Origin of the sequence: Rothia sp. HMSC071B01 (assembly GCF_001808945.1) — a bacterium.
In the GTDB taxonomy this organism is placed as follows: Bacteria; Actinomycetota; Actinomycetes; order Actinomycetales; family Micrococcaceae; genus Rothia.
This window is the reverse complement of the sequence record NZ_KV795081.1, coordinates 57,672-102,483: the sequence shown is the minus strand read 5'-3', so window position 1 is coordinate 102,483 and position 44,812 is coordinate 57,672. Positions and strand designations below refer to the sequence as shown.

The 44,812-nt window shown below is 61.2% G+C and carries 35 protein-coding genes and 2 tRNA genes (1 of these 37 running past the window's edge); 35 read left to right on the top strand and 2 right to left on the bottom strand.

The annotated features are described in order from the left end of the window. Nucleotides 1–320: 320 nt before the first annotated feature. Nucleotides 321–536 carry an RNA-binding S4 domain-containing protein gene (locus HMPREF2527_RS08600; RefSeq protein ID WP_060823767.1) on the bottom strand — a complete coding sequence of 72 codons (216 nt, stop codon included), beginning with the start codon at nt 534–536 and terminating at the stop codon, nt 321–323. A gap of 231 nt (nt 537–767) precedes the next feature. Between HMPREF2527_RS08600 and HMPREF2527_RS08595 the strand changes: the two genes are divergently transcribed. The 10 genes from HMPREF2527_RS08595 to HMPREF2527_RS08550 all read left to right on the top strand — a co-directional run bounded on the left by HMPREF2527_RS08595 (nt 768) and on the right by HMPREF2527_RS08550 (nt 14,025). Further along, on the top strand, nt 768–2,147 hold the full coding sequence (locus HMPREF2527_RS08595; RefSeq protein WP_070507764.1) for a glycine--tRNA ligase: 1,380 nt from the start codon (nt 768–770) through the stop codon (nt 2,145–2,147). A 128-nt stretch (nt 2,148–2,275) separates the two neighbouring features. Beyond that, on the top strand, nt 2,276–3,253 hold the full coding sequence (locus HMPREF2527_RS08590) for a GNAT family N-acetyltransferase (RefSeq protein ID WP_070507761.1): 978 nt from the start codon (nt 2,276–2,278) through the stop codon (nt 3,251–3,253). 256 nt (nt 3,254–3,509) lie between these two features. Next, the gene (gene dusB, locus HMPREF2527_RS08585; RefSeq protein WP_049341672.1) at nt 3,510–4,676 is read left to right on the top strand and encodes a tRNA dihydrouridine synthase DusB; all 1,167 of its coding nucleotides are present in this window, start codon (nt 3,510–3,512) and stop codon (nt 4,674–4,676) included. A gap of 137 nt (nt 4,677–4,813) precedes the next feature. Beyond that, on the top strand, nt 4,814–6,937 hold the full coding sequence (gene dnaG, locus HMPREF2527_RS08580; RefSeq protein ID WP_070507760.1) for a DNA primase: 2,124 nt from the start codon (nt 4,814–4,816) through the stop codon (nt 6,935–6,937). 216 nt (nt 6,938–7,153) lie between these two features. Beyond that, nucleotides 7,154–7,226 (top strand) — tRNA-Asn (locus HMPREF2527_RS08575). A gap of 680 nt (nt 7,227–7,906) precedes the next feature. After that, nucleotides 7,907–8,779 (top strand): phage holin family protein, encoded by an 873-nt coding sequence (locus HMPREF2527_RS08570; RefSeq protein ID WP_070507758.1) that lies wholly within the window; start codon nt 7,907–7,909, stop codon nt 8,777–8,779. Between the two features lie 324 nt (nt 8,780–9,103). Then, complete coding sequence (locus HMPREF2527_RS08565; RefSeq protein WP_070507755.1) at nt 9,104–10,309, top strand: glycosyltransferase; 1,206 nt, start codon at nt 9,104–9,106, stop codon at nt 10,307–10,309. Between the two features lie 115 nt (nt 10,310–10,424). After that, a tRNA-Ile gene (locus HMPREF2527_RS08560) sits at nt 10,425–10,498 on the top strand. A gap of 271 nt (nt 10,499–10,769) precedes the next feature. Then, nucleotides 10,770–11,855, top strand: a complete 1,086-nt coding sequence (locus HMPREF2527_RS08555; protein ID WP_070507753.1) for a hypothetical protein — start codon at nt 10,770–10,772, stop codon at nt 11,853–11,855. A gap of 1 nt (nt 11,856) precedes the next feature. After that, on the top strand, nt 11,857–14,025 hold the full coding sequence (locus HMPREF2527_RS08550; RefSeq protein WP_070507750.1) for a flagellar motor protein: 2,169 nt from the start codon (nt 11,857–11,859) through the stop codon (nt 14,023–14,025). Between the two features lie 124 nt (nt 14,026–14,149). Here HMPREF2527_RS08550 and HMPREF2527_RS09920 read toward each other — a convergent pair whose 3' ends face one another. Next, nucleotides 14,150–14,899 (bottom strand): M23 family metallopeptidase, encoded by a 750-nt coding sequence (locus tag HMPREF2527_RS09920; RefSeq protein ID WP_246824797.1) that lies wholly within the window; start codon nt 14,897–14,899, stop codon nt 14,150–14,152. 434 nt (nt 14,900–15,333) lie between these two features. Here HMPREF2527_RS09920 and rpsB point away from each other — a divergent pair, with 434 nt between their 5' ends. From rpsB to HMPREF2527_RS08420, 25 genes are all read left to right on the top strand, one after another. After that, nucleotides 15,334–16,131, top strand: a complete 798-nt coding sequence (rpsB, locus tag HMPREF2527_RS08540) for a 30S ribosomal protein S2 (RefSeq protein WP_005508818.1) — start codon at nt 15,334–15,336, stop codon at nt 16,129–16,131. 154 nt (nt 16,132–16,285) lie between these two features. Next, the gene (tsf, locus tag HMPREF2527_RS08535; RefSeq protein ID WP_005507065.1) at nt 16,286–17,116 is read left to right on the top strand and encodes a translation elongation factor Ts; all 831 of its coding nucleotides are present in this window, start codon (nt 16,286–16,288) and stop codon (nt 17,114–17,116) included. A 195-nt stretch (nt 17,117–17,311) separates the two neighbouring features. Next, nucleotides 17,312–18,055, top strand: coding sequence for a UMP kinase (gene pyrH / locus HMPREF2527_RS08530; RefSeq protein ID WP_012903948.1), 744 nt, complete (start codon nt 17,312–17,314; stop codon nt 18,053–18,055). A gap of 295 nt (nt 18,056–18,350) precedes the next feature. After that, complete coding sequence (gene frr, locus HMPREF2527_RS08525; RefSeq protein ID WP_044150664.1) at nt 18,351–18,908, top strand: ribosome recycling factor; 558 nt, start codon at nt 18,351–18,353, stop codon at nt 18,906–18,908. A 6-nt stretch (nt 18,909–18,914) separates the two neighbouring features. Next, on the top strand, nt 18,915–19,823 hold the full coding sequence (locus tag HMPREF2527_RS08520; protein ID WP_070507748.1) for a phosphatidate cytidylyltransferase: 909 nt from the start codon (nt 18,915–18,917) through the stop codon (nt 19,821–19,823). 203 nt (nt 19,824–20,026) lie between these two features. After that, nucleotides 20,027–20,614, top strand: a complete 588-nt coding sequence (locus HMPREF2527_RS08515) for a cell division protein DivIVA (RefSeq protein ID WP_012903944.1) — start codon at nt 20,027–20,029, stop codon at nt 20,612–20,614. A 185-nt stretch (nt 20,615–20,799) separates the two neighbouring features. Then, nucleotides 20,800–22,125: a 1-deoxy-D-xylulose-5-phosphate reductoisomerase gene (gene dxr, locus HMPREF2527_RS08510; RefSeq protein WP_070507746.1), complete on the top strand. Its 1,326-nt coding sequence runs from the start codon at nt 20,800–20,802 to the stop codon at nt 22,123–22,125. A 521-nt stretch (nt 22,126–22,646) separates the two neighbouring features. Further along, nucleotides 22,647–23,501, top strand: coding sequence for a hypothetical protein (locus HMPREF2527_RS08505; RefSeq protein WP_070507744.1), 855 nt, complete (start codon nt 22,647–22,649; stop codon nt 23,499–23,501). Between the two features lie 197 nt (nt 23,502–23,698). Then, a complete protein-coding gene (locus tag HMPREF2527_RS08500) occupies nt 23,699–24,889 on the top strand; it encodes an efflux RND transporter periplasmic adaptor subunit (protein WP_070507742.1) in 1,191 nt (396 codons plus the stop codon). A gap of 9 nt (nt 24,890–24,898) precedes the next feature. After that, nucleotides 24,899–26,947, top strand: a complete 2,049-nt coding sequence (locus HMPREF2527_RS08495; RefSeq protein WP_070507740.1) for an ABC transporter ATP-binding protein/permease — start codon at nt 24,899–24,901, stop codon at nt 26,945–26,947. A 371-nt stretch (nt 26,948–27,318) separates the two neighbouring features. Beyond that, nucleotides 27,319–28,674, top strand: a complete 1,356-nt coding sequence (locus HMPREF2527_RS08490) for a M50 family metallopeptidase (protein ID WP_070507738.1) — start codon at nt 27,319–27,321, stop codon at nt 28,672–28,674. 139 nt (nt 28,675–28,813) lie between these two features. Further along, nucleotides 28,814–29,956: a flavodoxin-dependent (E)-4-hydroxy-3-methylbut-2-enyl-diphosphate synthase gene (ispG, locus tag HMPREF2527_RS08485; protein ID WP_044142245.1), complete on the top strand. Its 1,143-nt coding sequence runs from the start codon at nt 28,814–28,816 to the stop codon at nt 29,954–29,956. Nucleotides 29,957–30,223: 267 nt separating this feature from the next. After that, entirely contained in the window at nt 30,224–31,399 is a 1,176-nt protein-coding gene (locus tag HMPREF2527_RS08480) for a GNAT family N-acetyltransferase (RefSeq protein WP_246824796.1), read from the top strand. A 111-nt stretch (nt 31,400–31,510) separates the two neighbouring features. Next, nucleotides 31,511–33,355 (top strand): proline--tRNA ligase, encoded by a 1,845-nt coding sequence (locus tag HMPREF2527_RS08475; RefSeq protein ID WP_070507736.1) that lies wholly within the window; start codon nt 31,511–31,513, stop codon nt 33,353–33,355. 86 nt (nt 33,356–33,441) lie between these two features. Next, a complete protein-coding gene (gene rimP, locus HMPREF2527_RS08470; protein ID WP_070507734.1) occupies nt 33,442–34,113 on the top strand; it encodes a ribosome maturation factor RimP in 672 nt (223 codons plus the stop codon). 109 nt (nt 34,114–34,222) lie between these two features. Next, entirely contained in the window at nt 34,223–35,320 is a 1,098-nt protein-coding gene (gene nusA, locus HMPREF2527_RS08465; RefSeq protein WP_049362942.1) for a transcription termination factor NusA, read from the top strand. 251 nt (nt 35,321–35,571) lie between these two features. After that, complete coding sequence (locus HMPREF2527_RS08460; RefSeq protein ID WP_049341695.1) at nt 35,572–35,913, top strand: YlxR family protein; 342 nt, start codon at nt 35,572–35,574, stop codon at nt 35,911–35,913. A 219-nt stretch (nt 35,914–36,132) separates the two neighbouring features. Continuing rightward, nucleotides 36,133–39,015 (top strand): translation initiation factor IF-2, encoded by a 2,883-nt coding sequence (gene infB / locus HMPREF2527_RS08455; RefSeq protein ID WP_070507731.1) that lies wholly within the window; start codon nt 36,133–36,135, stop codon nt 39,013–39,015. Between the two features lie 172 nt (nt 39,016–39,187). Beyond that, nucleotides 39,188–39,628, top strand: coding sequence for a 30S ribosome-binding factor RbfA (gene rbfA / locus HMPREF2527_RS08450; protein ID WP_005507090.1), 441 nt, complete (start codon nt 39,188–39,190; stop codon nt 39,626–39,628). Continuing rightward, a complete protein-coding gene (gene truB / locus HMPREF2527_RS08445) occupies nt 39,629–40,726 on the top strand; it encodes a tRNA pseudouridine(55) synthase TruB (protein ID WP_049351821.1) in 1,098 nt (365 codons plus the stop codon). Between the two features lie 192 nt (nt 40,727–40,918). Continuing rightward, nucleotides 40,919–41,656 carry a DUF4345 domain-containing protein gene (locus HMPREF2527_RS08440; RefSeq protein ID WP_070507728.1) on the top strand — a complete coding sequence of 246 codons (738 nt, stop codon included), beginning with the start codon at nt 40,919–40,921 and terminating at the stop codon, nt 41,654–41,656. Nucleotides 41,657–41,918: 262 nt separating this feature from the next. Next, entirely contained in the window at nt 41,919–42,935 is a 1,017-nt protein-coding gene (locus HMPREF2527_RS08435) for a bifunctional riboflavin kinase/FAD synthetase (protein WP_070507726.1), read from the top strand. A 179-nt stretch (nt 42,936–43,114) separates the two neighbouring features. Continuing rightward, the gene (locus HMPREF2527_RS08430; RefSeq protein WP_005507094.1) at nt 43,115–43,573 is read left to right on the top strand and encodes an S-ribosylhomocysteine lyase; all 459 of its coding nucleotides are present in this window, start codon (nt 43,115–43,117) and stop codon (nt 43,571–43,573) included. Then, nucleotides 43,573–44,466, top strand: coding sequence for a 5'-methylthioadenosine/S-adenosylhomocysteine nucleosidase (gene mtnN, locus HMPREF2527_RS08425; RefSeq protein ID WP_070507724.1), 894 nt, complete (start codon nt 43,573–43,575; stop codon nt 44,464–44,466). Before HMPREF2527_RS08430 ends, mtnN begins: the two co-directional genes overlap by 1 nt. A 210-nt stretch (nt 44,467–44,676) precedes the next feature. Beyond that, on the top strand, nt 44,677–44,812 hold the 5' end (the start) of the coding sequence (locus HMPREF2527_RS08420) for a hypothetical protein (protein ID WP_070507722.1). 203 nt of this gene lie beyond the right edge of the window; 136 of the gene's 339 nt are visible here — the first part of the coding sequence; it begins with the start codon at nt 44,677–44,679; its stop codon lies beyond the right edge, outside the window.

Genomic DNA, 44,812 nt, shown 5'->3' with positions numbered 1-44,812 from the left:
CGCCCTCGCTTCGCTTCGGGCACCCTGATGTCACGTTCGGACGATACCGCCTTTCTGCGCTGGAGTTAGCAGGCCTGTCCGTAGAGCTGTGCGGGCGCGGCCGCGTTTTCCGGATGCGCCCTCAGGGTGTCAGCCCGGACGCTCTCCGATGCGAAGCAAGGAGAAGAGCGGAGCGTCCGGGTGACGGGTGCCCCTGCGTAGGCGCGGAGGAAATATGCGGCGCGCCCCGCCTCCGGTAGGGGGTAGGGAAAGGAACGAGGACGAGCACTGCCTCCGAGCCTTGCCACAAAGGCGCATCTCAAACGGAATAAGAGGCTGGATTAGTCCTCGTGCGCAACCTTCACGGTCACGCCGTTAAAGCTGACGGTGTCGCCGGGGTGCAGCTGCTTGCCGCGTGCTTCTTCAATGTCGCCGTTGACCTTGACCAGGCCGTGCTGAATGACCTCGCGTGCCTGCGCGCCGTCCTCTACGAGGTTGGCGAGCTTGAGGAACTGGCCGAGGCGGATCATGTCGTCGCGAATAAAAATTTCTTCCATGCTTCCTAGTTTATCCCGCCGGGTACGTCCTGGCTTCCCGAAAAATGGGGCGGTGGTGGGCCTGGTGGGCATACCCAGGGGCGGGTTGGTGATGGTACCCTGGTGTCTTGCATCAAAAAGTGTGCATATTGCGCCGATGAGCGCGAACACCGGGCGCCCTGCTCTGGGTAGCGCCCCCATCAACCCGAACTCACGCACGCCACAGCCGGTGGCGGGGCAGAAGGAGTAACTATGGCTGAAAAGTCCACCCTCGATAACGTTATTGCGCTCGCAAAGCGCCGCGGCTTTGTTTTCCAGGCCGGTGAAATCTACGGCGGTTCCCGCTCCGCATGGGACTACGGTCCCCTCGGCGTGGAGCTGAAGGAAAACATCCGCCAGCAGTGGTGGCAGCGTTTCGTCCGCTCCCGCGCGGACATGGTCGGCCTGGACTCCTCCGTTATTCTGCCTCGTGCAGTGTGGGAGGCATCCGGTCACGTGGCGACCTTCACCGACCCGCTGGTTGAGTGCCTGTCCTGCCACAAGCGTCTGCGTCAGGATCACCTGCTGGAGAACTTTGAGGCGAAGAAGGGCCGCGCGGCTGAGGGCATGGAAGAGATTGCTTGCCCGAACTGTGGTACTCGCGGTGAGTGGACTGAGCCGCAGAACTTCTCCGGTCTGATGAAGACTTACCTGGGCCCGGTTGATAATGAGGAGGGCCTGCACTTCCTGCGCCCGGAGACCGCTCAGGGTATTTTCGTGAACTTCAACAATGTGGTCACTGCTTCTCGTAAGCGCCCGCCGTTCGGTATTGGCCAGATTGGTAAGTCGTTCCGTAACGAGATCACTCCCGGTAACTTTATTTTCCGTACTCGTGAGTTCGAGCAGATGGAAATTGAGTACTTTGTGCACCCGGATGACGCTGATAAGTACTTCAACGAGTGGGTTGAGGACTGCTGGAACTGGTTTGTTGACCTGGGTATTAACCCGGATAACATGCGCCGCTTCGACGTTCCTAAGGAGGAGCGTGCACACTACTCGGCTGGCACTATTGACGTTGAGTACCGCTTCGGCTTCCAGGGTTCCGAGTGGGGCGAGCTGATGGGCGTTGCGAACCGTACCGATTACGACCTGGGCGTGCACAATGAGCACTCTAACGCGAAGCTTGAGTACTTCGACCAGGCTACCGGTGAGCGTTACGTGCCGTACGTGATTGAGCCGTCCTTCGGTCTGACCCGCTCCATGATGGCGTTCCTTGTTGACGCATACGTCGAGGATGAGGCGCCGAACACTAAGGGTGGCGTGGACAAGCGCGTCGTGCTGAAGCTTGATCCGCGTCTGGCACCGGTGAAGGCTGCTGTTCTGCCGTTGTCGAAGAAGGCTGAACTGTCTGAGCCTGCAACCAAGCTGGCGAATGAGCTGCGTGGCCAGTGGAACGTGGACTACGACGAGGCGGGCGCTATTGGCCGCCGTTACCGCCGCCAGGATGAGATTGGTACCCCGTTCTGCATCACCGTGGACTTTGACACTCTTGAGGACCAGGCTGTGACCATCCGCGAGCGTGACACCATGAACCAGGAGCGTGTGGCTCTGGATCAGGTGAAGTCCTACCTGGCTGCACGCCTGGCAGGCTAAAAATAATTCATAACACGGTCGGCGGGTAGCCTCTTAGAGCGAAAGAGGCTACCCGCCGTCGTGTATTTGGGCTACCCTGGTTAGACTGATTGGCACGTTTGACGCGAGCGAAGGAAAGGTGCACGGAGATGGCTGAACGCCTCAGCGAAAAATTTGAGGTTCGCCCTTGGCAGGAGGGTGATGACCTTGCCCTGCTTGAGATTTGGAGCTCTGCCCGCAATGAGGTTGAGGAGCGCCAGCGTGGCCTTTTCGGCCCGGATACGGATGCGCCGTTTAGCCGCACCCTGGTGGTGACTGTTTCTGGTGTGCCGGTGGCTGCGGGTACTGTGGTGGCTTCGCTGCTGCATCCGACGCGTCTGTGGTCCTACATCGAGGTGGCGGCTGATCACCGCCGTCAGGGTATTGGTACTGCCCTGCTGAATGCGTTGCGTGAGATTGCGGCGGCGCACGGCCAGACCACTGCTCTGCGCGTGAAGCTCGCCCCGTTTAGCGATGGTGAGGAGTTCGCACAGGCTGCCGGCATGAAGCTGGTTCAGCGTTCCCGCATGGTGCGTGTGGAGCCGGGCGCAATTCCCCCGGTGTCTCTGCGTGAGGATGCCGACGGTAACGAGACTCAGGCGATTGAGGATTTGGCGACCGGTTCGGTGGAGCTGACAGCCGCGCTGTGGGATTTCTACCGCCGCGCCCACGAGTGGGATGTTCCCGCCGAGGTTGGTTTGGGCACGGTGAACCGCTACTTCCTTTCGGATGAGGTGCGTGCCTTTGGTGCCGTGGTGCTTCGCGACCATATTCGTGAGGCTGCTGCCGAGGGTAAGAAGGGCCCGATTGTTGCGTTTGCGGTGAGCTACCACCCCTTTGAGACTGACCCGGAGGCGGCGCTGGTGGATGAGAAGACCGCCACGGAGTTGCTGCTGGGTTACGACTTCGATAATGAGGGCGCCGTGGAGGCGATTATGCAGGTGCTGTCCCTGCTGAGCGCTAAGTACCCGGTGCTGGTTGAGGTTGACGACGCCATGGAGGCGCTGGTTCAGGTGACCGACGTGCTGCTGCGTGCAGGTACTGCCTCGGTGGAGGGGGATCCGACCTATATTTACGTGACCGAGTAGGTTCTCGGGTAGGTTCCGGGTAGATTCCCGAGTGTATTCTCGGCACCGGGCCTGCTGGCTGATTCTTGCTGAAAGGGGCGGGGGAGCGGAGTGCTTCCCCGCCCTTTGGCGTGCCTGCGCCTCCTTGCGGTTGCTGAGCCTGTGCTGTGTTGTGCTGCTGCGCCTCCGAGCGGCTGCCGTGCCGCTGTACTGTGCCCGCTGTATCCCCTCAGCTGAGTCCGGTTCCCGATTTGCCCCCGTATGCCACAATATAGGGGTGAATTCTGAAGCACCCCGTCTGACTCTTCCGCCCCTGAAGCTGGGCAAACTGACCGTTGACACCCCCGTGGTCCTCGCCCCGATGGCTGGCGTGACCAATAAGGCTTTCCGCCGCCTCTGCAGTGAATATGGCGGCGGCCTGTACGTTACCGAAATGGTGACTGCGCGCGCCCTGGTGGAGCGTAAGCCCGAGTCCATGCGCATTATTGAGCATGACCCGGACGAGAAGATCCGATCCATCCAGATTTACGGTGTGGACGCGGTCAACGTCGGTAAGGCTGTGCGCATGGTCGTTGAAGAGGACCGTGCCGACCACATTGACTTGAACTTTGGCTGCCCGGCTCCTAAGGTGACTCGCCGCGGTGGCGGTGCCGCCCTGCCCTGGAAGACTGACCTGTTCACTGCGATTGTGCAGACCGCGGTGAAGGAGGCATCCCGCAACGATATTCCGCTGACCATTAAGATGCGTAAGGGCATCGACGATGACCACATTACGTTCTTGGAGTCCGCCAAGATCGCGCGTGATGCCGGTGTTGCGGCGATTGCCCTGCACGGTCGTACTGCGGCTCAGCATTATTCGGGTAAGGCTGACTGGGATTCTATTGCGCAGCTGCGTGAGCTGATTCCGGATGTGCCGATCCTGGGTAATGGCGATATTTTCTCCGCCGAGGATGCGGTGCGCATGGTTGAGCAGACCGGCGTGGACGGCGTCGTGATCGGTCGCGGTTGCCAGGGTCGCCCGTGGCTGTTTGGCGACCTACAGAATGCGTTTGAGGGTTCGTCGGAGCGTATCCGCCCGACCCTGACCGAGGTGTCGGACATGATTTACCGCCACGCAGAACTGCTGGTGGAGACTTTCGGCGATGAAACCCGCGGCCTGCGCGAGATTCGCAAGCACGTGGCGTGGTACTTCAAGGGCTACCCGGTTGGCGGTGAGCTGCGTGCGAAGATGGCTCAGGTGCCCGACCTGGCGACGTTCCGTGAGCTGATTGCTCAGCTGGACCACTCGATTGGTTACCCTGGTGCCGCTGTGGAGGGTTCGCGCGGTCGTGCCGGCAGCCCCAAGCAGCCGCACCTGCCCGACGGCTGGCTGGATTCGCGCATCCTCGGCGATGCTGAGCGTTTGGGTCTGGTGGAGGCTGAGCTGGATATTTCCGGCGGCTAAGCACCTGTACTTGTGTGCCGCGGCGTGCTGTTTGCGCGTCGCGGCGCATCCTTTTTGTGAGCCTGTTCGTGCGTTATTTCCCGCGCCCATAACGCCTGCAGACGCTACCTGTTGACCCTCACCGTAGAATTGAGTTTATGGCTGGATTAATCCGCAAAGAAGACATTGACGAAGTCCGCGCCCGTACCGATATCCGCGAAATCATTGAAGGCTATGTGAGCCTCAAAAGCGCCGGTATAGGCACCTTCAAGGGGCTGTGCCCGTTCCACGACGAGCGCACGCCCTCCTTCAACGTGCGCCCGCAGGTCGGCTCGTACCACTGCTTCGGCTGCGGTGAATCCGGTGACGTGTACTCCTTCGTCATGGCGATGGAACACACCAGTTTCGTTGAGACGGTGGAGCGTCTAGCCGCCCGTATCGGCTACACCCTGCACTATGAGGGCGGTAAGCCCGGCGACCGCTATGAGGCGGGTATGCGCCGCCGCCTGCTCGACGCGCACAAGATTGCCGCCGAGTTCTTCGAACGCAACCTCTACAGCGCTGATGCTCAGAAGGCGCAGCGCTTCCTCGGCGCCCGCGGTTTTGACCCCGCCGCAACCCGCAAGTTCGGTGTCGGCTACGCCCCGCGTGGCTGGGATCACTTGCTCAAGCACCTTCGCTCCCAGGGCTTCACGGATGAGGAGCTGAAGGCGACCGGCATGTTCTCGGAGGGCAACCGAGGCCTGTACGACCGCTTCCGCGGCCGCATCATCTGGCCGATTCGCACCATCGCCGGTGAAACCATCGGCTTCGGTGCTCGCCGCCTCTTCGACGACGACCAGGGCCCCAAATACCTGAACACCCCCGAGACGCAGCTGTACAAGAAATCCCAGGTGCTCTACGGCATTGACCTGGCAAAACGCGATATGACCAAGACTAAGCAGGTCGTCATCGTGGAAGGCTACACGGACGTCATGGCGGCACACCTCGCCGGCATCACCACCGCCGTTGCCACCTGCGGCACCGCATTCGGTCCCGGCCACATCAAGATGGTGCGCCGCATGATTACCGACGACGGCTCCGGCGGCGAAATCATCTTCACCTTCGACGGCGACGCCGCAGGCCAGAAAGCCGCCATGGCCGCCTTCCAGGAGGACCAGCGCTTCGTCGCGCAGACCTTCGTGGCGGTTGCCGAGAACGGCATGGACCCCTGCGACCTGCGCCTACACAAGGGCGACGCCGCCGTGCGCTCGCTAATCGCTTCGCGCCGCCCGCTGTTCGAGTTTGCGATTGATTCGACCCTCGCCAAGTACGACCTGGCGACCCTGGAGGGCCGCGTGCTGGCGATGCGCGCCATCGCCCCGATTATCGCCGGCATCAAGGACCGCGACCTGCGCCCCGCCTACATGCGTAAGGTGTCCGGTCAGCTCGGCCTGGAGTTGGACGAGATTCAGCGCGCCGTGGCGTACGCGCAGAACCACCCGAAGCTTTCGCGCACCCAGCAGGCGGAGGCCGTCGCCGCGCCGCGTTACGAGCGTCTGAATGAGGGGCCGCAGGGAGTGTCGGGCACGCCGGGCTATGGGGGCGCTCAGGGTTACGTGGGCGCGCCGGGTTACGCGGGTGCTCAGGGCGCAGTTCATGCTGACGCGCCCTACGACCCCGCCTACGACGCACCGCCACCAGAAGACCACGCCGCACCCAGCGCCTACGCAGGGCAGAACGCTGCCGCGCACCCGCCGAGTAGCATTCAGCCCGCCGCACCCCAGCCGGAGGTGACCGCCCCCGCCGTCGAGGAATTCCTCACCCCCGACCCGCGCGACCCGGTTGCCCGCCTCGAAAAGGCGGCACTTGAGATTGCCCTGCAGCACCCCGAGCTCATCAGTGTGGAACAGTGGCGTAACCTCGCCACTGTGCAGTTCCGCTACCGCACCCACCGCGAGGTGGCCGCCGGCATTATTCACGCGGCAACCGTCATGGCGCCCACCCCCGGCATCGAATGGATTAACTGCGTGCGCTCCGGCGCTGTGGAGGGCGTACACCCCGCCATCGCAGAGCTCGCCGTCTCACCGCTACCGGTCAGTAGCGCTGAGCGTCTGCCCGGTTTTGTGACTGGTGCGCTCAACGCCCTATTCGAACAGCAAATCGCCCGCCAAAAATCCGACCTGATGATGCGCCTGGAACAGCTCAGCGCCAACCCCGACGACGAAGAGTTCGAAGCGGTACAGCGTCAGCTTCTCGAACTGGAAATGCGCCGCCGCCAGCTCACAGCCCAGCGCGGCTAAGTACGGTTCTTCCGCTACGCCCCGGCAACCTGCCGAATGTCCTGTGTTCTGCAGGTTGCCGGGGAATACCGCGGGTTCGCCGGAGCCTGCACCACCCAATCCAGCCACACAACCCAAAGAGTGATGCACTTCACGGCATTTCAAGTTGCGGAGCCCAAACAGCCCCGGTATAGTTATTACTCGTTGCAAGGGAAACCAGCAACGAAAACAAAATAATCCCCCGTAGCTCAATTGGCAGAGCATTCGACTGTTAATCGAAGGGTTACTGGTTCGAGTCCAGTCGGGGGAGCAAATATAGCAAGAACCCCCGAGGCGAAGCCTCGGGGGTTCTTGCTATATACGTTCCTCTGACTCGAACCAGTAACCCCTCGGGCTTGCGCCCTCGGCGAGGCAAAGATTTTTGTTTCCTCGCGCGCTCGGAAAATCTTCGCCTCGCTAGTTCGAGTCCAGTCGGAACGTTCTCCCCAAGTCGTGAACCAGCAACCCCTCGGGCTTACGCCCTCGGCGGGATAACGGTTTTTACTTCCTCGCGCGCTCGGAAAAACCGTCACCCCGCTGTATCGAGTCCAGTCGGAACGTTCTCTCCAAGTCGTGAATGAGTAACTCCTCGGGCTTACGCCCCCGGCGAGGCAAAGATACTTCACCCTGTAAAAATGTACCCTGCAAAAATGTGAAGTCTAACGCACAGGAAAGTTCCCCACCCACATCAACCACACGCCCACTCGGCGCGTAGCGGGGGAGCGGCGCATCGGCATCCTCTTACGCCTACTCCAGAGCAAATCCACAGGCGCAACCAAGCCCAGAATGCTACGCCCGCAGCTCAATACAAACCTCAGAAAGTCGAAAATACCTGAAGAGATAGCGCAAACCCCCGTTCAAACGGTCACGCAGGGGTACCATAAGGGGCTAAACTATAGGAGGTGGAGTGCGAAAAAGAAGCCTCCAAAAACACGTCACGGAGAGGTGGTCATGACCACTACTACTAATCCCAAGGCACCCAAGGGTTTCTTTGCTGGCATCAGCGGGATTAAGTCCGGCGTCGCGAACATCATCGACGCTGGCAAAACCTTCAAGACCCTCGGACCCAGCCAGGTCAAGGACGAAATCCAGATTGCAAAGCACGAACTGAAGGCCAAGGGCATCGCCGTTGGTAAGGGCGCAGCCTTCTTCGGCGTCGCAGCAGTCTTCGGTCTGTTCCTGATCATCGCGCTGGTCGCCGCAGCAATCCTCGGCCTCGGCACCGTCATGCCCTACTGGGCATCCGCGCTGGTCTTCGCCCTCATCTTCCTCATCGTCCTGGCAATCTGCGCCCTGGTCGGCCTGAAGAAGGTCAAGGCACAGCTGCCGTTCAAGCCCGAATCCGCAATCTTTGGTCTGCTCTTCGACCTCGGCGTACTCAAGGAAGGTACCGCTATGTCCGCTGAGCGCCTGAAGAAGGAACAGGCAGAGCGCGCTGAGCAGAAGGCTAAGGAAGCTGAAGAGGCAGCAGAACGCGCACGTCAGGAAGCTGAAGAGCGCAAGGCACGCGGTGAGGAAGAGCCCAAGCCGCCGACCTTCGAAGAGCTCAAGCAGCGCACCGCAGAGCGTCGCCAGCATCTGGCAGCCCTGCGCGACGACCTGCAGTCCTACACCGGCGACGTTCAGAACAACACCCAGCAGGCTCTGGACGCTCTCAAGGCAGTGCCCTCCGAGGTTGCCGCAGGTGCAGCAGCTACCGGCCGCGGCCTGGCAGAGAACGTGCGCAAGCCCGAGGTTCTGCAGGCACGCTGGAAGTCCTTCGCAGCACTGGGCGCATCCATTGCAACCGTCCTGCACTTCCTGAACCGCCTGGTACGCCGCTAAACCCGGTACACCATAAACCCAGTCGCCGCTAAAACCGGCACAGGTTTAACGTCGGCGTCTAAACGCCCCGATACTCGTATCGGGGCGTTTGTGCGTCTACGGGCAGGTTGCTGGCTTCTGTCTCAGCGTGAGGTTTAGAGGTAACTCCCAGCCAAAGCCGCCCGCCACAAATCGGAGAAGGACGCAGCTCACAGGTAGAATAGACAAGTGCTGTACGTACTGGACCCACCCGGTGCACGCGGCAGACAGAGGTAGAAGCGGCGCACCGTCGCACCCGAAACCCCAAAGTCACCGACACACTACACCCCGATGAGGAGCCCCGTCATGGAACAGGCAAAGACGATTCTGATTGGCGCAGAAACCTACCCGCCGGACATCAACGGTGCAGCACAATTCGGTCACCGCCTTGCCACCTCCATGCTCAAGCGAGGTCACTCCGTGCACGTGGTCGCCGCCAGCCCCATCCCCGGCCCCAGCTACCGCACCGAAGTAGAGAGTGGCATCGTGGAGCACCGCCTGCGCTCGCACCTGCCCCCGACCCACGAGACGAACCGCATCTGCGTGCCCTGGGAGATTTGGTCCGAGGTCGGCGCAATCCTTGACGAGGTCCGCCCGGATGTGGTGCACGTGCAGTGCCACTACATTATTGGCCGTGCCCTCATTTTCCAGGCGAAGCGCCGCGGTATCCGCGTCATCGCAACGAACCACTTCATGCCGGCGAACCTTGACCCGTTCCTGCCCTTCCCTTCTCCCGTGAAGCGCGTGATTGAGAAGGTCACCTGGAAGGATATGCGTTTCTGCTTCTCCAAGACTGCGGTCGTTACCACCCCCACCCAGATTGGTGCGGATGCGATGCGCGACCTGGGCCATTTTGACCGCCCCGTCATGCCGGTTTCTAACGGTATTGAGATCAGCGACTACGAGCTGGCTGAGGGCGCTGACGCCGGCAAGGTTCCCGGTGAGCTGCGTATTGCCTTCGTGGGTCGCCTTGCCGAAGAGAAGAACGTGGACGTGCTCATCGAGGCGCTCTCCCTGCTGCCCGATACCCTCGAGCACGTGGTGCTGGATATTGCCGGTGGTGGTGAGCTGCGTGAGGCTCTCGAGCAGAAGGCGCACGCTTGCGGCGTGTCCGACCGTGTGATTTTCCGTGGCTTCGTTCCGGATGAGCATCTGCCCGAGGTGTACCAGATGGCTGACGTGTTCTGCCAGCCCGGTACCGCAGAACTGCAGTCCCTGGTTTCCCTGGAGGCGATGAGCGCCTCCACCCCCGTGGTGCTTGCGAATGCGCTGGCTCTGCCGCACCTGGTGGAGGATGGCGTGAACGGCTACCTCTTCGAACCCAATAATGCTCAGGATTTGGCGAAGAAGCTGGAGGCAGTGCTCTCCCTGCCCGCCGCTGAGCGTGAGCAGATGGGTCGCGAATCCCGCCGCATCGTGGGCTTCCACAGTGCTGAGAACACCTGGCGTACCTTCGAGGAGCTGTACGTGAGCGACGCTCCGTACCAGCGTTACCTGGATTCGCGCCGCTAAGCTTCTCTAGGCCTCCGAGCGGTGAGTAGGAGAGAGCGTTTTTCGTTCTCAGTCGCCGTTCAGGTACTCTAGAGGATGGTGCTGGCGCCCATTGCGCGCCGTCACTGCACCGGATGGGGAGTTAGCTCAGCCGGTTAGAGCAGGGGACTCATAATCCCTTGGTCGCGGGTTCGAGCCCCGCACTCCCTACGGCCCCGCCCGTCGACTTCACCCACTTGTCGGCGGGCGGGGCTTTTTCGCGCCCTTTTTCGCGCTCTTTTGTCGTACTCTCAGGGGGCCTATTTTCGTGCATGGAATGCATCAACGGTGATGAAAATGAGTAAATGACGAACGAAGACGCATCATAGCGTTCAATACGGTAGGGTTGAAGAGTCTTGTCACGAAAGACAGTGCGATGCCGCCGGTAGATGCCGATTCAGCCGGTAGGTGTTGCTTCCACACATCATACGAGAGGATCTCAATGTCGGAGAACACTCCCAACAACCCGTCGCAGGGTGCAGCCGGAGGCTACGGCTACGATGCCGGCGCACACCCCGCGCAGGATGCTTCGCTTCCGGGTCAGGCTGCTCAGCCGGGTAATGCAGCTCAGGCTGCTCAGCCGAGCCAGCCTGTGCAGCCGAGCCAGCAGGGTAATGCTGCTCAGCCTGCCGCGCCGGTAGCACCTCAGCAACCCGTCCAGCCGCAGCAGGCGCCTCAGCCCACGCCGGTAAACGCTAATGCACAGCCGAATGCTGAGGCTCAGGCAGCCCCCGCACAGCCCGGTCAGCCTGCCGCCGCACCCCAGCCCGGTACTGCTCAGCCTGGGGCCGCGCAGCCCGGTCAGCCCGGCCAGGCAACCTATGCGCCGAGCGCACCGCATCCGGCGGTGAAGGCACTGGGCGCTACCTGGAACGCGTTCCTGGACGTTTTCTCCAGCAACCCGGCGACCGCGCACGCCCGCATCTCTGCCGCCGGTGCGTGGGGTTGGATTGTTCCCACGACTCTGCAGGCGCTGGTGGGTGCCTTCTTCTTCAGCCAGCTGATTATCCTGGCTGCCGTTATCGCGATGTCCATGGTGGGCTACATGTTCGGCGGTCGAGGCGGTGCCGCTTACGGTGGTGCCTACGCAGCACAGGCTGTACCGACCGGACGCATGATTCTGGCGTACGTGCTGATGGCTCTTGCAATCTTCGGTGTGCAGGTTCTGCGCGGTGTGCAGCTGCAGCTGACCGCGCGTATCGGTAAGGCGCCGACCTCCTTCACCGCGAGTATGCACGCCGTGTCGGTGTCTTCCCTGGCGCTGATTCCTTCGTTCCTGGTGCTGAACCTGCTCGTGTTCTTCCTGACCCTCACCCGTAGCGGTGGTGGTGCGTTCTTCCTGACCATGCTCATAGTCCTGGTGCTTGCTTTCGCCGTGTTCTCGGGTGAGGCTCTCACCTATCTGGGTCTGAACCGTCTGGGCCGCTTCGCGAAGTCCCCGATTATCATGCACGCGGCGCTGAGCACCGCATGGGTTCTGGCGTCCATGGTCGTCTATTACGTGGCGATTCGCCTGATGGGAGCCTAGTATGCACGCGATGACTCACGCCCCGAGCGCGCCGACTCGTCAGCGCTGGATGTTCCTGGCGGTTCTGTTGACCATTGCCGCCCTGATTCTGAGCGCCTGCAGCGCAAAGATTGAGACCCAGCTGGGCCTTGAGAGCGCTGAGAAGGGTACCCGCACCATTCTGGTTTCCTTCAACATGAAGGATAACCAGGACAAGGTTAAGGGTGGAACCCAGGCACTGGATGCGTCCGTACGTAAGCACCTGCCCGAGGGCCTGGAATACGAAGGTATTCAGTCTGAGGGTGACAAGGCTCGTGCGACTTTCAAGGTATCCTTCTCCTCCGTGGACGAGTACCACTCCAAGGTGACCTCTCTGCTGAAGGCTTCGGGCTCCGACATCAAGCCGCAGATTAGCATCGTCAACTCTGACCAGGGTCTGGTGCAGGGTATTCAGGTGAAGGAAAACTTCAGCTCGGGCGATCTGCTGGGCTGGCTTCCTGAAGCTCTGGTAGTGGACGGTGTTGTGTCTGCTTCCAATAAGAACAGCGTTCTCAGCAGTAGTGATGAAACCACTGTGAAGTTTGGCGAGAAGGAAGTGAAGAACTCCGGTGGGTCTAAGATTTCCGCGAAGGATGTTCAGGACCGCGGTTTCCGTAACGTCATCCTTGACGTGAAGGAGAAGGACGGCGGTTATGACGTCGCCATCTCCTTCGTTGCGAAGGAAATCATGAACACCGAGACCGCCGCTGCGGTCGACGCCTACCTGAACCAGGTCAAGCCTGAGGGCTCCGAGCTGAAGAAGGGTCTGGAATCCTCGCAGGCGAAGGCATACGCTCCTTCCGCATCGACCGCCAGCGCGAAGGAAGAAGTGGGCCGTACCCTGACCTTTAGCGCTTCTTCGATTGAGGATTTGGGAAATGGTCTCAAGAAGCTGTTTGGTGCAGGTAGTACCGATCTCTCCGCTAGCCGTGAGGTAGTGGCGAAGGATAATAACTTCACCGTTCAGAAGAAGATTTCGGGTCTGCTGGACTGCGCGCTGCTGTGCTCCCCGAGCGGTGATGGCCTGACTCTGACCATCATGGACACCAACGATAAGTCCTACATGGTGGACCCTGAGGGGCGCGCTAGCTCCTCCCGTTCTGGTGGTAGCAGTACTCTCATTGCGGTTGACCGTGTTTCTTCACGTCAGATTGAGATGAAGAGTATGAAGGTGGCTACCTCCCTGGGCCTGGATGGTTCCATGGAAGCTCGTTTCCTCTACGCATTCCCGACCGCGGATGTTGCGGGTGCTGAGCAGAAGCTCAAGGACGTTTTCGCAGGCGGCGGTAATGACGAGACCGAGGTTCGTCAGGACGGCGACGCCACCATCGTGAGCGTGAAGGTTCGCGGTAAGGACCAGAACGAGTTCAACCAGCGCCTGAACGAATACCTGCCCGATTCGAAGGTGACCGTTACCCGCCCCGGTGGCTACCACCCCTTCGGCTCCGACTACATTGTGACCCCTGAGATTAAGCTCTCTTCGAAGCTGGGTAACTACTACGCGGCTCCCTTCGAGTTCACCTTCAAGGCTCCGACCTTCTCCTCGCTGGAGCAGCAGAAGGTAGATGCCGCGAACAGCATCGCGAAGAGCTCTCAGCACGTGCAGCTGACCGTGAATGGTGGCGAGCTGAGCGTCAAGACCGACCGCGGTGTCAGTAGCACCTCCGGTCTGACTGTTCCGGTGTCCGGTCTGAGCATGACTGACGTAATCGTGGATGCGGTTATTGTGGGTCTGCTGCTGCTCATCCTGGTTCTGCTGTTCCTGTTCCGCAAGAAGATCGCGGCGGCTCGCGCGAAGGGTCGTGAGCGTCGTGCCGCTTCGGCTGCGGCACTGGGTGCTGCGGCGGGTGTTGCGACCGGTTACGGTGCAACCCAGGCTGACGTACAGAATGGCTACCCGGCACAGGGCGGATACGCGGCACAGAACGGCTACCCGGTACAGAACGGTTATGCTGCTCAGCCCGGTTACCCGGCACAGAACACCGCCTACACTGTCGGTGATGATTCGCCGACTCAGGTGTTCACCCCGCAGCAGGGCTTGCACTACGGTGAGACTGAACCGACCAAGGCAATGCCGGCGTATGTCCCTCCCACTGAGCAGTCCACTCAGCCGAACCAGTTCGGTGCTGATGACGGTGACGTCCTCCAGTAAGTAGCAGCCTCTAGCAACCCGCTAGAGAACGCCCCTAGTCTGGATCCTGTGGCCCCGTTGCCTCCTTCTGGGGAGGTGACGGGCCACAGCCGTACCCAATGACTGCCAGTGCGAGTGTCCGCCCCTAGTATCCGCCCGGCACGGGAAGTAGAATGCTCGGCTCCTTCGACCCTAGCAGGCTCATGGGGTTGATGTACTCGGCGGTCTTGCCGCTGCCGTCCCCGCGGGCGCCTCCCTGGCGTACACCCCAGTACAGGCAGGGAGTGGAGCACCGCCGGTAGGGGCGCTCGCTGTTGCCGCCTGCCGTGACTGCGACGGTGCCGATGACCTCACCGGCTGCAACGGTGGTGCCGGCCGGGAGTGCCTCGTCCATGGGTTCGAAGGTGCTGCGCCGCCCATCCGGATGCGCAATGACCAGCACTTTGCGGTTGACGACCGTGCCGCTGAACACCACTTTGCCGGGTGCCGGTGCGTAGACGCGCCGGTCGTGTTCGGGCACGGCGAGGTCTACGCCGCGATGCCCGGCACTCCAGCGTTGGGCGGGCTTCTCAAAGGGGTGGATCACCCGCGGTCTGGATTCGGCGGTGGGGGAGCGGTAGCGTAGTCGGCTCGCGGTGAGCTCAACGGTGTGGGGAACGTGTGCGCTGCTGGGAGCTTGTGCACTTGAGATGGCACCGTCAGTAAACCCTGCCCCGCCTGTAAAACTGAGCCAGCCCGAATAACCCTGACTGCCCAAATAACCCTGACTGCCCGCGTAGCTCTGCCCACCCGTGTAGCCCTGCCCGCCCGCGCTCACAAGTGCACCCAGCAGGCAGCACGCCATCAGCATCGCGCGCCGTAGCGTTATCGCTAATGTCATCATGTTCTGCTTCATCTTCTGAGCACATCACGAATCGCCCCGCCCCGCAGCGCCTCACGAAAAATTGTGGATAACCCCGCTGTTTGCGCCTTAAAATCCTTTATCCACAGTGCCCCTGCACACACCCGCACCGCCCGCGCAGGTTTTAACCCCAACCCGGCGGATTAATCGCGGAATATACGGTACAATGTCGTATTGCAGTGTGCCTGCGCGGGTATTCTCCCTCTTCAAGGGATTCCGCACAGTACCACTGACGACGCGCGGCGTGAGCGGCATCCTCACATGGGGAGCCGATAAGGGACCTTCGGTCCACCCATACGGGGTGGTTAGGGCCTGAGCTGAACGGGTAACCGTGAACGCTAACCGCCGCCAGGAAAAACTGATAACTACTATGCGCGCGTTGGGCTAGCCCGAATGGGAGGTCCGCGCGGCACCACAAAGGAGACGACATGCCCGTCGTAACTATGCGTGAAATGCTGGACTCCGGCGTTCACTTCGGTCACCAGACCCGCCGTTGGAACCCCAAGATGAAGCGTTTCATCCTGACCGAGCGCAACGGCATCTACATCATCGACCTGCAGCAGTCCCTCGCCTTCATCGACAAGGCATACGAGGCTGTTAAGTCGACCGTCGCACACGGTGGCAACATCCTGTTCGTGGGTACCAAGAAGCAGGCTCAGGAAGTTATCGCTGAGCAGGCAACCCGCGTGAACATGCCCTACGTGAACCACCGCTGGCTCGGTGGTATGCTGACCAACTTCAGCACCATCTCCAAGAGCATCGAGCGCATGAAGGAACTCGAGCAGATTGACTTCGACGATGTAGCAGGTTCTCGCTACACCAAGAAGGAACTGCTCCTCATGCGTCGCGAGTTCGAGAAGCTCGAGAAGACCCTCGGCGGTATCCGCAACCTGTCCAAGGTTCCCTCCCTCCTGTGGGTTGTTGACACCAAGAAGGAGCACCTGGCAGTTAACGAGGCTCAGAAGCTGGGCATCCCCGTTGTTGCTATCCTCGACACCAACTGCGACCCCGACGAGGTTGCTTTCCCGATCCCCGGTAACGACGACGCTATCCGCTCCGTCAACCTGCTCACCCGCGTGATTGCTGACGCAGTGGCAGCCGGCCTGATCGAGCGCAACGCTAAGAAGAACGGCAAGGCTGAAGCAGCTGAGGAGCCCATGGCAGCTTGGGAGCGCGAGCTCCTGGAGCAGCACGAGGCTGCACAGGCTGAAGAGGCAGCTAAGTAAGCTTTCTTAGCCCACTAAGCTTTATGCTTTGTGGCCCCCCGCCCGCGGGGACCACGTTCGGACGGCGCCCGCCCTGACCTGGGCGCGGCGCCGTCCGCCATATGTACCACCGGGATGTCATCCCGATTTATTACAGCAACACAAGGAGTTCACAATGGCGAACTACACCGCAGCAGACATCAAGGCACTGCGCGAGAAGACCGGCGCAGGTATGCTCGACGTCAAGAAGGCTCTGGACGAGGCTAACGGCGACCAGCAGAAGGCTGCCGAGATCATCCGCGTTAAGGGTCTGAAGGGCATCACCAAGCGCGAGGGTCGCGCAACCGCTGAGGGTCTGGTGGCTGCACGCGTTGAGAACGGCGTTGGCTACATGATCGAGGTCAACTCCGAGACCGACTTCGTGGCAAAGTCCGACCCCTTCATCGCTTTCGGCCAGAACGTGCTCGAGGCTGCTATTGCTGCTGACGCTTCCACCCTGGAAGAGCTGCAGGCTGCATCCTACGAGGGCAAGACCGTTGAGGAGCTGACCACCGACGCTGGTGCACTGCTCGGCGAGAAGATCGTTGTCCGCCGCGTTGCACGCGTTGAGGGCGAGAACGTTGCAGTTTACCTGCACAAGACCTCCAAGGACCTGCCGGCACAGGTTGGCGTTCTGCTGGCTGTCTCCGGTGAGAACACCGACGAGATCGCACACGACGTTGCAGTGCACATTGCTGCAATGAGCCCCAAGTACCTGGATTCTGAGTCCATCCCCGCAGACCAGATCGAGACCGAGAAGCGCGTTGCTCGCGAGACCGCAATCGCTGAGGGCAAGCCCGAGAAGATTCTGGACAAGATTGTTGAGGGTCGCCTGAAGGGCTTCTTCAAGGAGAACACCCTGCTCGATCAGGACTTCGCGAAGGACTCCAAGAAGTCTGTCGCACAGGTTCTGTCCGAGGCTGGCGCAACCGCTACCGCATTCGCACGTTTCCGCGTGGGCGCATAAGGACTCGCTGCAGTTCTGCCCTCCCGTATTGCGGGTTCCCGGTAAGGGAAGTCGTATGAGGTTGGGATTATAGCCTGAAGCCGGGTAGTCACCACTGGTGGCTACCCGGCTTTGCTGTATCCTTGATAAGGACTAGGCGGCAGGAGTCCGCCCCGATCACCTATAACAACCCCTAGGTAAGCCACTGGAGGAACCATGCCCGAAGCTATTTCGCACCCGATTCACCATGACGAAACCGGCCGCCGCCGCGTTTTGCTCAAGCTTTCCGGTGAGGTTTTTGGTGGCGGCGAAGTTGGTATTTCGACCGAGGTCGTGCGCAGCATCGCCAAGCAGATCGCCGCAACCGTCGGCCAGGTTGAAACCTCCATCGTGATTGGTGGCGGCAACTTCTTCCGTGGCGCTGAACTCTCTCAGGCGGGCATGGACCGCTCCCGAGCAGACTACATGGGTATGCTCGGCACCGTGATGAACTCCCTGGCTCTGCAGGACTTCCTGGAGCAGGAGGGTATTGACACCCGCGTTCAGTCGGCTATCACCATGCCGCAGGTTGCTGAGACTTACATTCCTCGCCGCGCGATTCGCCACATGCAGAAGGACCGCGTCGTGATCTTCGGTGCTGGCGCGGGTCTGCCCTACTTCTCCACCGACACTGTGGCTGCTCAGCGCGCCCTGGAAATCCACGCAGATGAGGTTCTGGTGGCTAAGAACGGCGTGGACGGCATCTACACTGCTGACCCGAACAAGGACCCCAACGCTGAGCGCCTGTACAACCTCACCTACGATGAGGCAATGCAGCGCAACATCCGCGTGCTGGATCAGACCGCGTTCTCCCTGTGCCGCGACAACAACGTGACCATGCGCGTGTTCGGCATGCAGGGTGACGGCAACGTGACCCGCGCAATTCTGGGCGAGAAGATGGGTACCCTCGTTACTCGCTAACGCCTAAATTTTTAGGTTGGGGCGTACGGAACGCGCCCTCACATTGTGACCGTGCTCGATAGCGCGGACTTATTCTGGACGGTACCGCGCGGGTAGGCGCTAAAACTCGCTTATGCCCGCCGGTACCGTCTAGACTTATATCAAATACGACGTTCTGCCTCTTTCCCGTCGACTTCGCATTATCCTTACGGTTTTCGCCTCGGATGCGCCGCGGACCGGTGGGGAATCATGAGGGCTGAGCGTGCGCCCACCGACAATTCTGGCACCCCAGAATTCCGACAAAGGAGATCCTTTCGTGATCGAAGAAATCCTTGCCGAAGCCGGCGAGAAGATGGAAAAGACCATCGAAGCAACCAAGACTGAGTTCGCTAAGGTTCGTACCGGTCGTGTGAACCCCGCAATCTTCAGCGGCCTGACCGCAGAGTACTACGGTGCGCCGACCCCGCTGCAGCAGCTGGTGTCCTTCAACGTTGAGGACGCACGTACCGTCAAGATCGTTCCCTTCGACGTGACCGCACTGGCAGCTATCGAGAAGGCTCTGCGTGACTCCGACCTGGGTGTTAACCCCAGCAACGACGGTGCAGCTATCCGCGTTGTCATGCCCGAAATGACCGCTGAGCGCCGTAAGGAATACACCAAGCTCGTCAACCACAAGGCTGAAGAGGCTCGTATCTCCATCCGTAACGTTCGCCGCCACGCTAAGACCGCTATTGACAAGCTGGTCAAGGACAGCGAAATCGGTGAAGACGAAGGCGCGCGTGCTGAGAAGGAACTGGACGCACAGACCAAGAAGCACATCGACCAGGTCGACGCACTGTACAAGCACAAGGAAGCTGAACTGCTCGAGGTCTAAACCCTAATGAGTACACGCAAAGAAGCGAAAGAAGAGAGAGGCGCGCCGCCTGCTCCACAGCCGAGCCCGCAGACCGCTGCAACGCCGGTGAAGTCGCGCAGCGCCAAAGCTGGCCGTAACCTGCCCGCCGCTATTAGTGTGGGCGTCGGTTTCGGCGTGCTATTGGTGCTGGGCCTCATTTACCAGCCGGTTTTTGTGGCGCTTGCAGCTGCCGCGGCTGGCCTGGGCGCCTGGGAGATTGGGCACGTGCTCAACACCCGCCGCGGCTACGGCATCCCGGAATACCTGCTGGGTGCCCTGTCTGGCGCAATTGTGGTGGTGTCTTTCCTGTTCGGTTTTACCGGGCTGGGCATCGCCCTGGCGGTGAGCCTGCTGGCGCTGCTGCTTTCTTCTGCTCTCGTGCGTGCTGACCGTCAGGTCTCACTGGGTAAGTCTTTGAGCGGTAGCGCCCTGGCTCTGCTGTGGGTGCCGCTGATGCTGGGCATTGCCATGGTCTACTTCCAGACGGACCACGGCGAGCGCGGCATCCTCATGATTCTGCTGATGGCCATCTGCAATGACACGTTCGGCTTTATTGCCGGTGTGAATTGGGGTAAGCACCCGATGGCGCCGAAGATCTCCCCGAAGAAAAGCTGGGAGGGTCTGGCTGGTTCCTTCGTCGGCTCGGCGGTTGTTGGCGCTATCGCCTTGGCGGTCATGGGTTCGCCCTGGTATTGGGCTATTCCGCTGGCGGCGGTCATGGTGGTCGCTTCGACTGCCGGTGACCTGGTGGAGTCCGTGTTCAAGCGCCGTATGGGTGTGAAGGACATGTCGAATATCCTGCCCGGTCACGGTGGCATGATGGATCGCCTGGACTCGATTCTTTTCGCTGCGGCGGCTGGTTGCCTGATTTTCCGGTTTATTATGCCGCTCTAAAGCTTCAAGCTTTTATCGCTTATGGAGGCGGGGCGTTTCTTCCCACGAGTGGGGGAGGAGCGCCCCGCCTTTGCTGTACCCGCTTTCGCTGTATCCGTTGATGAGGGGCGTAAAAGGCTATATCTAAGACACCGCTCGCCCACCTTGCACCAGGTAGCCTGCGCATTGGTATTCTTAAAGTTCAATCGTCGAGAGGAGCCACCTTGGCAAGCACCACCCACGGAGGCGGATTTGCCCGTGCAGCAGAAACCGAACCCGGCTACAAGCGCAGTGAAGTAGACCGCCTGTTCACCCGCCTCGCCGAGGACTACGAGAAGCTCAGCGGAGCCGCCGAGCTACCCGAAGACCTCTACACCTCCCGACGAATCCGCCAGGTCGTCTTCCGTGAAGAACCCGGCGGCTACCAGCTGGATGTGGTCGACCGCGCCCTCGAAAAGATTGAGGAACGCTTCGCCAAGCTCGAACGCAGCCGCTACATTGAGGCGTACGGCCTGGACAACTGGGAACGCTCCCTCGTAGAGACCGGTGAACTGCTCGCAGGCCGCCTGGAACGCCCCGCCGGTGAGCGTTTCCGCCGCCCCAGCAAGCGCCGCCACATGGGCTACTTCGTTGGCGACGTGGACGCCATCTGCGACCGCGTGTACGCCCAGCTCAACAGCGAAGAGCCGCTGGACCCCTCCGTGGTGCGCCACGCAAAGTTCCGCCCCGCCTCCGGCACCGTCAGCTACGAAGAATCCCAGGTGGATGCTTTCCTGGACCGCTGCATTGAGCTGCTGCAGGATCTGCTCTAAAACGTGAAGTGTTGAATCCCCCGCCCCGTACCAGGGTGGGGGATTCTTCTGCGCTGGGGTCTTCTAAGCTGGGGTCTTCTATGCTGGGGTTCATCTATTCTGGGGTTCGTCTACGCTGGGCCTTCTAACATGAGAGGCAGCGCCAGTACCCGGACGTACCCGCGAGCTCATGAGACACTAGAACCATGAAGTTTGGATCCTCAGCACGCGTCGGCGGCAGCCGCGACCGCCTCACCGACGCCCTCACAGAACTCACCCGCGCACCGCAGCGCGTCACCCTCCTCGGCTCAACCGGCTCCATCGGCACCCAAGCCATGGAAGTCATCGACCACCTCGCCGCGCTCAAGGGCACCAGCGCCTCCGCCGACGACGCACCGCTGAAGGTCGTCGCCCTCTCCGCAGGCTCCCGATCCCTCGAACTGCTCGCACGCCAGGCAGTACACGTGCGCGCCGAACTGGTCGCCACCAGCGGCACCGCAGACGACGCGCAGCGCCTCCGCGACCTCATCGAGGCGGCAGCCTCCGAAGCAGGCGCCACCGGCTACACCCCGCAAATCGCTCACGGCGCCGAAGCCTCCGTACAGGCGGCAGCACACCCGGCAGACACCGTCCTCAACGGCATCACCGGCTCCATCGGCCTGGAACCGACCCTCACCGCCCTCAACAGCGGCTACCGCGTGGCACTGGCCAACAAGGAATCCCTCATCGCAGGCGGCCCGCTCGTACGCGCCGCCGTCGACGCATCCCCCCTGAACACCCCCATGGTGCCCGTCGACTCCGAACACTCCGCCCTCGCGCAGGCGCTCGCCTCCGGAACCGACGCAGAAATCGACCGACTCATCCTCACCGCATCGGGCGGCCCGTTCCGCGGCTACAAACGCGAACAGCTGCACGACGTGACCCCCGCGCAGGCGCTCGCACACCCCACCTGGGATATGGGCCTGGTCGTCACCACCAACTCGGCAACCATGGTCAACAAGGCACTCGAAGTGCTTGAGGCACACCACCTGTTCGGCGTGGATCTGGACCGTATTGACGTGGCGGTTCACCCGCAGTCCATCGTGCATTCCATGGTGCAGTTCGTGGATGGATCGACCATTGCGCAGGCGTCCCCGCCGAGCATGGTTCTGCCCATCGCGCTGGGTCTGACCTGGCCGCACCGAATCCCCGGTGCTGTGCCTGCTTGTGACTGGTCGAAGGCTGCATCCTGGACTTTTGAGCCGCTGGACGAGGACGCATTCCCCGCCGTGCGCATGATCAAGGACGCCGGTAAGGTCGGCGGCACGCACCCGGCAGTGTTCAACGCCGCCAATGAGGAAGCCGTGGCAGCATTCCATGCGGGCGCGATTCGCTTTACCGACATTGTCGATTCGGTGGCGCGCGTGCTGGAGGAGCACACCGGCAGCGCTGAGGCTGTTTCTGACGCTGATTTGACGCTGGAGGCTGTACTGAACGCGGAGCGTTGGGCTCGCGTTCGTGCGAATGAGCTGCTGGGTATGACCGGACGCTAAATCGCTTTTGAGGGCGGTACTTGCCCCCGGATTGGGACTTGGAGGGGTGGTGTTTGTTCTCGCTTCGCTAGTTGGGACGGCACGCCGCATGTTTCCTCCGCGCCTAACGCAGGGGCACCCGTCACCCGGACGCTCCGCCCTCTCCTTGCTCCGCTGCGGAGAGCGTCCGTGTGACACCCTGAGGGCGCTTCCGGAAAACACGGCGCGCCACCTCGGGTAGCCTAGCGTGCGTGTGGAGGGGCGGTGTCGTCCGAACGTGACATCAGGGTGCCCGAAGCGGAGCGAGGGCGGGTGCCCCTGTAGGAACGAGGACGAACACCGTCCCCCCAACCGTATCCCGAAAGAAAAACACGCGGCGTGCCATCCCCACCCGCGGGGCGAGGATAAACACCGCCCCCCTTGCCTCCCCTCCCGGCGCATAGTAGGCTAGTGTTCAAAATATGTTCTCTCTAGGGCAAACAATGAAGAGCCCTCGAACGAGTGAACAAAGATGCAGCTATATTTCACGAGGAAGTGCCCCTATGCGTCGACCGAACACCCTACGAACCCTTGCCGGGGCTCTACTCCCGCTGACCTTGATGCTTAGCTCCTGTGCATCCGGGCAGCCCAGTGCCGACTCCTCGGCGTCCGCTAACGCTGAGAAGGCGTATAGCGCCTCCAAGAGTCCCGATAGCCAAGCTATCGAAAAAGTAGAGAACCTCGCCTCGCTTTCTGACAACGTTGTTCGTGCCTACCAGCGTTCCCTGAGCCAGTGCATGACTGAACGCGGATTCCCGAACTACAAGGTTCCTGCAGGAAAAACTGAAATCCCGTTGCTTCTGCATGCTGATCTTGAACCTCTCACCGTTGCGGACGCCCGCGCTCGCGGATACGAAGAGCGCTACTCTGCGGCTACTACAGCACTGGAAGAGCAGAGCCGTACTATGAGCGACGCTGAAATGCAGGCTCTTAACGGTACTGAAGGAAAGGGCGGTTGCCAACAAGAAGCCACCCGTGCAGTCTTTGGTTCAGAAGAATCCCGCGCGACCATACGAAGGGTCCACATTACCGCGGTTCACTACCTCAACAACGATGCAATCTTCAAAGACCTTGAGCCTGCCACCGAGAAGTGGGCACAGTGTATGAAGGAACGCTTTGGGGGAGACTACACCACTCCGGTTATGGCTCGCGAACAGTACCGCCAGAACAACCAAGACACCCACGAACTGGCGATTAACGATGCGACCTGCCGTGAAGCAACCGGGCTGGATGCCGAACAGCGAAAGATTGCTATCGCTTACCTGAGTTCCTTCCTCGAAAAGGAGCAGGGCCTCATCGAACAGGTGACCACCGCCAAGAAAACTGCTGAAGAGAACGCCCGAAAGATTCTGAGCTAATCCTGCGGACTAATCAGACCGGACTAACCAGAACAGGCGTACAGAGTAGCTGCAACGGCTACACCTCATCACAGCGTATTGTGCCCGGCACGTATCCCCGTGCCGGGCACGAGCTAACCCCACACGGCATCGCCGCCCCTAAGCCCAAACGGCACAGACAATAGCGTTCCCACACGCGCACCCAAAGAAGGGACACCATGAGCGCCACCCCCACCCGCCAGAAGAAAACCCTCTGGCTCTACGGCATTATCGCCCTGCTCCTCATCATCACCGTCGGCACGCTCATCAGCGCCCAAAACATCAAAACCACCGCCCAAAAAGACGCAGAAGCGGCACCCCCGGACCCCTCCACCATCACCGCCACGGTCACCCGCGAAAAACTGCGAACTACCGTGCCCCTGACCTGCACCGCGAACTACGCCACCTCAACCCCGCTACGCTACAGCGGCGAAGGGCAGTACACCGCAATCACCATCAAACACGGTGACACCGTCGGCAACGGAACCCTCATCGCAGAAGTCAACGGTGAACCTCTCATCACCCTCACCGGCGGCTTCGCGCTCTACCGCGACCTCAAACTCGACGATAGCGGCCCCGACGCTGCACTCCTCAACGAGGCACTGACTGCCATGGGACGTCAGGGCCCGCAGCCCGCACGCATCACCGAAGACACCTACGAGGCTCTCAACAACCTCCTCGACAGCCTCGGCTACGCGCACGTCAAGACTGACCAGCCTATTCCCGCCCGCTACTTCCTCATCATCAACCGTGCCGGAGTTGTCACCGGCAACCCCCGCGCAACCGGCGCTATCGCAGACGGTCCCGTAGCCACCATCGCAGAAGGTAGCAAGACCCTCAGCTGCACCGGAACCACCGGTAGGCTCACCCCCGAAGCCCGTAGCGGTCAGAAGGTAACCGTGCCCTCCCTCGGTGATACTGAGTACGTCGCAACCCTCGGATACAAGAACACCTCCGAAGCCGCCGGTGCCGCAGGCAACAGCCAGGCCGGTCGCCAGGCCAATGGCGCAGAAGGTGCGGCTGGCTCCAACCTCAACGGCGCAGCCGGTGCGGCAGGAAGCACCGAAGGGGAACGCATCCTCACCCTCGACGTAGGGGATAAGGCGGACAGCCTTCGAGGCGCCGTCAACGCGGAACTCACCCTCGAAGAAACCCCCGAAGCGCACCTGGTCGTGCCCTCATCGGCGCTCTACACCCGTGACGGACAGACCCGAGTCATCGTGCTCGGCCCCGAAAGCTCCAACGGGTCGAAGGCCCGCGAAGAACGCGAGGTAACCGTTACCGTCATCAGCAACGCCAACGGCAAGAACGCCGTCACCGGTGACCTGCACGAAGGCGACAGCGTCAAAATCATGCGCGAGAAAAAGTAGGGAGTAGCCATGACTGACTCCCGCGCCGCTCACGCGCACCCACCAGCCTATAGCGTCGATATTCAGGGAGTGTCCCAGCACTTTATGCAGGGTGACACTCGAATTGACGTGCTCAAAAATATTGACCTGAAAGTCCGCTACGGAGAAGTCGTCGCAATCCTGGGACCGTCCGGCAGCGGCAAATCAACCCTGCTGAACATCCTCGGTCTGCTCAGCACGCCCGCCTCCGGCAGCTACCTGCTGGACGGTACAGACACCGCAACCTTCAACGCGGCACAGCGAGCTGAAGCGCGCCTGGACAGCATCGGTTTCGTCTTCCAGGCGTTCCACCTCATCGAGCATAAGAACGTGTACCGCAACGTTGAGCTACCGCTCATCTACCGTGGCGTGCCCAAAGCGGAACGAGCACAACGGGTTGCGGACACTCTCGCCCTGCTGGGGTTGAGCCACCGAACGGATGCACCCATCACCACTCTCTCAGGCGGTGAAAAGCAGCGTGTAGCTATTGCTCGTGCGCTCATTGGGGAACCGGCGTTGCTGCTCTGCGATGAGCCGACCGGCTCGCTGGATGAAGAGCTCACCCGCGAAGTCATTGACCTGCTCCGCGAATGTACGGGTGACCAGCAAAGCACGATTGTGATTACTCACGACCCGCTTGTGGCGGAGCACTGCGACCGGGTGTTACGTATGCACGAGGGGCAGCTCATCGAGCAGGATGCACAGCGGCAGGAAGAAACGACCGCCCGCGCGTCTCTGAACCTGCCTAGCTCTGCTGAGGAACAAGTTTCTAAGCCGCAGAGCAGTGGTCGTGCACCTTGGGCGCTCGCCTCCCTCAAAGAAGCCTGGGACGCTACCGTGCACCGGGTGAGGCGCAATATCTTCACCATGCTTGGTGTGGTGCTGGGTATCGCTTCGCTCGTGCTGACCGTCGGTCTGACCGCCACTATTTCTGGGCAGTTGGCTGACAGCTTCGATATTTTTAGGGCTAAGCACCTGACGATTAGCTCTACCCGAACTGAACCCCTGAGCCGGGCTGAACTCTTGAGCCTTGCGGCAAGTGAGAACTACCGGCGTGTTAGCCAGCTGAACGGAGTGACCGGTACCGCGCTGGTGGATCAGCTCTATGAATCCGCGGATATTCAGCGCGGTCCAGACAACTTCGGTGAGCGCGGTGCTAACGTGACGGCTGCCGTCCGTGCGGCAACCCCCAGCATCTTTAGCGTGCAGGGTCATGAACTGGTGTGGGGTCGGACCTTCGACGAGGGGCATGTGGAGCGGAACGATAAGGTCGTGGTGCTCAGTGAAAGCGTGATGCGCCAGCTTGCGCTACCCTATAGCCCCGGAGTTACGGTCTATATTCGCGATGAGCCGTACACCGTTATCGGTGTGGTGCGGGAGAATCCCTCGCTGACTCTGTCGTACGGTTCGGTCTACCTGCCTCTGGGCGCGAAGCCTGGTGCCGATGTTGAAGAAGCACAGCCCGCTGCCGGTGGCGGTGCCGTTGCGGCGCAGACCGGTAAGCGTTCCACTCAGATTGTGGTGAGTACTGTTGCCGGTGCCGCAAACCAGATTGCGGAGGAAGCACCGTACGCGCTCTCGCCGGAACGTCCCGCCCTGTATAGCGTGAGTGTGCCGCCGGAGCCGAAGACCCTTCGTGAGGCTGTCGACCAGCAGCAACGCACCATGCTTCTTGCGATGAGCGTTATTACCCTCGTGATTGGTGCGATGGGCATTATGAATACGTTCTTGGTTGCGGTGATGGAGCGTCGCCGTGAGGTTGGTTTGCGTCTGGCTATTGGTATGCGCCCTTCGGGTATTCTGCTGCAGTTCTCGGCGGAGGCGTTGCTGACCGGCATCCTGGGCGCTGTGGCTGGTATTGTGCTGGCGGTTAACGGCATCTCGATTGTGTCTTTGATGAACCGTTGGACGCCGATTATTAGTGCCGACACTATTCTGCTGGGTCTGGGCGCTGGTGCGCTGGTTGGTGTGTTGGCTGGTCTGTACCCGGCGGCGAAGGCTTCGCGTATTGATCCGGCACAGACCCTGGCGGCCGGATAGTCTCGTTGAGTAGGGGCTGAGGGGCAGTGTTCGTCCTCGTTCCTACAGGGGCACCCGCCCTCGCTTCGCTTCGGGCACCCTGATGTCACTACGGACGACACCGCCCCTCCTCACGCTCGCACCAGGCTGGAACGCGGGGTAGCTATACCCTCCGGAAGCGACATCAGGGTACCCTCTCGGGTGCTCTCCGCAGCGAAGCAAGGAGAGGGCGGAGCGCCCGAGAGGGTGGGTTCCCCTGCAGGAGCGGAGGAAGGGTATAGCGTACCCACCCACACCGTCCTGCATAGTCACATGAGGCGGGGGAGGGCGCCTTCACAGGCTAAGCGAGTATCCTAGAAGCTTCGTATCCCCGAACCGAAACGAGAAAAAGCGTGGAAATCCTGCTGTACGCTGTGGGCATTATCCTCATGGCAATTGCTATTGCCGTCTCGATTGCCCTGCACGAGGTGGGGCATCTGGTGCCCGCGAAGCTGTTCAATGTGCGCGTTCCGCAGTACATGATTGGCTTCGGTAAGACCGTATTCTCTTTCCGCCGCGGCGAGACTGAGTACGGTTTCAAGGCGATCCCGTTGGGTGGTTACATTTCGATGATTGGTATGTACCCGCCGAGCCCTGCTGAGGTGAAGGAGCACCATGAGGAGGGCCATTCGGGCAGTACCAGCCCGTTTGCGTCCATGGCTGAGGAGGCGCGTGCGGCGGATGCTGAGCGTCTGAAGCCCGGTGATGAGGACCGCCTGTTCTATAAGTTGCCGGTGCTCAAGCGCATGGTGATTATGCTGGGCGGCCCGACGATGAACCTGCTGATTGGTGTGGTGTGTACTGCTGTGCTGATTTGTGGTTTTGGTACGGCGCAGGTGACGAATAAGGTGTCGGCGGTGTCTGAGTGCGTGCCGAGCGTGAATGTCACTCATGATTCGATTAGCTATGGCGAGTGTACGGATAAGTCCACTCCGTCGCCTGCGAAGGCTGCTGGTGTGCAGGTGGGTGACCGTGTGGTTGCTGTGAATGGTGCGTCGACGGGTTCGTGGGAGGCTGTGTCTTCGGCGATTCGTGCGGCGGGTTCTCACCCGAGCACCCTGACGGTGGAGCGTGATGGTCAGCGTCTGAATTTGTCGGTGACTCCGGTTGAGATGATCCGCCCGGTTTCTGACGGTAAGGGCCAGTATGCGCGTGCCGCTGATGGTTCGATTGCGACGACTCGCGGCGGTTTTGTGGGTGTTTCCCCGTCGAGTGAGTTGGTACCCGGTTCTATTACTGAGGTGCCCGCGATGGTGGGCGATACGCTTTCGCGTGTGGGTTCGTCGATGCTTTCGTTGCCGCAGCGTGTGTGGGAGTTGACGGTGACCCTGGTGACCGGTGGCGAGCGTAGTGCTGAGTCGCCGGTGTCTGTGGTGGGTGTGAGCCGTATTGCCGGTGAGGTGACGGCTACTGACCGTATTGATGTGAAGGCGAAGGCTGCGATGTTGGTCTCGCTGGTGGCGAATATGAATCTGATGCTTTTTGCGTTCAACCTGATTCCGCTGTTGCCGCTGGATGGTGGCCACGTGTTGGGTGCTCTCTGGGAGGGTGTGCGTCGCTTCTTTGCACGTCTGACTGGGCGTAAGGATCCGGGTCCGTTTGATCCGGTGAAGTTGCTGCCGTTGACGTATGTGGTTGCGGGCGCATTCATTGTGATGTCTGTCATCCTAATTGTGGCGGATATTGTTAAGCCCATCACCCTGTTTTAGTGTGTTGTCACGCGCGGTAAGGGTACCCGTATTAGTGCTTTCTTTCGCGTCAGTGGCACAATAAAAAGTTGAACGAAGGATGCGTCGTACGTCCTTCACAACCCATGTATGGAGGAAAACCTTGTCGGTCAGCCTTGGTATGCCGAAGCCCGCTCCTGCGGTTCTGTCGCCGCGTCGTAAAACCCGCCAGTTCAAGGTGGGTTCTGTCGGTGTTGGTTCTGAATCTCCGATTTCGGTGCAGTCGATGACGACCACTAAGACCCACGACATTGGTGCGACTCTGCAGCAGATTGCTGAGTTGACCGCTGCCGGTTGCGATATTGTGCGTGTGGCGTGCCCGACCGATAAGGACGCGGAGGCTCTGCCGATCATTGCGAAGCAGTCCCGCATTCCGGTGATTGCTGACATCCACTTCCAGCCGAAGTACGTGTATGCGGCTATTCAGGCTGGTTGCGGTGCTGTGCGTGTGAACCCGGGTAATATCCGTAAGTTCGACGACCAGGTGAAGGAAATCGCTCAGATGGCTTCGGACCACGGCGTTTCTCTGCGTATTGGTGTGAACGCCGGTTCGCTGGATAAGCGTCTGCTGGAGAAGTACGGTAAGGCTACTCCGGAGGCTCTGGTTGAGTCTGCTGTATGGGAGGCTTCGCTCTTTGAGGAGCACGGTTTCCGTGATTTCAAGATTTCTGTGAAGCATAACGACCCTGTGGTGATGGTGGAGGCGTACCGTCAGCTGGCTGAGCGCGGTGACTGGCCCCTGCACCTGGGTGTGACTGAGGCTGGTCCGGCGTTCCAGGGCACTATTAAGAGCTCGGTGGCGTTCGGTACTCTGCTGTCTCAGGGTATTGGCGATACTATTCGCGTGTCGCTGTCTGCTCCTCCGGTTGAGGAGGTGAAGGTGGGCACCAAGATCCTGGAGTCGCTGAACCTTCGCCCCCGCAAGCTGGACATCGTTTCGTGCCCGTCCTGTGGTCGTGCGCAGGTGAACGTGTGGGAGCTTGCCGAGAACGTGACTAAGGGCCTGGAGCACATGAAGGTTCCGCTGCGTGTTGCCGTGATGGGTTGCGTGGTGAACGGTCCGGGTGAGGCTCGTGAGGCTGACCTGGGTGTGGCGTCCGGTAACGGTAAGGGCCAGATTTTCGTGAAGGGTGAGGTCATTAAGACCGTGCCCGAGGATCAGATCGTTGAGACTCTGATTGAGGAGGCAACCCGCATTGCCGCCGAGATGGAGGCTTCGGGCGAGTACGTTCCCGAGGGTTCCCCGGCTGTTTCGGTGAGCTAGTTAGCTTTTGTGCGCGGAGGCGCCCTGCTGAGGGCGCCTCCGCGCTTTTCCGGTTATGTCCGGTTATGGTGGTGGCAGGTCCGGTGCTTGTCGCCGCCGGCTGTGGCCGCATAATTCGGCTACTTTTCGGGGCACGCCCCGTATCGTCACTCATCTGTCTATCGCTCATTCTCTATCACTCAACACAGCATGCTTAATCTTTTATCTTCTCTTCGCCCAAGTTCTTTCCGCTCTAAATCCAAGCGCGGCAGGCGGGCTGCTTCATCGATGGATTCTTCCCCTATGCCTGGTCGCGTGAAGGAACACGTGTTTGCTCTGGATGCTCGGTGGTGCGATGAGCTGGAGGAGGTCCTGTTTAGCGACCCGGTCCCGAATCTGTACCCCATTGAGCATTATTTGGCGTGCCCTCTTCCGGTGAAGGCGCCGCGTATTCCGCTGCACTACTATCAGGGTTTCGTGGGGTGTGAGCGTGACGGGCAGCTGTGCTGTGTGCTGCTGCTGGGCTCGAATGTGGTGCCGGTGCGCCTGTGCGGTGCCGCGGTTGAGCATGATGTTGCCGAACATGTAGAAACCTATGACGCCACCACCCTGGATACTCCCGCTCTGGATGCTACGGCGCTCGCGCATCGTGACGCGCTGGCTCAGCTGCTACTGCAGGTGGGTTCTCGCCTGGATTCCATGTTCGGTGAGAGCACCTTCGTGATGCCCCTGTGGACGCGCATGCAAGAGCTGTGCGAGCAGACTCGCGGTGGTAAGAGCCCGCTGTTGCAGATGCTGCAGCCGAGCCTGGGTGACGGTTGCGATCACCGTGCGCGGGTTCTGTCGGAGCGTCCCAATCAGCCGCTGCTGTATCTGCCGCCGGAGAAGGACCTCGCCCGCTTCTACGCCGTGGAGCTTCCTGAGCTGCCGGCGCACCTGCCCGCGCCTCTCAAACCCGTGCCCATCAAACCCAGGCCCCTCACACCGGGGGAGAGTCCCGCCGGTGCTGTCCAACTCAGCGGTGAGCCTGCCGGGTATGCGCGCCTTGCCACCTCCGCGGACCTGGGGGAGCTTCTGCCCGCCGCGGCCGCCATGTTCACCGAGGAGGTCGGCTTCGACCCGGTTGCTCGCTACGGTGACGGCTATGCGGCGCGCCTGCGCACGCTCATTGCCGGTCAGCGCAGCGCCATTGTCACCGATGTGAATGGGCGGGTTATCTTCAAGGCGGATGCGGGCATCGTGAACCTGGACGCCGCGCAGGTGCAGGGCGTGTGGCTGCACCCGGACTACCGCGGCTACGGTCTGGCTAAGCCGTTCTTTGCCGCCGCCGCGCAGGTTCTGCAGCGCCGCTACCCGCACTTGAGCCTGTACGTGAACGACTACAATGCCCGTGCTCTTGCCATGTACCGGGGGACCGGTTGGGAGCAGATTGGGCAGTTCTCGACCATCATTTTTGAGCGCTAAACACGCCGAACCCTAAAACGCTATAAAATTAAAGACGACTGTGCCTATTTACGGCTCACCCGGTGAGCCTCGGGCACCCTACCTAAACCTATCGACCTTTCAAGGAGAATCGTGGTACTTCGCCTTTCCAACCTCTTCGTGCGCACTCTGCGCGAGGACCCCGTAGACGCTGAGGTCGCCAGCCACAAGCTGCTGGTTCGCGCCGGTTACATCCGCCGCGCAGCCCCCGGCGTGTACACCTGGCTGCCCCTGGGCCTGAAGGTACTGCGCAAGGTCGAGAACATCATCCGTGAAGAGATGGACGCCATCGGTGCGCAGGAAGTTCACTTCCCCGCACTGCTGCCCCGCGAACCCTACGAGGCAACCAACCGCTGGGACGAGTACGGCGATAACCTCTTCCGCCTCAAGGATCGTAAGGGTGCAGACATGCTGCTGGCACCCACCCACGAGGAAATGTTCACCCTGCTGGTGAAGGACCTGTACTCCTCCTACAAGGATTTGCCGGTTTACCTGTACCAGATTCAGACCAAGTACCGCGATGAGGCACGCCCCCGCGCGGGCCTGCTGCGCGGCCGCGAGTTCGTCATGAAGGACTCCTACTCCTTCAACATTGACGATGAGGGCCTGAACGAGGCGTACATGGCGCACCGTGCCGCCTACCAGCGCATTTTCGAGCGCCTGGGCCTGGAGATTGTCATTGTGACCGCACAGTCCGGCGCGATGGGTGGCTCCCGCAGCGAAGAGTTCCTGCACCCGACCCCCATCGGTGAGGACACCTTCGTGCGTTCCGCGGGCGGCTACGCGGCAAACGTTGAGGCCGTCACCACCGTGGTTCCCGAGGAAATCGAAATCACCGAGGACACCCCGGCGGCAATCGTCGTGGACACCCCCGACTCCGCCACCATTGAGACCCTGGTGGAGCGCATGAACGAGCTGCACTCCGAGGTTACCGGCGGCGCCCTGGAAGCTTCGCAGACCCTCAAGTGCTTCCTGGGCACCGTCATCACGCCCTCCGGCGAGCGGAAGGTCTTCGCCGTGGGCGTTCCCGGCGACCGTGCCGTGGACCTGGGCCGCGTTGAGGTCAACATCGGCGCCCTGCTGGGCATCGGCGGCGAGGTCGAGGTCGAGGCAGCCAGCGAAGAGGATCTGAAGGCATACCCGCAGCTGGTCAAGGGCTACATTGGCCCCGGCCTGAGCCTGGATGCGCCCCTGTTCGGTGCGCACACCGAGGACGAGGATGCGGTAGCTTCCGCAACCGGCATTCCCTTCTTCGTTGACCCCCGCGTGGTGCGCGGTACCCGCTGGGTGACCGGCGCAAACGAAGAGGGCAAGCACGTGGCGAACCTGGTCTTCGGCCGCGACTTCACCGCCGACGGCGTGATCGAGGCGTGCGAGGTGCGCGAAGGCGACCCGGCACCGGACGGCTCCGGCGAGCTGGTGGCAGCCCGCGGCATCGAGATGGGCCACATCTTCGCCCTGGGCCGCAAGTACGCTGAGGCACTGGGTCTGAAGGTTCTGGACCAGAACGGCAAGCTGCAGACCGTGACCATGGGCTCCTACGGCGTGGGCGTGACCCGCGCACTGGCTGCTATCGCCGAGGGTAACCACGACGAGAAGGGCCTGATCTGGCCGCGCAACCTGGCACCGGCAGACGTGCACATCGTCGTTACCGGCAAGGACGCAGCATCCCACGAGTACGCTGAAAAGCTCAGCGCATCTCTGGAATCCGCCGGCCTGCAGGTCATGCTGGACGACCGCCCGAAGACCAGCCCCGGCGTGAAGTTCGGCGACGCCGAGCTGCTGGGCGTGCCCACCATCCTGGTGATTGGTCGCGGCTTCAAGGACGGCGTGCTGGAGCTGAAGGACCGCCGCAGCGGTGAGGCTCGCGAGGTGTCCGTCGAGAACGCGGTGGCTGAGGTCATCGCTGAGGTGCGCGCGCCTAAGGCACGCCACTAGCCCGCTAAGACGTAAAACCGTCGCCACCTGCCCCGCCTCCCCGGAGGTGGGGCAGGGTAGCGGCGGAAGAATGAAAGAAGAGAACTATGGCATATAAGCCGAAGCGTTCTGGCTCTAAGAAGAGCGCCCCGAATGCGCGCGCTCGCCGTGCCGCATCCCGCGTGGCGAATGGTGTGAACGCTCCCCGCACTCGCGCTGAGAGTGAGCCCGTGGTGGAGGCACCGGTGCGCGTGGGTATCCGCGCGATCCGTGAGGAAGAGGTTGCCGATGCGATTGCCCCGGTTATCTCCGAGTTCTCGCTGGTGCTGGAGGGCCTGAAGATTTCGGGCCCGGCGGCGAACCGTACCGTGAAGATTACGGTGGACTACACCGCTGAGCGTACCGATTCGCTGTCGCTGGATTCTCTGGCGGAGATTTCCGGCGCGATTTCGAGCGCTCTGGACCGCGCGGATGAGAATGACGAGTTCTTCCCGTACGAGCTGGAGGTGTCCTCGCCCGGCGCTACCCGCGCCCTGACCGAGCGCCGCCACTGGGAGCGTGCCCGCACCCGCCTGATTGCGGTGACCGCACCCGACGGCACCGAGTACCTGGCGCGTCTGCACGAGGTGCAGGATGAGGGCCCGGTGCTGGCTCGTAAGAAGAACACGAAGAAGGGTCAGAAGGAGTCGTACCACGAGCCGTCTTTGCTTCCGTGGGAAAATATTGCTTCTGCTCACGTCGAGATTGACTTCAATTCGCCCGCTGAGCCGGTAGAATAGAGTTATTAAAGCTTCAGGCACGGGGTGTTCCGTGTCAGGTATATACCGTTCGGGAGCCGGGGCGCGTTGAGCGTCCCGGCGCCGTGCTAACTGGGAAAGGCTGAAAAGCGTGGAGGATATTAAAACTATTGACCTGGGCGCACTGCGCGCATTGGCGAAGCAGCGCTCTCTCGTCATGGAGGAGCTCTTCACCCTGGTTGAGAACGCCCTGCTGCTCGCGTACATGAAGCAGCCCGGCGCTATTAAGGGCTCTCGTGCCGTCATCGACCACACCACCGGCGAGTTCGTCATTCTGGCTCCTGAGCTTGATGAGGATAACCAGAAGATTGACGAGTTCGACGATACCCCGAACAACTTTGGCCGTATCGCTGCCGCAACCGTACGTCAGGTGCTCTCGCAGCGTCTGCGTGACGCTGAGGACGCATCCGTTCTGGGCGAGTTCAAGGACCGTGAGGGCACCCTGGTGTCCGGCGTGATTCAGCAGGGCAACAACCCGCGTATGGTTCAGGTTGACCTGGGCACCGTTGAAGCTGTTCTGCCCAGCAACGAGCAGGTTCCGGGCGAGAAGTACCCGCACGGTACCCGCCTGCGCGCCTACCTGGTTGAGGCTCGCCGCGGCCCCAAGGGCCCCTCGATTGTGGTTTCTCGTTCGCACCCGAACCTGGTTCTGCGCCTGTTCGAGCACGAGGTTCCCGAAATCTCTGAGGGCCTGGTTTCCATTAACTCCATCGCACGTGAAGCTGGTCACCGCTCCAAGATTGCTGTGTCCGCGAAGAACCCGACCATTAACGCTAAGGGTGCGTGCATCGGCGATATGGGTGCCCGCGTGCGTGCGGTTGCTGCCGAGCTGAACGACGAGAAGATTGACATTGTCGACTACTCGACCGATCCGGCAACCTTCATCGCTGCGGCACTGTCCCCGGCGAAGGTCACCGAGGTCATTATCGCGAACCCGCGTGAGTATTCCGCTCGTGCCGTGGTTCCGGATGACCAGCTGTCCCTGGCTATCGGCCGTGAGGGTCAGAATGCGCGTCTGGCAGCGAAGCTGACCGGCTGGCGTATCGATATTCTCTCCGAGTCCAAGTACGCTCAGGTTCGTGCCGAGGAAGAGGTTGCAGCTCGCGTGGCTCGTAGCCTGGCTGAAGAAGCTTCCGCTGAGAAGGCAATTGAAGAAGCAGCAGAAGAGTCCGCACAGGACGCTGAATAAGCATTAGCCCCGGTGAGGGGCGTATCCCGCGGCATATCCTTTTGATGCAGGCGCAAGAGATCGGGCAGCAACGTGCCCGGTGTTCTTGCGCCTGCGTCACAGTTTTGCCCATGATTCTTAAAAACGGGATACACTATTAAGATGTGCCGGTGCGTAACCGGGCGCTTTATCGTGCCCTCACGCGCACCGGATAGAGCATCACGAATGTACTGCGAACGCGGTTCTACACACGCTAGAGAGGGGAGAGGACCATGAGCAATCACGACCTCACCGCAACCTCCGAAGCGTTTGAAGGACCGGTCCGCACCTGCATCGGATGCCGTGCCCGCGATGAACAGCGCAACCTGCTGCGCATCGCCCGCACACCCGTCACGTCTGCTACCGAGCAGGCGGACACCCCGCCCTATCAGCCCGATACGGCGGGAACTATGCCCGGACGAGGCGCTTGGATCCATCCGAGCGAAAAGTGCGTAGCCGCTCTGCAGAAAAAGAACGGTCTGGCGCGCGCCTTCAAAAAAGCGGTCCCTGCAGCCCAGCTGCAGGCGTGCTGTGAGCAGATTCGAGCCGTTATTGCGGACTCGACCCCCTCATAGACGCTTTTCGGGTATATGCCCTCTGTAAGTCAACGAGTTTGACGACTTCTTATCTGAAAGCGAGTCAGAAAACTGATGGATATCTAATGAGTGCCGCGAAATGAGTACCCTTTCGTGCTCACCCACCGGCAATTTCACGAATTGGCGCGCCTTCGGGCGTGCACCCCGTAAACATTAGTGTCCGCACCATTCCCGGTGCGGACCGGGAATGGAGAAAATTTGGCTCAGCCTCGAGTACACGAGTTTGCTAAAGAAGTAGGCGTACCTTCCAAGGAAGTTATCGCCAAGCTCAAGGATATGGGCGAGTTCGTTAAGAGCTCCTCTTCCACCCTGAACCCCATGGTTCTGAAGAAGTTGCGCGCGGAATTCCCCGCCGCAGCCGCTAAGCCTGCCGGAAAGGCAGCACCTGCAAAGGCAGCAACGGAGTCGGCGGCTAAGCCGGCACCCAAGCCCGCAGCGGCTAAGCCCGCCGCTAAGCCTGCGGCAACCCCCAAGCCCGCAGCGGCAAAGCCTGCCGCTAAGCCGGCACCCAAGCCTGCAGCTAAGCCCGCAGCAGCTGAGAGCGCAGCTCCCAAGCCCGCAGCAGCTAAGCCCGCCGCAAAGCCGGCAGCAGCACCCAAGCCCGGCGGCCCCCGCCCGGGTAACAACCCCTTCGCATCCCAGCAGGGCATGGCACGCCCCGAGGCTGCACCGAAGCCGGCAGCACCCAAGCCTGCCGCTCCGAAGCCCGGCCCCAAGCCCGGTCCTCGCCCCGGTAACAACCCCTTCGCATCCCAGCAGGGTATGAAGCGTGGCGGCGGCGACTCGCAGCGTTCCGGCGGTCCCCGTCCGGCACGTAACGGTCGTCCCGGTGGCAATGGTGGCGCACGTCCCGGCGGTAATGGCGGTCCCCGCCCCGGTGCACCCCGTCCGGCAGCTGGCGCACGTCCCGGTGGCAACGGTGGCCCCCGTCCGGCAGCTGGCGCACGTCCCGGTGCACCCCGTCCGGCTGGTGGCGGCGGCGCACGCCCGAACCCCTCGATGATGCCCAAGGTTTCCAACGTTGGTGGCGGCGCGTCCGGTTCCAACAACGGCGGCGGTAACGGTGGTGGCGGCGCACGTCGCGGCGGCGGTTCCGGCGGCGGCTTCAACCGCGGTCCGGGTCGTCCCGGCCCCGGCGGTCGCGGCAACGCACAGGGTGCATTCGGTCGCGGCGGTTCCAAGCGTAAGGGCCGCAAGTCCAAGGCAGCTCGCCGCCATGAGCAGGAGCAGCTGAACGCACCGGCACCCGGTGGCGTGGTTGTTCCTCGCGGCGACGGCTCGACCGAGATTCGTCTGCGCCGCGGCGCGTCCATCATGGACTTCGCTGAGAAGATTGGCGCAAACCCGGCATCGCTGATTACGGTTCTCTTCCACCTGGGTGAGATGGCTACCCAGACTCAGTCCCTGGACGAGGAGACCTTCGAGCTGCTGGGTGCCGAACTGGGTTACGTCATCAAGATCGTTTCCCCGGAGGATGAGGAGCGCGAGCTGCTCGAGTCCTTCGACATCGACCTCGAAGCCGAAGCAGAAGCTGAGGGCGATGACGTTCTGGAGGTTCGTCCCCCGGTCGTTACCGTCATGGGTCACGTTGACCACGGTAAGACCCGCCTGCTGGACGCTATCCGTAACACCAACGTTATTGAGGGTGAGGCCGGCGGCATTACCCAGCACATTGGTGCATACCAGGTCCACACCACCGTTGAGGGTGAAGACCGCGCGATTACCTTCATCGATACCCCCGGTCACGAGGCGTTCACCGCTATGCGTGCCCGTGGTGCGAAGGTCACCGACGTGGCAATCCTCGTGGTCGCAGCGGATGACGGCGTTATGCCCCAGACCGTTGAGGCACTGAACCACGCACAGGCAGCTAACGTGCCGATCGTGGTTGCTGTGAACAAGATCGATAAGGAAGGCGCGTCCCCGGACAAGATCCGTGGCCAGCTCACCGAGTACGGTCTGATCCCCGAAGAGTACGGTGGCGACACCATGTTCGTGGACGTCTCCGCTCGCAACGGCACCAACATCGACGAGCTGCTTGAAGCTGTCACCCTGACCGCTGACGTGCTCGAACTGACCGCTAACCCGAACAAGGAAGCACGCGGCGTTGCTATTGAAGCAAACCTGGACAAGGGCCGCGGTGCGGTTTCCACCGTCCTGGTTCAGTCCGGTACCCTGCGCGTCGGTGACGCTATCGTTGCCGGTGTTGCTCACGGTCGCGTTCGTGCAATGTTCGATGAGAACGGTCAGGCTGTGAAGGAAGCTGGCCCGTCCCGCCCCGTTCAGGTGCTGGGTCTGTCCACCGTTCCTCGTGCAGGCGACACCTTCCTCTCCACCGAGGAAGAGCGCACCGCTCGTCAGATCGCTGAGAAGCGTGAAGCTGCTGATCGTAACGCTCAGCTGGCTAAGCGTCGTAAGCGCGTGACCCTCGAGTCCTTCGATGCCGCTGTGGCTGAGGGCAAGATGGACACCCTGAACCTGATTATTAAGGGTGACGTCTCCGGTGCTGTGGAAGCACTGGAAGAGTCCCTGATGAAGATCGACGCCGGTGGCGACGAGGTTCAGCTGCGCGTCATCCACCGCGGTGTGGGTGCTATTACCCAGAACGACGTGAACCTGGCTACCGTGGACAACGCGGTCATCATCGGCTTCAACGTCCGCCCGGCAGAGCGCGTTGCAGAACTTGCCGACCGCGAAGGCGTCGAGATGAAGTTCTACTCGGTCATCTACCGTGCGATTGAGGAAATTGAGCAGGCCGTCAAGGGTATGCTCAAGCCCGAGTACGAGGAAGTGGAGCTTGGCTCCGCAGAGATCCGCGAGGTCTTCCGCTCCTCCAAGTGGGGCAACATCGCAGGTTCGATCGTCAAGAACGGCATCATCAAGCGCAACGCCAAGGCACGCCTGGTGCGCGACGGTTCCGTGGTGGCAGACAACCTCACCATCGAGTCGCTGCGTCGTTTCAAGGACGACGCTACCGAGGTTCGCGAAGGTTTCGAGTGTGGTATTGGCCTCGGCTCCTTCAACGACATCAAGGAAGGCGACATTATCGAGACTTGGGAGATGCGCGAAAAGCCGCGTGTCTAAGACTCACACGCTGATGCGCCCGTCACCCGCTAGTGTTCCCGCACCCGCAGGCTTCTAAAACTGGAGCCTGCGGGGCGGGTGCTGGCGGGGCGGGCGCTTCCGCATTACCTGGAACGCTTCCAAAGCACCTCGAGTGCCCACGGAAGCGCCACAACATTTCAAGGAGAAACACATGGCTGATGCAGCCCGCGCGGCACGACTTGCCGACCGCATCAAGGTAATTGTGGCGAAGGCGCTGGAGCGTCGTGTTAAGGACCCCCGCCTCGGTTTTGTGACCATTACCGATGCCCGCGTGACCAACGACCTGCAGCACGCAACCCTGTACTACACCGTGTTCGGCTCCGAAGAGGACGCCGCAAACACCAAGAAGGCGCTGGAATCCGCTAAGGGCATTCTGCGCGCCGAGGTTGGTAAGAACATCACTGCCCGCCTGACCCCCACCCTGACTTTCGTCGCTGACGAGGTTCCCGAGAACGCCTTCCACATTGAGGCGCTTCTGCGTGAGACTCGCGAGCGCGACGCCGCCCTGGCTGCTGCAGCCGAGGGTGCCGAGTACGCTGGTGAGGCTGACCCCTACAAGAAGGATGAGCCTGCCGAGGGTGAGGACGCCTAAGTGGCGAAGAAACAACCTCAGGGCCCGTCCGGCCTGATGGTCATTGATAAGCCCGCCGGGATGAGCAGCCACGACGCAGTCTCTCAGATGCGTCGTATTGCTGGCACCCGGCGGGTCGGTCACGCCGGTACGCTGGATCCCGCCGCGACCGGCGTGCTGATTTTGGGCATCAATAAGGCGACGAAGCTGCTGACCTACCTGGTCGGTCAGGATAAAACCTATGACGCGACGATTCGCTTAGGGCTTGAGACGCTGACCGAGGACGCCGAGGGTGAACACACCGCCGCGCATCCTGATGCCGTCGAGGCGCTGACCGGTCTGGACGCTGAGCAGATGCACTCGCGCATCCTGGAGGCTGTGGCGCAGCTGAGCGGCGATATTCTGCAGGTTCCTTCTGCGGTGTCCGCTATTAAGATCAACGGTGTTCGTTCGTATGCGCGTGTGCGTAGCGGTGAGCAGGTTGAGTTGGCGGCGCGTCCGGTGACGATTAGCGAGTTCACGGTACATTCCATCAACCCTGGTTTTGCCGAGTACGTGATTGAGGACCCCGAGAATGAGGGCGAACACGCGGCAACCTCGGTTCCCGTGATTGACTGCAAGGTGACGGTTTCGTGCTCTTCGGGCACCTATATTCGTGCCCTGGCGCGTGATTTGGGCAAGATTCTGGGCACCGGTGGCCACCTGACGGCTCTTCGCCGTACCCGTGTGGGCGCGGTGGTGCTTGAGGATGCCGCCGATTTGGCGCAGTTGAAGCAGCGCCGTGAAGAGTCGGAAGCACCGCTGGAAGATTTGCCGCTACTTCCCCTGGAGGAGGCGGCACGCCGCATCTTTGGTGCGCGTGAGCTCTCCGCCGCGGAGGCGAGCGATATTTCCTACGGGCGCCGTATTAGCCCCAGCGGTGACGGTTCCGTGGTGAAGCGTTCCGTGCACGCGAGCGCGGATGAGTCCGGCGCGGTGCAGCATGCCAGCGTTGAGGGTATTGTGGCGGGCTTCGCCCCGGACGGTACCCTGGTAGCCCTGTTGGAGAATAAGAAGCAGCGCGGGAAGGTGCTGGCCGCCCCGGTGCTGGTTTTTGAGGCGAATCGTTCCTTCAACTAGGCGTTGAAGGCTTATGATAGGCGAAGAAGGTTCGGTGTTTGCGCCTGCCCAAACCTGGTTTGCCCAAATCTATCTGATTCAGCGCCCTGTTGAAGGTGCCCCCTATTCATTCAATGCGCTAACGTATATACAACCCCTGAACACACATGACTACTCGTGCGGGTGCCGCCCGGCCCTGCTGAAGGAGAGAAGATGAGCGAGAACCAGAGCTCTGCTAAGAAGGCGAGTGAGCCTCGTACCGCGCCGGTACCCCGCGTGGAGTCTGCACAGGCTGAAGCTACCGTAACCGGGGCTGCTACTCAGAGCGGTGCCGCGAAGGCTGCCGGTGCTAAGAACGCTGAGCCTATTTCTGCGGCGAAGGCACCCGAGGGTGTTCGCGTAGCCGCACCGGCGTCCGGCGATAAGGCGTCGCAGAAGGCCGATAAGAAGGCTGAGAAGAAGGCAACCCGCGAGGCGTTTGCCCGCCCCAAGAGCCTTGAGGAGGCGGCTAAGCCTCAGAACCGTGCGGCGTTCCGCGCGGCGGTGGCGCTGTACGGTCTGTTCATGATTGCGTACGGTGTGTGGCAGGTTCTGGGCGGTGTCCGCGTGATTCCGGATGCGCCGCAGGATTTTGCGAACCCCTCGGTGCAGTCGAACTACGCGTTCTTCGCGGCAGCCTATGTGGGTGTGGGCCTGTCCTTCGTGTTCATTGCCCTGAAGTTCAAGTGGGTGAACATGCTCGTGTTCTCCTGCCTGGTGGTTTTCCTGGGTGGCGTGGGTCGTATCCTGTCGTGGGCGTTCTTCGGTACCCCGCACTGGTCGCTGATTGTGCTGATGGTGACTGAGCTTGTGATTCCTCCGTGCCTGCTGGTGTGGTACAGCTGGATTAACAAGTCCAATAAGATTCGCGAGGAGATGCTGAAGGCTTCTCGTAACCAGGCTCGTAAGTAGTCGTAACGCCCGGGAAGGTTCCTGCCGCACGGTGGGGTACCTGCCCGGGCTTTTTTCTGGGTGGGTGCTGCGCGTGGATTTTCCAGGTGCGGAGGCTGCACAGTTGCGTGTCAGATACCCCGCCGCATCCACAAAGCTAGGGGAGAGGGCACCGCCTGCGAGGGGCTCCGTTCCATTCCCTGTTGATTCCCGTTTTGAATTCTGCATCCTGCCGCCTGTGGTCTAGGATGGTTAGGTACATTTATCTTTTTCAGGAGAGCCCGTGACCCTCTACACCGCTTTGAGCGAGGTCCCCGCCGGCTACGGCCCCTCGGTCGTGACCATCGGCAATTTTGACGGCGTGCACCGTGGACATGCCCGCGTGATTTCGCGCGTGGTCTCCCTTGCTGAAGAGCACGGTTTGAGCTCTATCGCGGTCTCTTTTGACCCGCACCCGATGCAGGTGCACCGTCCCGAGGCGACCCACCACGACATTATGGGTCAGGGCTCGCGCCGCTACTTCATGTGCCTGCTGGGTCTGAACGACTACCTGCTGCTGAACTACAACCTGCAGTTCGCTTCGCAGACCCCCGAAGAGTTCGTGAAGTCCACCTTCGTGGATGCGCTGAACGCGCGTTTCGTGGTCATCGGTGACGACGTGCGCTTTGGTAAGAACAACTCCGGCGACCTGAACACCATGCGTGAGCTGGGGGAGAAGTACGGGTTTGAGGTGGTTGTCGTTGAGGACCTGATGGTGGATGAGAACACCCGCTGCTCCTCGACCCGCATCCGCCAGCTGCTGCTGGACGGCGATATGCCCGCCGCAACCGAGCTGCTGGGCCGCCACCACATGATGGCTGGTGAGGTTGTGCACGGTCTGGCGCGTGGCCGCGAGTTAGGTTTCCCGACCGCGAACCTTGAGCTTGAGGCGCGCGGCCTGATTCCCGCCGATGGCGTGTACGCCGGCTGGCTGGTGGACGAGTCCGGTAACCGTCACCCCTCCGCTATTTCGGTGGGTACGAACCCGACCTTTGACGGTATTGAGCACCGCCAGGTTGAGGCGCACGTGATTGACCGCCCGGAAGAGCGCGTGGAGGATTTCAACTTGTACGGTCAGCATGTGCTGATTGAGTTCGTGAAGCGTCTGCGCCCCATGGTGGCGTACACCGGTGTTGAGGCGCTGATTGAGCAGATTAACGATGACGTGGTGCAGACCCGCGAGGTGCTGGCTGAGGACGCTAAAAGTTACTGCCCGCCGGAGTGCCCGGTGCAGGCGGAAGTGAAGCATCCCCAGCTCTAACCCCACCACGGGTAACCCAGCCACAGGGCGCCGCAGCCTGCGTTTTCTGCGGTGATGACGTGTGATGCCCCGGCGGTAGATTTTCGGATCTGCCGCCGGGGCTTCGCGTACCCGTCCGGATGTGCCACCCGCGAGGCACCCCTGTTTTAGTCGTCCCCGTTTTAAGAGAAGATAGAGTCATGGAAAAAATGAACGTCGAATCCTTCAACCTCGACCACCGCGCCGTAGCAGCACCCTACGTGCGTATCGCAGACCGCAAGGTCCTGCCCGGTGGCGACACCCTCATCAAGTACGATATCCGCTTCACCCAGCCGAACACCGCGCACCTGGAAATGCCGACTGTGCACTCCATCGAGCACCTGAGCGCCGAGCACATGCGCAACCACACCGACCGTCTGATTGACTTCTCCCCGATGGGCTGCCAGACCGGTTTCTACGCGCTGACCCTGGGCCTGGAGCCCGAGGAGTTCTTCCCCATCCTGGAAGCAACCCTCAACGATATCCTCAACGCGACCGAGGTTCCGGCAGCGAACGAGGTGCAGTGCGGTTGGGGTGCCAACCACACCCTCGAAGGCGCGCAGGCTGCGGCTCGCGAGTTCCTCGCGGCACGCGATGAGTGGGCGCAGGTGATGGCGTAATGAGCGCACAGATCCCTGACGCTTTCGCATCCGCCTTCAACCCGGTGGACTTTGACCCGAACGCTTTCGACCCGGCTGAGGCGTTCAACAGCATGTTTGAGCTGATGGACGGCATGTCCAACGCCATCATTATTCAGGTGGCGATGGATGAGGAGCTCGCACCCTTCCTGAAGGTGACCGAGGAGCTGCAGCCGTCCTTCACCGAGGGCGCGGCAGTATTCCACCCGCGCTACCTGCAGGTGGGCGAGGACCAGGTTCCGCTACTGTTGGTTCGCTCCAAGATTGGTCTGGTGAACGCGGCGAGCGCCGTCACCGAGGCAATCAGCTACTCCTCGAACTGCCTGGGCGTCATTAGCGCAGGTACCGCCGGCGGTTTGGCGCGCGGCATCAACGTGGGCGACGTGCTGATTGGCGAGAACTACACCTACACTGACGCCGACGCGACCGCGTTCGGTTACGCGCGCGGCCAGGTTCCCGGCATGCCCGAAAGCTACGACGGTCAGGCGGATGAGTGGCAGGACGCTCTGGAGCATGCGCTCGCCGCACTGGAGCCGGTGCGTGAGCAGGCTGAGAGCGCGTGGGAGGTGCGCCGCGGCCAGATGCTGGCGGGTAACTCCTTCGTGACCGCCCACAACGTGAAGGACACCCGCGAGGCATTCGAGGGCGCCATCAGCACCGACATGGAGACCACCGCTATTGCGCAGGTCTGCCACAACTACGAGATTCCGTTTATCGGTGTGCGTTGCGTGTCTGATCTGTGCGGCCCGGAGGCTGACCAGGACTTCCACCTCTCCATGGACGTAGTGGCTCCTCGTTCGGCTCGTTACGCTCTGCAGCTGGCTGCTGAGCTGTGGACCGAAGCGCAGCTGGAGGCGCTGGATCTGGCTCTCTAAACCTCTAGAACACGCGGTAAGACTGCGGCGGGATACGAATCTGAGCCCGCTGTTTGAAATGCCGGAGGAAGTGCCGGGGCGTGAACCGATGGGTTCACGCCCCGGTCTTTTTGTACCGGTCTCTGCGCCCGGTTTTACGCCTGAACCGCGAGAAACGCAGAAATATTAACCGCGGTGAATATACATTCTGTGTGTCGTGGAGTACTATGAATGTGGAAACTGTCCGATCTCACAGAGGAGTACGTCGTGAAGTTCTGCCCGACTCTCGCCTCCGTCACCGGTCTGCTCGGTGGCTACAAGGTTGCATCTAGCACCGGCATCCGCCCGCTCGGCGGCGCTGTCCTGG

What these genes read in the sequence shown, in the direction of transcription:
- HMPREF2527_RS08600 (WP_060823767.1), bottom strand. Translation starts at nt 536, where the DNA reads ATGGAAGAAATTTTTATTCGCGACGACATGATCCGCCTCGGCCAGTTC.
- HMPREF2527_RS08595 (WP_070507764.1), top strand. Translation starts at nt 768, where the DNA reads ATGGCTGAAAAGTCCACCCTCGATAACGTTATTGCGCTCGCAAAGCGC.
- HMPREF2527_RS08590 (WP_070507761.1), top strand. Translation starts at nt 2,276, where the DNA reads ATGGCTGAACGCCTCAGCGAAAAATTTGAGGTTCGCCCTTGGCAGGAG.
- dnaG (WP_070507760.1), top strand. Translation starts at nt 4,814, where the DNA reads ATGGCTGGATTAATCCGCAAAGAAGACATTGACGAAGTCCGCGCCCGT.
- HMPREF2527_RS08570 (WP_070507758.1), top strand. Translation starts at nt 7,907, where the DNA reads ATGACCACTACTACTAATCCCAAGGCACCCAAGGGTTTCTTTGCTGGC.
- HMPREF2527_RS08565 (WP_070507755.1), top strand. Translation starts at nt 9,104, where the DNA reads ATGGAACAGGCAAAGACGATTCTGATTGGCGCAGAAACCTACCCGCCG.
- HMPREF2527_RS08555 (WP_070507753.1), top strand. Translation starts at nt 10,770, where the DNA reads ATGTCGGAGAACACTCCCAACAACCCGTCGCAGGGTGCAGCCGGAGGC.
- HMPREF2527_RS08550 (WP_070507750.1), top strand. Translation starts at nt 11,857, where the DNA reads ATGCACGCGATGACTCACGCCCCGAGCGCGCCGACTCGTCAGCGCTGG.
- HMPREF2527_RS09920 (WP_246824797.1), bottom strand. Translation starts at nt 14,899, where the DNA reads ATGAAGCAGAACATGATGACATTAGCGATAACGCTACGGCGCGCGATG.
- rpsB (WP_005508818.1), top strand. Translation starts at nt 15,334, where the DNA reads ATGCCCGTCGTAACTATGCGTGAAATGCTGGACTCCGGCGTTCACTTC.
- tsf (WP_005507065.1), top strand. Translation starts at nt 16,286, where the DNA reads ATGGCGAACTACACCGCAGCAGACATCAAGGCACTGCGCGAGAAGACC.
- pyrH (WP_012903948.1), top strand. Translation starts at nt 17,312, where the DNA reads ATGCCCGAAGCTATTTCGCACCCGATTCACCATGACGAAACCGGCCGC.
- HMPREF2527_RS08520 (WP_070507748.1), top strand. Translation starts at nt 18,915, where the DNA reads ATGAGTACACGCAAAGAAGCGAAAGAAGAGAGAGGCGCGCCGCCTGCT.
- dxr (WP_070507746.1), top strand. Translation starts at nt 20,800, where the DNA reads ATGAAGTTTGGATCCTCAGCACGCGTCGGCGGCAGCCGCGACCGCCTC.
- HMPREF2527_RS08505 (WP_070507744.1), top strand. Translation starts at nt 22,647, where the DNA reads ATGCGTCGACCGAACACCCTACGAACCCTTGCCGGGGCTCTACTCCCG.
- HMPREF2527_RS08500 (WP_070507742.1), top strand. Translation starts at nt 23,699, where the DNA reads ATGAGCGCCACCCCCACCCGCCAGAAGAAAACCCTCTGGCTCTACGGC.
- HMPREF2527_RS08495 (WP_070507740.1), top strand. Translation starts at nt 24,899, where the DNA reads ATGACTGACTCCCGCGCCGCTCACGCGCACCCACCAGCCTATAGCGTC.
- ispG (WP_044142245.1), top strand. Translation starts at nt 28,814, where the DNA reads ATGCCGAAGCCCGCTCCTGCGGTTCTGTCGCCGCGTCGTAAAACCCGC.
- HMPREF2527_RS08480 (WP_246824796.1), top strand. Translation starts at nt 30,224, where the DNA reads ATGGATTCTTCCCCTATGCCTGGTCGCGTGAAGGAACACGTGTTTGCT.
- rimP (WP_070507734.1), top strand. Translation starts at nt 33,442, where the DNA reads ATGGCATATAAGCCGAAGCGTTCTGGCTCTAAGAAGAGCGCCCCGAAT.
- HMPREF2527_RS08460 (WP_049341695.1), top strand. Translation starts at nt 35,572, where the DNA reads ATGAGCAATCACGACCTCACCGCAACCTCCGAAGCGTTTGAAGGACCG.
- rbfA (WP_005507090.1), top strand. Translation starts at nt 39,188, where the DNA reads ATGGCTGATGCAGCCCGCGCGGCACGACTTGCCGACCGCATCAAGGTA.
- HMPREF2527_RS08440 (WP_070507728.1), top strand. Translation starts at nt 40,919, where the DNA reads ATGAGCGAGAACCAGAGCTCTGCTAAGAAGGCGAGTGAGCCTCGTACC.
- HMPREF2527_RS08430 (WP_005507094.1), top strand. Translation starts at nt 43,115, where the DNA reads ATGGAAAAAATGAACGTCGAATCCTTCAACCTCGACCACCGCGCCGTA.
- mtnN (WP_070507724.1), top strand. Translation starts at nt 43,573, where the DNA reads ATGAGCGCACAGATCCCTGACGCTTTCGCATCCGCCTTCAACCCGGTG.